General features: G+C 44.0%; 41 protein-coding genes and 1 pseudogene. 24 read left to right on the forward strand and 18 right to left on the reverse strand.

All coding sequences use genetic code 11. From position 1 onward, the window contains the following. Positions 1-43: 43 nt before the first annotated feature. The gene (locus BLO31_RS05635; protein WP_217495102.1) at positions 44-6,289 is read left to right on the forward strand and encodes a Calx-beta domain-containing protein; all 6,246 of its coding nucleotides are present in this window, start codon (positions 44-46) and stop codon (positions 6,287-6,289) included. A 96-nt stretch (positions 6,290-6,385) separates the two neighbouring features. Here the strand turns inward: BLO31_RS05635 and BLO31_RS05640 are convergent, their stop codons facing one another. Together BLO31_RS05640 and BLO31_RS05645 are read right to left on the reverse strand one after the other, a co-directional pair. Further along, positions 6,386-7,579: a class I SAM-dependent methyltransferase gene (locus BLO31_RS05640; RefSeq protein WP_070963360.1), complete on the reverse strand. Its 1,194-nt coding sequence runs from the start codon at positions 7,577-7,579 to the stop codon at positions 6,386-6,388. Between the two features lie 107 nt (positions 7,580-7,686). Then, positions 7,687-9,090 carry a methyl-accepting chemotaxis protein gene (locus tag BLO31_RS05645; RefSeq protein WP_070963362.1) on the reverse strand — a complete coding sequence of 468 codons (1,404 nt, stop codon included), beginning with the start codon at positions 9,088-9,090 and terminating at the stop codon, positions 7,687-7,689. A 92-nt stretch (positions 9,091-9,182) separates the two neighbouring features. On the opposite strand from BLO31_RS05645, the gene yccX reads away from it, so the two are divergent. Further along, a complete protein-coding gene (gene yccX / locus BLO31_RS05650; RefSeq protein WP_070963364.1) occupies positions 9,183-9,458 on the forward strand; it encodes an acylphosphatase in 276 nt (91 codons plus the stop codon). A 28-nt stretch (positions 9,459-9,486) separates the two neighbouring features. Here the strand turns inward: yccX and BLO31_RS05655 are convergent, their stop codons facing one another. The 6 genes from BLO31_RS05655 to BLO31_RS05680 form a co-directional block, all read right to left on the reverse strand. Beyond that, a complete protein-coding gene (locus BLO31_RS05655; protein ID WP_070963366.1) occupies positions 9,487-9,816 on the reverse strand; it encodes a TusE/DsrC/DsvC family sulfur relay protein in 330 nt (109 codons plus the stop codon). 124 nt (positions 9,817-9,940) lie between these two features. Continuing rightward, entirely contained in the window at positions 9,941-10,603 is a 663-nt protein-coding gene (locus BLO31_RS05660) for a Bax inhibitor-1/YccA family protein (RefSeq protein ID WP_070963368.1), read from the reverse strand. A 189-nt stretch (positions 10,604-10,792) separates the two neighbouring features. After that, positions 10,793-11,542: an amino acid ABC transporter ATP-binding protein gene (locus tag BLO31_RS05665; protein WP_070963370.1), complete on the reverse strand. Its 750-nt coding sequence runs from the start codon at positions 11,540-11,542 to the stop codon at positions 10,793-10,795. Positions 11,543-11,564: 22 nt separating this feature from the next. Beyond that, complete coding sequence (locus BLO31_RS05670; protein WP_070963372.1) at positions 11,565-12,662, reverse strand: amino acid ABC transporter permease; 1,098 nt, start codon at positions 12,660-12,662, stop codon at positions 11,565-11,567. Position 12,663: 1 nt separating this feature from the next. Next, positions 12,664-13,869 carry an amino acid ABC transporter permease gene (locus BLO31_RS05675; protein WP_070963375.1) on the reverse strand — a complete coding sequence of 402 codons (1,206 nt, stop codon included), beginning with the start codon at positions 13,867-13,869 and terminating at the stop codon, positions 12,664-12,666. Between the two features lie 76 nt (positions 13,870-13,945). Then, the gene (locus tag BLO31_RS05680; RefSeq protein ID WP_084659613.1) at positions 13,946-15,082 is read right to left on the reverse strand and encodes an amino acid ABC transporter substrate-binding protein; all 1,137 of its coding nucleotides are present in this window, start codon (positions 15,080-15,082) and stop codon (positions 13,946-13,948) included. Between the two features lie 460 nt (positions 15,083-15,542). Between BLO31_RS05680 and BLO31_RS05685 the strand changes: the two genes are divergently transcribed. Further along, a complete protein-coding gene (locus BLO31_RS05685; protein ID WP_070963377.1) occupies positions 15,543-16,478 on the forward strand; it encodes a precorrin-2 dehydrogenase/sirohydrochlorin ferrochelatase family protein in 936 nt (311 codons plus the stop codon). Between the two features lie 118 nt (positions 16,479-16,596). Here BLO31_RS05685 and BLO31_RS05690 read toward each other — a convergent pair whose 3' ends face one another. Both BLO31_RS05690 and BLO31_RS05695 read right to left on the reverse strand, forming a co-directional pair. Continuing rightward, a complete protein-coding gene (locus tag BLO31_RS05690) occupies positions 16,597-17,082 on the reverse strand; it encodes a YajQ family cyclic di-GMP-binding protein (protein WP_070963379.1) in 486 nt (161 codons plus the stop codon). A 17-nt stretch (positions 17,083-17,099) separates the two neighbouring features. Next, a complete protein-coding gene (locus BLO31_RS05695; RefSeq protein ID WP_070963381.1) occupies positions 17,100-18,152 on the reverse strand; it encodes a 3-deoxy-7-phosphoheptulonate synthase in 1,053 nt (350 codons plus the stop codon). Between the two features lie 278 nt (positions 18,153-18,430). Between BLO31_RS05695 and BLO31_RS05700 the strand changes: the two genes are divergently transcribed. Further along, the gene (locus BLO31_RS05700; RefSeq protein WP_070963452.1) at positions 18,431-18,910 is read left to right on the forward strand and encodes a PaaI family thioesterase; all 480 of its coding nucleotides are present in this window, start codon (positions 18,431-18,433) and stop codon (positions 18,908-18,910) included. On the opposite strand, the gene BLO31_RS05705 is transcribed toward BLO31_RS05700, so the two are convergent. Beyond that, complete coding sequence (locus BLO31_RS05705; protein WP_070963384.1) at positions 18,873-20,264, reverse strand: hypothetical protein; 1,392 nt, start codon at positions 20,262-20,264, stop codon at positions 18,873-18,875. The two genes, BLO31_RS05700 and BLO31_RS05705, sit on opposite strands and share 38 nt — an antisense overlap. A gap of 207 nt (positions 20,265-20,471) precedes the next feature. Here BLO31_RS05705 and BLO31_RS05710 point away from each other — a divergent pair, with 207 nt between their 5' ends. Beyond that, complete coding sequence (locus tag BLO31_RS05710; protein WP_070963386.1) at positions 20,472-21,305, forward strand: CvfB family protein; 834 nt, start codon at positions 20,472-20,474, stop codon at positions 21,303-21,305. 240 nt (positions 21,306-21,545) lie between these two features. Here the strand turns inward: BLO31_RS05710 and rsmF are convergent, their stop codons facing one another. The 4 genes from rsmF to BLO31_RS05730 all read right to left on the reverse strand — a co-directional run bounded on the left by rsmF (position 21,546) and on the right by BLO31_RS05730 (position 28,797). Beyond that, the gene (gene rsmF / locus BLO31_RS05715; RefSeq protein WP_070963455.1) at positions 21,546-22,970 is read right to left on the reverse strand and encodes a 16S rRNA (cytosine(1407)-C(5))-methyltransferase RsmF; all 1,425 of its coding nucleotides are present in this window, start codon (positions 22,968-22,970) and stop codon (positions 21,546-21,548) included. 122 nt (positions 22,971-23,092) lie between these two features. Then, a complete protein-coding gene (locus BLO31_RS05720) occupies positions 23,093-25,720 on the reverse strand; it encodes a PqiB family protein (RefSeq protein ID WP_070963387.1) in 2,628 nt (875 codons plus the stop codon). Next, complete coding sequence (locus BLO31_RS05725; RefSeq protein ID WP_070963389.1) at positions 25,713-26,966, reverse strand: paraquat-inducible protein A; 1,254 nt, start codon at positions 26,964-26,966, stop codon at positions 25,713-25,715. Before BLO31_RS05725 ends, BLO31_RS05720 begins: the two co-directional genes overlap by 8 nt. Before the next feature lie 34 nt (positions 26,967-27,000). Continuing rightward, a complete protein-coding gene (locus BLO31_RS05730) occupies positions 27,001-28,797 on the reverse strand; it encodes an ABC transporter ATP-binding protein (RefSeq protein ID WP_070963392.1) in 1,797 nt (598 codons plus the stop codon). An 88-nt stretch (positions 28,798-28,885) separates the two neighbouring features. Between BLO31_RS05730 and BLO31_RS05735 the strand changes: the two genes are divergently transcribed. From BLO31_RS05735 to rmf, 14 genes are all read left to right on the forward strand, one after another. Further along, positions 28,886-29,359 carry a GAF domain-containing protein gene (locus BLO31_RS05735; protein ID WP_070963394.1) on the forward strand — a complete coding sequence of 158 codons (474 nt, stop codon included), beginning with the start codon at positions 28,886-28,888 and terminating at the stop codon, positions 29,357-29,359. 99 nt (positions 29,360-29,458) lie between these two features. Further along, on the forward strand, positions 29,459-30,082 hold the full coding sequence (proQ, locus tag BLO31_RS05740; protein WP_070963396.1) for an RNA chaperone ProQ: 624 nt from the start codon (positions 29,459-29,461) through the stop codon (positions 30,080-30,082). 17 nt (positions 30,083-30,099) lie between these two features. Then, positions 30,100-32,094: a carboxy terminal-processing peptidase gene (gene prc / locus BLO31_RS05745; protein ID WP_070963399.1), complete on the forward strand. Its 1,995-nt coding sequence runs from the start codon at positions 30,100-30,102 to the stop codon at positions 32,092-32,094. 138 nt (positions 32,095-32,232) lie between these two features. After that, positions 32,233-32,895, forward strand: a complete 663-nt coding sequence (locus BLO31_RS05750) for a hypothetical protein (RefSeq protein ID WP_070963401.1) — start codon at positions 32,233-32,235, stop codon at positions 32,893-32,895. 162 nt (positions 32,896-33,057) lie between these two features. Further along, complete coding sequence (pepN, locus tag BLO31_RS05755; RefSeq protein WP_070963403.1) at positions 33,058-35,664, forward strand: aminopeptidase N; 2,607 nt, start codon at positions 33,058-33,060, stop codon at positions 35,662-35,664. 37 nt (positions 35,665-35,701) lie between these two features. Continuing rightward, positions 35,702-35,920 carry a DUF2835 domain-containing protein gene (locus BLO31_RS23000; RefSeq protein WP_084659617.1) on the forward strand — a complete coding sequence of 73 codons (219 nt, stop codon included), beginning with the start codon at positions 35,702-35,704 and terminating at the stop codon, positions 35,918-35,920. 188 nt (positions 35,921-36,108) lie between these two features. Then, positions 36,109-40,950, forward strand: coding sequence for an NAD-glutamate dehydrogenase (locus BLO31_RS05760; RefSeq protein WP_070963405.1), 4,842 nt, complete (start codon positions 36,109-36,111; stop codon positions 40,948-40,950). A gap of 46 nt (positions 40,951-40,996) precedes the next feature. Then, on the forward strand, positions 40,997-42,007 hold the full coding sequence (gene pyrD, locus BLO31_RS05765) for a quinone-dependent dihydroorotate dehydrogenase (protein WP_070963408.1): 1,011 nt from the start codon (positions 40,997-40,999) through the stop codon (positions 42,005-42,007). 179 nt (positions 42,008-42,186) lie between these two features. Then, positions 42,187-42,732, forward strand: a complete 546-nt coding sequence (locus tag BLO31_RS05770) for a cell division protein ZapC (RefSeq protein ID WP_070963410.1) — start codon at positions 42,187-42,189, stop codon at positions 42,730-42,732. A 466-nt stretch (positions 42,733-43,198) separates the two neighbouring features. Next, the gene (gene rlmKL, locus BLO31_RS05775) at positions 43,199-45,322 is read left to right on the forward strand and encodes a bifunctional 23S rRNA (guanine(2069)-N(7))-methyltransferase RlmK/23S rRNA (guanine(2445)-N(2))-methyltransferase RlmL (protein WP_070963412.1); all 2,124 of its coding nucleotides are present in this window, start codon (positions 43,199-43,201) and stop codon (positions 45,320-45,322) included. A 9-nt stretch (positions 45,323-45,331) separates the two neighbouring features. After that, positions 45,332-45,580, forward strand: coding sequence for a glutaredoxin family protein (locus tag BLO31_RS05780; protein WP_084659615.1), 249 nt, complete (start codon positions 45,332-45,334; stop codon positions 45,578-45,580). Next, a complete protein-coding gene (locus BLO31_RS05785) occupies positions 45,558-47,474 on the forward strand; it encodes an ABC transporter ATP-binding protein (RefSeq protein ID WP_070963415.1) in 1,917 nt (638 codons plus the stop codon). Before BLO31_RS05780 ends, BLO31_RS05785 begins: the two co-directional genes overlap by 23 nt. A 6-nt stretch (positions 47,475-47,480) precedes the next feature. Next, positions 47,481-49,106 carry a DUF3466 family protein gene (locus BLO31_RS05790; protein WP_070963416.1) on the forward strand — a complete coding sequence of 542 codons (1,626 nt, stop codon included), beginning with the start codon at positions 47,481-47,483 and terminating at the stop codon, positions 49,104-49,106. A gap of 160 nt (positions 49,107-49,266) precedes the next feature. Then, the gene (rmf, locus tag BLO31_RS05795) at positions 49,267-49,440 is read left to right on the forward strand and encodes a ribosome modulation factor (protein WP_070963418.1); all 174 of its coding nucleotides are present in this window, start codon (positions 49,267-49,269) and stop codon (positions 49,438-49,440) included. Positions 49,441-49,572: 132 nt separating this feature from the next. Here the strand turns inward: rmf and fabA are convergent, their stop codons facing one another. Continuing rightward, positions 49,573-50,091: a bifunctional 3-hydroxydecanoyl-ACP dehydratase/trans-2-decenoyl-ACP isomerase gene (fabA, locus tag BLO31_RS05800; RefSeq protein WP_070963419.1), complete on the reverse strand. Its 519-nt coding sequence runs from the start codon at positions 50,089-50,091 to the stop codon at positions 49,573-49,575. Positions 50,092-50,162: 71 nt separating this feature from the next. Continuing rightward, positions 50,163-51,800, reverse strand: coding sequence for an AAA family ATPase (locus BLO31_RS05805; RefSeq protein ID WP_070963421.1), 1,638 nt, complete (start codon positions 51,798-51,800; stop codon positions 50,163-50,165). A 155-nt stretch (positions 51,801-51,955) separates the two neighbouring features. On the opposite strand from BLO31_RS05805, the gene matP reads away from it, so the two are divergent. The 3 genes and pseudogenes from matP (at position 51,956) to BLO31_RS05820 (ending at position 54,061) form a co-directional block, all read left to right on the forward strand. Then, positions 51,956-52,405, forward strand: a complete 450-nt coding sequence (gene matP / locus BLO31_RS05810) for a macrodomain Ter protein MatP (protein ID WP_070963423.1) — start codon at positions 51,956-51,958, stop codon at positions 52,403-52,405. A 10-nt stretch (positions 52,406-52,415) separates the two neighbouring features. Further along, the gene (locus tag BLO31_RS05815; protein WP_070963425.1) at positions 52,416-52,727 is read left to right on the forward strand and encodes a DUF3634 family protein; all 312 of its coding nucleotides are present in this window, start codon (positions 52,416-52,418) and stop codon (positions 52,725-52,727) included. Between the two features lie 117 nt (positions 52,728-52,844). Beyond that, a pseudogene (locus BLO31_RS05820) lies at positions 52,845-54,061 on the forward strand (HDOD domain-containing protein). Here BLO31_RS05820 and BLO31_RS05825 read toward each other — a convergent pair. After that, complete coding sequence (locus BLO31_RS05825) at positions 54,054-54,986, reverse strand: LysR family transcriptional regulator (protein WP_070963427.1); 933 nt, start codon at positions 54,984-54,986, stop codon at positions 54,054-54,056. The pseudogene BLO31_RS05820 and the gene BLO31_RS05825 sit on opposite strands and share 8 nt — an antisense overlap. Positions 54,987-55,100: 114 nt before the next feature. Between BLO31_RS05825 and BLO31_RS05830 the strand changes: the two genes are divergently transcribed. Both BLO31_RS05830 and BLO31_RS05835 read left to right on the forward strand, forming a co-directional pair. After that, positions 55,101-56,066: an alpha/beta hydrolase gene (locus tag BLO31_RS05830; RefSeq protein WP_070963430.1), complete on the forward strand. Its 966-nt coding sequence runs from the start codon at positions 55,101-55,103 to the stop codon at positions 56,064-56,066. A 154-nt stretch (positions 56,067-56,220) separates the two neighbouring features. After that, positions 56,221-57,414, forward strand: a complete 1,194-nt coding sequence (locus BLO31_RS05835; protein ID WP_070963432.1) for an EAL domain-containing response regulator — start codon at positions 56,221-56,223, stop codon at positions 57,412-57,414. Positions 57,415-57,671 lie beyond the last annotated feature (257 nt).

Here is a 57,671-nt window from a genome sequence, read left to right on the forward strand (position 1 = left end):
CACCAACGACGCACCGGTAGTGAATGTCGACACGACGGGCAGCGTGACAGAAGATACTAAAGGCAACGACGGTCAAGTGCTGGATACGTTGAGTACCAGCGGAAACATCACGGCGACAGACGCTGATGCAGGTGAGACGCCAGAAGTAACCCATTCATTCCAGGGGATAGATTCAGAACACTTAGATGAGTTAACCCAAGAGCAATATAGTCAATTGATTGAAGCCATTGAAAATGGATTTGATATTGCAGACAACCAGCAAAGTTGGGAGTTTAATCTTTCAAACGATTTAGTTAATTTCTTGGGTGAAGGGGAAACAATTACTGCTACGTATACCGTTTTGGTAAAGTCGGGTAACGATTCTGTGCCCCAAGATGTCACTGTAACTATAACAGGTACGAATGATCTACCTATTGCGAACCCTGATCCACAAAATAGTTTTGATATCACACTTGGGTTTGGAAAAGGATGGGACCCGGTAGACGGAGTTAAAGTAACGGCAAGTTATGGCAACGACGACCCACTAACTGACAATGTAGACGAGAGCGCACGAGATCTTTACGTTAACGGCGACTTCTTGGGTGTTCAAGGCCATGTCAATGGTGGCATATCTAGTCAAATCCAATATAACCGTGAATCTGGTCAGTCAGAAAAGATCAAAATCGAGTTAGATGACCCAGCAACTAACTTTAGTTTTTCGGTATCTAATTTAATAAAAGGTGAAGGTGGAGCGGGTAATCATGAAACTGGGAAATGGGTTGCTTACCTTGATGGAACAGCGGTAGCTAGCGGGGTGTTTGACACTTCGACCGAATCTGACGGCAAGAAAACTTATACTGTAGATAACGATATTGCCTTTGACAGTATTGTATTTGAGTCAATAGATTTCACCAATCGACCAGCGCGTCAAGAAGACTCATCTGACTTTTTCCTAACAGGCTTTAGCACTTCTGGAACTGGCGCATATGCCGGTATCGAGGGTGGCGAGCTACGTATTAAGATTACTGATCTTCTTAAAAATGATTATGATCCCGACCATGCTGACCAGTTAATAATCACTGATATTTTCCAATATGATGAAAAAATAGGAACTGTTGATATCGACGGTGAGTACGTTGTCGTTAAGTTTGCGGATGGACATGTTGGAGAAGCGGAGTTCCAATACGTGGTTTCGGATCAAAAGGGTGGTACCGCAACTACAACGGTTGATTTGTTTGCTAATCCGAAACCAGAGGCCCCAACCGTTAAAAGAGTTGAAATATTCGACGAGTCTTCAACCGTAACTGAAGGCGAAAATTTACTTTTCAAAGTAACTCTTTCACATGCAGTGTTGTCAGAAGGTGGCGTATACAACGTAAATGTCGGCGTAAATAGAGATACCGCTGATGATCTCGATATTGATTTGTCTGAAGTGCATTTCACTCATGGGGTTCAATACAACTCAGAGACAGGAACCATCACTGTACCAGAAGGTATTCAGCACTTTACGGTGTTGATACCGACAGAAGTAGACGGTGTTTACGAAAGTCTTGAGAATTTAACTCTCGATATTGAGGGGGTATCTGACTCTGGTTCGATTAATAGTCATGATACCGTAGCCGTTGAGGTGACAGGTAATGATCTTGTCAACGAGGGAGAAAGCGCAGAGTTTAATCTCCGTGTCGATGGCGAGTTTACGTCACCGATTAAGGTAGCACTTGGCATTATTCACGGCGATACCGACGACAATGATATCGGATCTATTTCGGTAAGCTATGACATTCTCAAAGACGGCCAAATTGTAACGATTGACGCATCAGAAAATGGCGACTTAGTTGGAAACGTATTAGCTATTCCACCTGGTGCGACTAACATTGTTGTTTCAGTTGAAACTCTAGATGAAACCGGCACGCCTGTTTTTGAAGGCAACGAGTCATTTGGCCTAAAAGTTACTGATGTTGATGGCAGTGTCAGCAATAGTGATTCTGCGACAACGACCATTACCGATGGTGGTAATGGGCCTGGTGGTAACCCACAAGACGATCGTCCTTCAATTAATGTGCGCCCAGGTGACAATGTAACAGAATCTGATGATGCGGAGCTTGTTTACTTTGTTAGTTTAACTAACCCGACAACCGGCGACATTAGTGTTGCTCTCGAATTGGGTGGCTCTGCGACGATTGGGCAAGACTACGACGCTGAGCTGTTAGTTAATGTTGATGGTGAGTGGAAACCGCTAACAGGCGAACTGCAGTTACCAAGAGATGCGACAGAAATAGAAGTGAGAGTCAAAGTCCTTGATGATTTAATCACGGAATCAGACGAAACGGTTACTCTAACAGCGACAACTAGTAGCGATCAGGTATCAAATAAATCTGATTTCGGGTCAGTAACCATCGTTGATGACAAAGGAAGCGATGGAACTGATGCGGATAGAGTGACTATCGAATCAGTTTCCAGTCCAGATGCATTTGAATTGCCGGCAGTTGATGGTGTTGCACAAACTGCTGTATTTGACGTTCAACTAACTTCAGCATCAACGCAAAGCACCGAAGTGACGATGACACTCAAAGAGTTGAATGCCACTTCGCCAGAAGACTTTGCAGGTCGATATGTCACTGTTGTTTTTGAAGATAACACGACGGTTTCACTAACTGTTGAAAGTAATGGCGAGTTCAAGTTTGACCTTCCTGAGGGCAACAGCAGCTTCAAAGTCTCAGTAGAAATCAATGACGATAATGTTGCTGATGACAATGAGCAATTTAAGCTAACTGTTTCTACCGAGTACCAGCAAGGTTCAACCTCAGGTATTGCGACTATCATTGATAATGAGCGCCCTGAAGTTGATTTAACAGACAGTCATTATGAAGTTGAATATGTGAGCCAAAATGCCGGTTACCACAATGTACTTGCTTATTATGTCTACGATGAACGCAGTGAAAACCAGCAACTTAAGGTAATTATCGAAGATTCACACAATACCGAACCCGGTAGTGAAATTGCTAACTTGGCAACGCTTCACAATATAGAGTTTGTGCTAATACCAAATGGTACTTCGCTAACAAAAGGCAAAGATTTAGCCATAAACAGTAACGGTGAGTTAGTTGTCAATGGAAGTGTGAAGTCAGATGTTTCGCTCTTTAGTACTGGAGGCGATAATTCACAGCTGCGCGTCTCTGAGACTGCGAATGGTGATATAACGATCCATTTTGATGACCAAAAATCGGGACGCGATGACAACGACTATGACGACTTAGTTGTAAAAATTAGCAAAGTGGATGGCACATTGCCTGATGCGAATGAGTTTAAAGAAAATGACGACTCTGTTGCCGTTGTATCTGAACACGCTGACATTACGGATGACCACAATTCTATTTCAAGACTTGAGGTCACTTTGACCAATGCTAAGCCTGGAGACAAGTTTGTCTTGCCTATAATTAGTGGACTTGTGCTTACTGAGTCTGCTGATGGTTCAAGTGTGTTGATAACACCAGAACAAGGAACCAGCCATGCTTCGGCATCCTTGTTTGAACAGGCTCTAAAAGCGCTTGAGTTTTCTAACGAGAGCAATACGCCAGACGAAACACCAAGAGAGTTTGAAATCGTTGTAACTGACGAAAAAGGGCTTACTTCTGTTCCAGTTGTTTCTACTGTTAACGTAACTTCCGTAGCAGATATTGAAGTAAACGATGTCAGCACGAAGGAAGATACTGAGGTTAAGCTAGATATAGAGCTGAGTTCAGATGTTTCTCAGCTAACGATTTCAGACATTCCAAGCGGTGCGGTTTTATTGGTTGATGGCAATAAAGTTAATATCAACCCTCAGTCTGGTCAGCTTGAATCGACGGCGACATTTACAGTGACGCAGGATTCAAATATTTCTATTGAGCCAGCGCCGGAAAGTGATGTCGATTTCACCCTGACAGTTCAAGGCTTGGATCAGTCAGGCGAGAATGTTGAAAGTCCACAGACTATCAAGGTGTCGATTGATGCAGTAGCTGACGCACCTACATTGGACATTGTATCTAGCAAAGATACTCTTGAACTGAAAATCAGTGAATCAACCGCTAGTGGTAGAGTAGATTTAGATAGCTTAGCAGATGCGAGTTCAACTGAGTTTGGCAGCCGATTCGATTGGGCAGCAGACACTGATGACGGTAAGGCTGAAATTTATCGAGAAACGGTTTATCAGGGCAATGGTGTAAATTCAAAAGTCATAGAGGTTGAAGCCGGTGGCGGTGATACGCAAATACTCGCTACTATCAGTGACATTAAACCAAATGAGTTGTTCTCAATTGAATTTGATATCGCAGCTCGCAGCGGTAGAAGTTTTGACGATTCAGACCTTGATCTTTACGTGGTCAAAGTCGTGAGCGATGGCCACGGTGGATGGGTGAGAGACGGCGAGTTAGTGCAGTTGTTCGAGTTCCGACCAGAGGATTATAGTTGGGACCGCGACCAAGAAGTTTTCTTACCACAAGGCCTAGAGGGTACTTATCAGTTAGTGTTTGAAGCTAAAGATGCGAACACTTATGGCGCGATAATGACAAATATCGAGGTCTCTCAATACGACGATTCGTTTGGTTATGAAAATGCTCCTATTAAGCTCCCTGAGCTAAGTATTGGAGAAACAGCAGACACAGACAGTTCAGAGACTTTATCTTTGGTCATCTCTGATATTCCAGAAGGTGCCGAAGTTAAATACGCGGGTAATGTGCTTGAAGTTAAAACGGATGAAGATACCGGCGTACGCTATGTTATAGTGTTTGATAATACTAGCAATGCGAACATCGAACTGAACTCTCTGGAAGTCACGGTTCCGAACGCGGGTACATATCAGTTAAATGCGACACTAACTTCAACTGAGACGGCAAATGGCGATACGTCACCGGTAACTAAGCCAATAGCATTGACAGTGCTGGCAAACATAGATCAGGGGCCAGTCGATGATAGTCAGGCTTCACCTAAGATCACAATTGAAGTTGATGAAATTGACGTTGAATATGTGACCCCTGACTTTGATACCGATGATCTTTCTTCAGAGAGTGACGATGAGTTGGAAAAACTCCTTGATGTAGACAAGGTTCGTAAAGGTATACATGTCGTAGTTGGAAATGACAAAGATACCTTACTTATCCATAGTGAAAGACCTGGTAAAGAAGATTGGTCAGATCAGAGGCAAGGGACTCTCACCGGTGGTTACAAAGGCAGTGATGTGTTTATCGGCGGTGGCCAGAACGATACTTACCATGGACAAAAAACGGTAAACGACCATTCTCACAACGATTATCTCAACGAAGATGGAAGCAAACGTGCAATTGATACGGTTATTTATGAAGGTAATTATGAAGACTTCATAGTTCGTCGTTTAGACGGATGGACTGATAACCCATTCCAAGTACTTGATAAAGACAACGAGGAAACGAAAGGCTATACCGAAGGTGTTGAGTTAAACAATTATGTTAACCTAGACCCTGAAGCACCGGGTGATAAGCTCTACTTTATCGAAAGAATCATCTTTAATGACGCTATTGTTGAGCTGAACAACAAGACAGGTGCAGTTAAAGTTCTTCAAAATACAACTATTGAACTTGATATCGACGTCGATCTCTCGCAAATGAACGTTTCTGATGATGAGTTTACACATCCTGTTGTTATTGAAGGAATACCTCAAGAAGTCGACCTATATTTTGGTGGTGATTTGGTAGAAAACTTCGTTATCGGTAACAACGGAATGAAAGTCTACACCGTTGACGTAGATTTCGACGATAAGATAGGTAAGCTTGACGATGTTGAACTTAAAGTTCCTTCAACTTATGAAGGTTCCTTAGACTTCGATATCAAAGCGAGTGTGACCGCGCCAGATGCTGACAATAACGATGTTACCGCTACTGCCATTTATGGCCAGCAAGGGGATGACACGATAATTGGAAGCGATGGCGACGACTTCTTAATCGGTGGCCTAGGTGATGACATCCTCACCGGCGGTGACGGTAATGATGTCTTCATATGGGTTGAAGGTGACTTGGATGGTTCAAAAGATGTAATTACTGATCTGAAAGACGGCGACTCTATAGACATATCAGAGCTGTTTGATGAGGACGAAGAGTTTAAACTATTTGATGACAACGAAGAATTTCTTCCTGGTGACAATGGAGCGAAAGTCAGTGTCGATAGTGAGACTTCTACAGGTACGATTGACGTTCGAAATGGAGAGGGTTACGTAAGTATCGAAGTTCAAAATTGGGAAGGCTCTTCAGAAGCTCTAACCAACTTCTTGAACATTCCACAAAAGCTAACAGACGACTAAACCTAAAACCGACCTTGTGGTCGGTTTACTTTTAGCCTTCGAAAGCACAAAAAAAACCAGCAAACTTTTGCTGGTTTTCTTTTAACAATCAATGTATTAAAGAACTTTGCAGGCAAAGCCTTTTAGGTAAAAACCTTCGGGGTAAGCAGTGTCTGTGGGGTGATCGGCGGCTTGTTCAAAGCGTTCGACAAATTTGACTTGTCTCTCTGCGTCAACTGCGGCATCGGCAATGATTTTTTGGAACAAAGCTTGGTCCATTAAGCCAGAGCACGAGTATGTGAGCAGCGTGCCGCCCGGATTTAGAATTTGCATGGCCAACATATTAATGTCTTTGTATCCACGGCAGGCGCCGTTGAGCTGAGCTTTAGACTCTGCAAACTTGGGCGGGTCCATAATCACAACGTCAAATTTTGTCCCTTGATCTCGATATTCTCGCAATAGCTTGAATACATCAGCATTGAGAAAGACTGCGCGCTTTTTAGAAATATCAAACTGATTAAGTTCAGCGTTGTACTTTGCCGTATCTAACGCAGGTTGGCTGACGTCTGCATTGATAACGCGCTTTGCGTCTCCTTTTAACGCATACAGACCAAATCCACCCGTGTATGAAAAACAGTTAAGCACTTCTTTGTCTTTTACATATTTGATTGCTTGTTGGCGGCTGTCTCGTTGGTCGAGATAAAACCCAGTTTTGTGGCCATTAACAATATCAACACTGATCTTGACGCCGTTTTCTTCAATCACAACAGACTTAGGAGGAAGCTCGCCGTGTAGAACGCCGGTGGTTTCACTAAGCCCCTCTTTTTTACGTACCGAAACATCCGAACGCTCATAGATATTATGATCCGGAAAGACTTCTAGAAGTGCAGAGACCAAAGTTTGCTTATGGAACTCTGCACCAGCGCTTAACAGTTGGCAAACGAGGAAGTTATCGTATTTATCGATGGTGATCCCCGGTAAGCCATCGGATTCAGCGGCAATCAATCTAAAGCCGGTTAAGCCGTCGCGCTCAATGATGTCCTGACGAAGCAAAAGTGCGTCTTTGAGTCTTTCTACAAAGAAAGTTTGATCGATTGGCTGTTTGACAAAGCTCCATACGCGTGCGCGAATCTGAGAGTGGGGAGAGTACGCTCCTTTCGCCAACCATTTTCCGTTGTGGGCAAAGATGTCGACAGTTTCACCGAGTGCTGGTTCACCTTCTACCTTGCTTATTCCACGGGAGAATACCCAAGGGTGTTTACGTAACAGAGACTTTTCGCGTCCCTTAACAAGATAGATAGCAGCGGTCATAGTTTTACCAGAGTCATTTTGAAAGGTGGGTATTGTCTTAAATGCGAATTGGAAAAGCAAACAAAAGCGCCCATCAAAAAGGGCGCGGAACTTTGTGTGCTTGTTATTTAGGCTTTAAGTCCAGTCAATAACGACTCCAACTGGTCACTTTGGCTCCTGAGTTGGCCAATGTTATTAGTGGTAGAAGAGATAAGCTGACAAACCTGATCAGATTGCTCTTTAATACCTTCTACGTTACCAGCGATACTGTCGGCAACCACGCCTTGTTGCTCTGCTGCTGTCGCTATTTGAATACTGCTATCAGAGATGTTTTGGTTTTTTCCAGACAGAGACTCGATAAGGGTATTGACTTCATCCATGAGTTCATGGCCTTCGTCAGCTTTTGTAACAGTGGTTTCCATCAAAGCTGTTAAACCTTGGCTATTGTTTTGTAGAGCCTGAATCATCGATTGGATCTCAACCGTGGCTTCTTGAGTCCTTGCCGCCAGTGCACGTACCTCATCGGCAACCACGGCGAAACCACGGCCTTGTTCACCCGCGCGCGCCGCTTCAATTGCTGCGTTTAACGCCAGTAAGTTAGTTTGCTCAGAAATACCATTAATGGTTGCGACAACTTGGTCAATTTTAGTTGCATTATTATCTAGTTCAGCAACGGCATTAGAAGCGGAGTTAATTTCTTCAGACAGTTGTGAGATAGAAGTGAGAGTACGACTCACCTTACTTTGCCCGTCAACGGCGACAGTTTTAGCGTCTTCAGTCTGGTTACTGGAATCATGGGCGAGGTTTGCCACTTCGCGAATAGTAGAGGCCATCTGTTCAGTGGCACTTGCCAAGGAGTTTAAGTGCTCTTGTTGTACGCTAGAGATCTCGGAGCTTTGTTGAGTGGATACGTTTAGGTCAGAGCTGATTTGCTGCATCAAAGCGATAGATTCTTGCATGGAGAGCACAAGGTTTTGCTCTCTCTGGGCTACCTTGTCAATGGTAATCGCTATGGTGCTAAACTCGTCTCTCACTTCAAAGTAATTCATCCGATTGGTGAGGTCACCAGAGGCAAGAGTCGTCAGAGCTTTGTTCATCGCGAACATGGCTCCGCCAATAAAGGTCATAATGTAGTAGACCCCCATGGCTATCAAGGCAAGAGTGACCACAATAATAGTGATATTGTTTGTAGACAGTGAATTCCAAAGGTTTTGGTTATGAGTTGCCACTAAGCTAAACGAACCGTTAGCGACAGAGATAGAACCACTACCAGTGCCTATAGCGACAGTATCCGACCCTGCGATGATCTGTTGAACCTGTTGTTGGCTGAGCGAACCTGCCTCAATCAGGTTTTTCATCATCACCAGTTCATCTTGGTAAAGGTGATCTAACATGGTATCTGCTGCGTTATCGAGAACGAGAGTAAGGATAATAAGAGCGATAACCGGCAGTACAAAAAGAAGGTAAAATTTTTCTTGTATCTTTAGATGAATGAGATACTTATCAATCCAGCGGAAGGGAATTTCTTTCATAATGGTTATGTCCGTGTTGAACCGATCAACCGTCGATTATTTATTGTGTCATTAATAAATATATCACTCAGTTTGGAACAGAGGTAACTTCCATGGAAGAAAAGTGCGTCAAATTCATCGTCTCTGGAAAAGTGCAGGGAGTAGGGTTTCGTTATCACACCAGCTATCAAGGTAAAAACCTGAATTTAACGGGTTATGCGAAAAACCTAGATAATGGCGATGTAGAAGTGATGGCAAGAGGCAGGGAAGAGAACCTGAAGAAACTTGAATTGTGGTTACTAAAAGGCCCGCAAATGTCCAGAGTAGATAGCTTGCAAAGAGATGATGTTGAGCTGCAAGAGTTCAAAGACTTTAATATTCGCTATTAATATACAGCGGTTGCCCACTGTATATCGTCTATAAACACTTTGCAGGTTTCGGTAACCCTGCAAGTTTTGTCGCCTGTTTCGCTGGTCCTTGGCGGAACAGCTTAAACAAGTATTTGCTGTTGCCCTTTTCAGGGCCGTGTTCCTTTTCCATAGCTTTAACCAGCATGCGAACGGCTGGAGAAGTATTAAACTCTTCGTAAAACGCTCTTACAAAGTGAATCACCTCTAAATGAGCCTCGGTAAGTGCGATACCTTCTTGCTCGGCAAGAATTTCAATCATGCCTTCTTCCCATTGGGTGTAATCGAGAAGATACCCTTGTGCATCCGTTTCTATCTGTTTACCTTTGTACTCGAACATCACATGCGTCCACAAATTTATTTTGCCTAAGGGTAGCGCACCGCGGTAAACAGAAACAAGCTTTGGAGATAAAAAAAGCCCGCAGGACACACCGTGCGGGCTTTTTGTAATCAGTAACGTCGAATTAATCGTCGTTCATAATACCAAGAATGCTCAGTAGGCTGATGAAGATGTTGTAGATAGATACAAACAGAGTCACAGTCGCAGAGATGTAGTTCGTCTCACCACCGCGAATAATGCTTTGTGTCGTCATCAGAATTGCCATCGTTGAGAATACGATGAACAGGCTGCTAATGGCTAGCTGGAAAACTGTTGACTGGATAAAGATGTTGGCAATCACACCGACAATCAGAACAACAAACAGGGATAGCATTAGGCCGCCAAGCATAGACAGGTCGCGCTTAGTCGTCAGAGCGTAAGCAGAAGCCGCTAAGAAAGATAGAGCGGTCCCACCAAGTGCAGTAACAATGATATCTCCCATGCCTGCACCAAGGTACATGTTTAGGATTGGGCCGATTGTGTATCCAAGGAAACCAGTGAATACGAAAGTAAGGCCAAGGCCAAGACCATTGTTTCGGTTTTTCTCAATCATAAATAGCAGGCCGTAAAAACCAACTAGCATGATGATAAAACCAGGGTGTGGTAGGTTAAATGCCATCGCTACACCAGCAACAACAGCAGACCATAGTAGAGTCATTGAAAGTAGAGCGTAAGTATTGCGCAATACTTTGTTAGTCTGTAGAGCACTCTCTTGTTGTGAAGTGCGAGTAAACATTGGACTGTTCATAATCTTCCTCGTAAAGGGCTTATGTTTATATATACATTTATGAGGCTGAAAGGTTCAAAAATCAAGCCTTAAAGAATCATATATTTTACGAAATGTTAGTATATATAGGCAGTTGAGTAATGCAAAGTGTGTAACATTATATAACGAAAAAGGGCAGCGTTGCTGCCCTTTACGAAGGTAACAAGCAGATTAATGGTGCAATATTTGAGCAAGGAAGTTTTGTGTTCTGTCAGATTGAGGGTTTTCAAAGAAATCAACCGGATTGTTTTCTTCGATAATTTCACCTGCATCCATAAAGATCACGCGGTCAGCGACCTCTTTGGCAAACCCCATTTCATGGGTTACGCAAAGCATGGTCATACCTTCACCCGCTAACTCAACCATTACGTCCAGCACCTCCCTTACCATCTCTGGATCGAGTGCTGAAGTAGGTTCGTCGAAAAGCATGACTTGTGGGTTCATACACAAAGAACGAGCGATAGCCACACGTTGCTGCTGGCCGCCAGACAACTGCCCGGGGTACTTTTCTGCTTGGTCAGGAATTTTCACCCGCTCTAAGTACTTCATCGCAATCGCTTCGGCTTCCTCTTTGGGCATCTTTTTAACCCAAATAGGAGCGAGAGTGCAGTTCTCAAGCACGGTGAGGTGGGGGAATAAGTTAAAGTGTTGGAAACACATACCCACTTCACGTCGAACGGCTTCGATGTTTTTGAGATCTTCGGTTAGCTCATTGCCAGAAACGAAAATTTGACCTTTTTGGTGCTCTTCCAAACGGTTAATGCAGCGAATCATAGTGGATTTACCCGAGCCAGACGGGCCACATATAACGATTTTTTCACCGCGTTTAACATCGAGATTGATGTTTTTCAGCACGTGGAACTCACCGTACCACTTATTCATATCCTTAATTTGGATCATGTAATCTTGTTGTTGCGTCATAATACGTCCTTGAGCTTGTTAATTATCGTTTGTGACCGGTATGAAGTTTGTTTTCAAGCCATATCGAGTACCTCGACATACCAAAACAAAATACCCAGAACACTAACGCGACAAATACATAACTTTCGATGGCAAATCCCAACCACTCTGGGTCAGTATTCGCGGCTTGACCAATACCGAGCACATCAAACATACCAATAATAAGGACAAGACTGGTATCTTTAAAGAGCCCGATAAAGGTATTTACGATGGATGGAATGGTAATTTTAAGGGCTTGGGGTAACACGATTAAGCCCATTTTCTTCCAGTATGTGAGGCCAAGGGCATCAGCCGCCTCGTATTGGCCTTTGGGGATCGCTTGTAAGCCACCGCGTACTACTTCCGCCATGTAAGCGGCACTAAACATGACGACACCGATTAAAGCACGGATAAGCTTGTCCAGATCGGTTCCTTCACTCATAAACAGCGGCAACATGACTGACGCCATAAAGAGAACTGTGATCAGTGGAACCCCTCGCCAAATCTCGATGTAAACCGTACAAATGCTTCGGATGATCGGCATCTCAGAGCGTCGGCCAAGGGCCAATACCACCCCGATGGGCAGAGATACCACAATACCGACGAGGGCGATAATCAAGGTAACTAGCAAACCACCCCATTTGTGGGTTTCGACAACTTCGAGTCCAAACACACCGCCATACAATAGTGCAGCGATAAAGAAAGGGTAGATGTTGACAAAAACAAGCCAGATCCAAAAGCGCTTTGGCGTTTTCTCGTAGGCGAGCAAAACAGTAAAAATGGCAAGTGTGATGTAAAAGAGGCGAGGGCGCCAAAGTTCGGCTTCTGGATAGAAACCGTACATAAATTGCTCCCATCGCACGCTAATAAATACCCAACATGCACCTTCACGAGAGCACGCTTCTCGTGTTACACCCACCCAGTCAGCTTTTAAGAATGCCCAGTCGACAATCGCCCAAATCGCGGAAAAAGCGAGATAAGCTAACACGACGGTCATCACTGAATTTACCAGGCCGTTAAACAGGTTTTTACGCAACCATCCTACAATACCTACCGTGTTACTAGGTGGCGGTAGATCAGGTTGAAATTGATGTTCTTTCATCTTATCTCTCCACCAGTGCTACTTTCTTGTTGTAGATGTTCATCAATGCTGACGTAACCAGACTTAACGTTAAGTAAACGGCCATTGTCATCGCAATAATTTCGATCGCCTGCCCGGTCTGGTTAAGTGTGGTCCCGGCAAAGACCGAAACGAGGTCCGGATAACCAATTGCCATCGCCAGAGATGAGTTTTTAGTCAAGTTTAAGTACTGACTAGTCAATGGAGGAATAATGATCCTCAGTGCTTGAGGAATAACCACGAGCTTGAGGGTACGAGAGCGAGGTAGTCCAAGGGACATTGCTGCTTCGGTTTGTCCATGACTGACCGCGTTAATACCCGAACGGACAATTTCAGCGATAAACGATGCGGTATAAATACTCAAGGCGAGTAAAAGTGCTGCTAGTTCGGGAATAATGCTAATCCCACCGCGAAAGTTGAAGCCTTTTAGCTCTGGATACTCGGCACTAATTGGCGAGCCAGTCAGAAAATATACAAGAACTGGCACCACGACTATCAAACCCAACGCAATTCTGCCCATTGGAGTTTGCTGTCCAGTCAGTTTTTGCTTGTTGTTCGCCCAGATATTCACAGCGATGGTCGCCGCAACACCAATGAGGAACACCGCAACAACGATGGCAGAGCCTTGTTCAAAAACAGGTGCAGGGAAGAATAGTCCCCTAACGTTTAGAAAGATCGCTTCACCTAGACTGATACTTTGTCTTGCTGAGGGAAGAGCCTGCAAAACCGCAAAGTACCAGAAAAAGATTTGAAGAAGGAGTGGAATATTACGGAATGTTTCGATGTAAACCGCGGCAAAGCGGCTTACTAGCCAGTTGCTGGAGAGACGGGCAATGCCCATAACGAATCCAAGAAATGTGGCTAGAATAATCCCTAAAAACGACACCAAAGCAGTATTGAGTAAGCCAACGACAAAAGTGCGACCATATGAAAAAGTTTCGTCGTATTCAACAAGGGTTAAACCAATGCCAAATCCGGCTTCTTGGGACAAGAAATCGAAACCAGTAGCAATACCGCGCGCTTCTAAGTTGCTCAAAGCATTATTTACTATGGTGTAGAAGAAAAAGACCAAGGCTGAGACCGCAATGATTTGGAACACAACCGATCTAAAGGTGGGATTATAAATTAGACTAGTGCCAGAAGGTGCTTCGTCCTTTGACTTCCGCACTACACTATTTTCAGGTTTCATACAGCGGTAACCTCTAATCCAGTATGGAATAAAGGGCGGCTTAAACCGCCCATTTTATTAGTATAGTCGTTTCGTCTTAACGGATTGGAGGCGCGTACATGAATCCACCTTCATTCCATAGCGCGTTTACGCCACGAGAAATTTGAAGTGGAGATCCGGTACCAACAGTTCGCTCAAAACTCTCTCCGTAGTTACCCACTTGTTTAATGACTTGGTAACCCCAATCGTCGCGAATACCTAAACCTTTACCTTTTGGTCCATCGACGCCAAGAATACGCTTGATGTTAGGATCGGTAGATTTAAGCATGTCATCGGCATTTTTAGAGGTAATACCGTACTCTTCAGCGTTGACCATAGCTGACAAGGTCCATTTTACGATGTTGAACCACTTGTCGTCGCCTTGGCGAACTACCGGACCTAAAGGTTCCTTAGAGATAATTTCTGGCAGTACCGCTGCAGAACCTGGGTCTTTTAGGTTCAAACGCAACGCATAAAGGCCAGACTGGTCAGTGGTTAGCACGTCACATCGTCCAGAGTCAAAACCAGCAGAGGTTTGCGCAGCGGTATCGAATACCACTGGATTGTATGACATACCAGTATTGCGGAAGTAATCGGCTAAGTTCAGCTCAGTCGTTGTACCGGACTGAACACAAACTGACGCGCCATCGAGCTCTTTGGCACTTTTCACGCCGAGATCTTTCTTAACCATAAAGCCTTGACCGTCGTAATAGTTGACGCCAGCAAAGTTTAGACCCAAGGCAGTATCGCGGTGCAGTGTCCACGTGGTGTTGCGCGATAGGATGTCGATTTCACCAGATTGAAGCGCAGTGAAACGCTCTTTTGCAGTCAGTGGCACGTATTTTACTTTCGTTTTGTCACCTAATACTGCGGCAGCAACTGCTTGACAGAACTCAACGTCGATACCTTCCCATTCACCCTTAGAGTTGGGGTTAGAGAAGCCTGGAAGACCTGTACTTACTCCACAAGTAAGCTCTCCTTTAGACAGTACTTTGTCTAAGAGGCTTTCACCGGAACTAGCAACCGAAGCTGAACCACCACTTTGGTTGCTCAACTTAGCTTCAAGTTCTGCCACTTTGGCGTTTAGGTCGGCGATAGTTTTTTGCGATTGGTCGGAAGAAGATTGCTCACCACAGCCACTGAGAGCGAAAGCGGTGATAATTCCGAGGCTAAGCATAGATAGCTTTTTAGTCATTTGTATCCTTCCTGTATGATCCGTGTTAAACCAGGTGACACCTGATACAACGTACATAAATGATGTTGTGTTTTCTGAATTTTTAGTCGATATGCAGCTTTTTGCCGTCTGTTAAATCAACTGTTTATAAGCGTAGGTAAGGATTTGCTCTTTCTCAAATATATAATTTAAAAAGATTTTTGATTGAACTCACAAACCCGAACACAAATTAGAATGAACAAATGTTAACGCAATGTAAATAGTGCAGGCGAGCCCGCGAATAGTGCAACAGAACGAGAGAGGTGTATATTTCAATTAACTTAGTTTTAACATGTGTTTGTTTTCTGAACTGTGAAATTTAATCCTGAAAACTGATGGAATTTTGAACATAAATAGTTTGTGATCAAGGTTACATATGATGTTTACGCACCAAATCTGTTATGATGGCACAACTGTAGGTTAATCATGTTCAGGGAGAGAAATGCAGTATTTTCCACTTTTTTATGATCTCAACAACGAGCCAGTGCTGGTTGTTGGGGGTGGTGAAGTCGCCTGTCGCAAGGTGGATGCTTTGCTACGAGCAGGTGCTGCGGTGACGATAGTTTCACCAAAAGTAGACGCGTTTCTCGAAGGTTTAATCCACGAAGATAAATGTGCTTGGATTCAACGCTTCTACTCTCCAGAGCTGATGGAAAGCCACTACGTGCAGGTATGGGCGACAACAGACAACCCAGAGTTAAACCATCAAGTGCACAAAGATGCCAAAGCAAAGCGCATCATGGTCAACGTGGTAGACGATAAGCCGTATTGTGATTTCATCACACCGTCAATGATTGATCGAGGAAGGATACAGATAGCGATATCAAGTGGTGGCGCTTCACCAGTACTGGTTCGAAATATCCGTGAAAAGCTAGAAGCGGTTATGCCTCAAAACCTCTCCTTACTGGCTGAGTTCGGCGCGTCAAAGCGTTCAGATATTATCAAAAAGCTCCCTAGTGTGGATGAGAGAAGAAAGTTCTGGGAGCGCTTCTTTGACGACCCATCAATGGATCTGGTTAACGAGCGCAATGCCTTGGAAGCGCGTTATCAAGCTTTACTCAACGCCAGCGATGAAGCCACCGCGAGCTGCACATGGATAGAATACGGTGACAATGTAGAACTGCTGCCTCTCAAAGCCTTAAGACTTATGCAACAGGCAGAGCTTGTGTTGTATCACAAGTCTTGTCCATTCTCATTTGTCGATCTGGTGAGAAGAGACGCAGAGAGGTTAGAGTTCAGCGATGAAGTGGCCTTGGTTAGTTTGCTAGAAAAAGGACAAATGGAAGGCCAACGCATCTGCATTTTTGTTCCACCTAAAGCATCGGCTTACCGTTTGTTGATAGGCGATGACACTCATCTTAGATTGGCGACTGAGTAGCTCGCGTCGTAAAGAGAGACAAAAAGCCGCTTTGTGCAAAAAGCGGCTTTGTATTTTTTGTTAGTCGCGAAGTAAAAATAGCGCTACTAACTCAGATAAATGACACGAGATAGGGCAGTTAGTCTCTAAAGTTTTCAAACTGGAAAGGCTGCCCAAGTTCTGCATCTCTCACTAGTGTCATAACGGCTTGAAGATCGTCGCGCTTTTTACCTGTTACGCGAACCTTTTCACCTTGAATAGAGACTTGAACTTTCATCTTGGCTTCTTTAGCCAGTTTAACAATTTTCTTGCCTACTGGCGTTTCGATACCTTGTTTGAACACGACAGATTGGTGCCAGTTTTTGCCTGTTGCTTCAGGATCTTTGGCTTCCATTGCGTTCACATCAACGCCGCGCTTAGTTAGGTTTGAGCGAAGGATATCTCGCATCTGTTTAAGCTGAAAATCACCTTCAGACGAGAGCTTTACCGAATCGTCTTTTTGCAACTCAAAGCTGGCTTCAACACCACGGAAATCAAAACGAGTAGAAAGTTCGCGAGATGCGTTGTCGATGGCATTGCGCAGTTCAACAGTATCGATTTCTGACACGATATCAAATGATGGCATGAGTTTTCCTCTTAGTATTAGTTTCTATCTTTTACCGCATCTGCTAACAGAGCAAGCATGGTTTCCGTGTCTTCCCAACTCAGGCATGGGTCGGTAATGGATTGACCATAGGTTAGGGCATTTATATCGTCCGTAGGTTGATTACCCTCAATAATAAAGCTCTCTGCCATCACACCGGCGATGCGATCTTTACCAGTACGGATCTGCTGGCAAATGTCTTTAGCAACATCTAGTTGTTTGCGGTGCTGTTTTTGACAGTTGGCATGACTAAAATCAACGATCAATCTAGCTGGAAGACCAAACTCGGCCAATTGCTCGCAAGCTTGCTCAACAGATTGTGCATCGAAGTTAGGGCCCTTGTCACCACCGCGCAAGATGATATGACCGTATGGGTTACCACTTGTGCGATACACCGTCATACGACCATTTTTATCAGGCGAATAAAAGTAATGGGATGCTTGCGATGCTCGGATAGCATCGATTGAAATTTTGACGTTGCCGTTTGTACCGTTTTTAAAGCCTACAGGACAAGAGAGCGCGGATGCCATTTCTCGGTGAATTTGTGATTCGGTTGTGCGAGCACCAATAGCGCCCCATGAAATCAAATCGGCAATGTACTGACCAGTGATCATATCTAAAAATTCAGTAGCGGTGGCTAGACCAAGTTTGTTGATGTCTAGCAAAAGCTTACGAGCTTTGTTTAAACCCGCTTCCAGCGCGTATGAACCATCCAAATTAGGGTCGGTGATCAATCCCTTCCAGCCAACGACAGTACGCGGCTTCTCGAAATAAGTACGCATAACAATGAAAAGTTCATCTCGGTACTTGTCTTGGATCTTTGCGAGACGGGCAGCGTAATCTAATGCTGCATCAGTGTCGTGTACCGAACAAGGGCCAACGATAACAACGAGTCTTTTATCTTCACCGGTGAGAATTTTTTCAATTTGGCGACGAGAGGTTTCGATGCGCTCGGCGACATCATCCGTGATTGGGTGGGCGCTTCCTAGCTCAGCAGGAGTTGGCATAGGACCAAGCGGCTGAGTACGTAATTCGTCTGTTTTTAATGGCATAGCTTCTGGTGTTCTTTTATTGCGAAGCGATAAAGATAGCGGAAAGTGAAGGAGGAATAAACTATTTATCTGTTTGGATATACGCGATATGACCCTAGTAAACGATTACCAAGTGATAAAAGTGGATAGTTTGTCATCAAAATAGCAATTTTACTTGGGTTAACCATTATGGGGTTTTGTCGCTTTATCTCGATTAAACAACGAAATGTTAATGAAATGTTGACTTTTATACTGTTTGACGGCTAACTGGTCAGATGTGTTCTAACGGGTTGATGGTTATGTTGTCTACAGTTGCTAAGGCAAATCTCTACTTATCGCTATTTGGTTTTTTCAAGGTCCCTTTAATTTGGTTGTGTCGGCCTAAAATCGTTGAACTTGACGGTGAACACGTTGTGGTAAAACTGCCGATAAATCGCAGGAACAAAAATCACTTAAACAGCATGTACTTTGGCGCTTTGTGTGTTGGTGCGGACATCGCTGGTGGTTTTATGGCCATGAGTAAGGCGAAAGAGAAAGGCCAAAGAATATCTTTGGCGTTTAAAGCTGTAGAAGGACAATTTCTCAAGAGACCAGAAGCTGATGTGCATTTTATCTGCCAAGACGGCAGGTTAATCGAACAGATGTTAGACCGAGCACTAGAGTCAGGTGAGAGAATCAATCATGAGGTGAAGATTACTGCGACATGCCCATCGATAACCGGTGACGAAGTGGTTGCAGATTTTAAACTGACTCTTTCACTAAAGCGAAGGGATCGTTAGGCTCTTCTACTTCAATCTGCTCTACAGCGACGATTTGGTTTCGATTCAAGATAAGTTTCCAACGATAGTAGACTGGTTTGCCGTCGCGATTATCTTCTTTAGCAATAAGGTTGATAAGGTGACGTTTTTCGACTTTCTCACGACTAACTTGTCCGTTGTTTAAAACATAAACACGGTTAGAACCTTTATCCATCAAACGGGTTAAAGGCCGCATGCTCAGCATTAGCGATTCACGTGTTTCTTCGTAACCACTCATAAATCTAGAGGTCGACATTTCAGTTTCTGCGCGATAGTGAAGGACGGTTTCTTCACGCTGAGCAACGCGTTTTTTGCGAATCGACTTAATTCTGTCTGGTAGCTTGCTAAGGTTAACGTATTCAAGCCACTCAAGCTTTTGACCTACTGCCTTTTTGGTGGTTGGATCGATGTACCGCTTACGCCACTTGGGTTTGCCTTTGCGTATCATTCGCCAAAGCACATCTCGTAAGTCGTCTTTAAATATTTCCCGCAACGCGTATACAAACGACATGGCGACAATAAAAGAGACGGTGATTTCTCCCCAGTAGTCCCTCGCCATAATGACGCAGATAGTCACAAAAACCATCACAAACCCCGTAGCAATACCTTTTACCATGCGGTTCATGTTTTTACCTAGCGAGGCGGTTTTTTCTTGCAAAACGATAGGGTGTTCTATCAGACGTCTCAGTAGGCGCATTTTGTTGCTCATACGCGTTACGTCGTCACGTACATTTTTAGAGTTGTAGTTGTTGAGCTTGCGGTGAGCGGTTTCTTTTTCGACTATGGTAATTAAACGCTCTTTTAGAGTTTTGTATTCCCCGTCGCGCGGCATGTGGGCAACAAGGGAAAGAAACTTTTGTCCCGTATACCAAGAGAGATAATTATCTATATTGGCGTAGTAGCGCTTGAGGTTTTCTTCGTAGGGAATAGATCGGCGTAGCTTCTTTAAAATATCAAGGGCGAGTTCAATCACCTCGTCCACTTCGTCGGTGGTGACTTCATCTTTGTCGTGTTTGTTGAGTTCGCTAACGGCCTTGTCGAGGGCAATGACATATTGGTAGGCGAACAAACTTAAACTCACGCGATATTGAGTCGAAGAGAGACGCCCGCGTTTAGCGAGTCGACTGTGTACCAGAGGAAGCAGGATTTTATTACTGTAATAGGCGCGTTTTTGAATGAGCGAACTGTAATAGAGATCGCTTTCTTTAAGCACGTCCGCACTTAACCCAAGCTCACCGGGAACAAAGAAGAAGAGGTCGATATCCGACTTTTTGGTCGAAGCCATATCGTGGGATATTTTGAGAGTGATGCCGTCTGCTTTCTCAACGGTGATCAAAGAGTGCTCCTACTAAAAAACCAGTCTACAAACCAAAGAATAACAGAGATATAGACGGTTACCTAGCCATGTGATACTCGAATGCTACTTTGTTGTTCAACATGACGAGTTGGGGGCGTACTAACGCGTGGTTTGGAACACTTCAATCCTAGCTAATCAAAGAGACTAGGGTATAATCAGCGGGAAATCAGACTAGAGACAGAAAAAATGATTAATGTAGGTCGTATTAACCACTTGGAAATAGTAAAACGAGCAGATTTTGGTGTGTTTTTGGATGCTGGAGATTATGGCATGACACTGCTACCGAATCGATTTGTTCCAGACAATGTGGATATTGGTGACTCCCTAGATGTTTTCTTGTACTTCGATTCAGAAAACGAGCTGGTTGCTACGACTGAAACTCCCGTCGCTCAGGTGGGCGAGTGGGGTATGATGAAGATAGAAGGCATCAATAATACAGGTGCATTCGCCAACTGGGGTGTAAAGGGTAAAGACCTATTGATACCGTTTAGCGAGCAAAGAGGCCGTTTATCTGCAGGGCAGAACATCTTGGTTTATGTCTACACCGACCGAGCATCTGGACGCATTGTTGGTACGACAAAGTTCAACAAGCTATTAGACAAAACGCCGGCTAACTACACTAAAAACCAACAAGTTGATTTACTGATTGCTGAAAGAAGTGATTTGGGTTTCAAAGCGATCATTAACGGACAACATTGGGGGATGATTTTCCCTTCCGATGTATTTGGAAAGCTGTTTGTTGGAAAGTCGCTAAAAGGTTATATCAAGAATATACGAGAAGATGGCAAAATTGACCTTTCACTGCAAAAGGTTGGCGTTGCAAAAATGGACGATCTCTCGGTGAAAATTCTTGAAACGTTAGAAAAGAAAGGCGGTTTTTTGCCACTAAACGACAAATCGTCCCCAGAAGAGATTTTTGCAGTGTTTAGAACCAGTAAAGGCACGTTCAAAAAATCTATCGGTGGCCTTTACAAACAAGGCAAAATCACCATTGAGAAAGATGGTATCCGATCAGTATAAAACGTTTACTGAACTAATATCACAGAAAAAAAGGCCCAAATTCGTCCTGTTTTGGGCCTAGGGGGAATCGGCTCCTGATGAGCCTACGCTAACTGATTGATATCCATTTGATATTCACTTAATTAAGTGTAGTCCATACTGTCGATATTGCGAGTTTTTCGCAGTATTTCATACTAAGTTACCAATTAAGCTTGAAATACTAATCTGTATCTTTACGGTTGTTTGGACAAAAAAGTGCTACTAAAAGAGGTTTTTGTCTCTTACTAATTCTCTTGGCAACCCGTTTTTAATTCGATTCCCCACCCATTTTCCTAAACCAATCACATCGTTACCGAGCTTTACGATCACTTCGCCCTTGCCAGATACGGTTTCTGGACGTATATCCCGTCCCATAAACCACTCGCGAGCTTGCTCAATTGAAAGTACCACGGCGTTTGCTTCCATCCCTGTCGCTAATGTCGTGGCGACTTGGTGCTGCCATCGATACCCTTTTTTATGAGACTCGGCAATTTTGATTCCCATACGAGAAAACCTAAGCTCTCCGATAAACGGTTCTAACGCAGAAGGGAATAGCCAAACGTCTTTGTCTCGCAGCCACACTTGAGTCTCTTGAGGAAGAGAAACGTCTAATGCGTCCTTGAGTTGATCTGCGATTTGTTGGGCTTCCTTGTTACTCGCTTTAGTAAATGGAAACTTGCCCATGCGCTTTTTAACTTCGGGAGGTGTCACACTGCTTATTTTTCGAAATTTGGCGACAAAGAAACCTTCAGAGTCGAAAGTTTGCGGGAATATATGCAAAAAACCCTCCGGGGTGGTGGCTTTTGCAGCATTAGTAAACAAGGATGAAAGATTTACCGCTTCAACACCTTCGCCGAATGTATCGAAAAGGTGCTGACATACCTGTTGGTTCTCTTCCAAACTCAATGTACAGGTCGAATAAACCATCTCGCCCCCGGGCTTCAGGGCGTGGAACGCGCTTTCGATAAGTTGTTTTTGTGTCTCAGCTATCGATTTGATCGCATCAAGACTCCAGTTTTTCATCGCATCGGCATCTTTTCTTACCGTGCCTTCCCCAGAGCAGGGTGCATCAATGAGCACTGCGTCGAAAGATTCAGGTAGCCAACCTCCAAAAACTGCGCCATCAAAATTGGTTAGCGCAACGTTGCGGATCCCACAGCGTTCAACATTGGCGTGTAGTACCTTTACCCGAGAGGAAGAGAACTCATTGGCGACGACGAGTCCACGGTTGTCCATTAACGCCGAGATCTGAGTCGTTTTAGAACCAGGAGCTGCCGCCATATCGAGTACGGTGTCGAAGTCGTGCTCTCTGTCTTTGAACAGTGCAGAAACGGGCACCATAGAACTAGCCTCTTGGATATAGAACAATCCACACATATGTTCAGCGGTATTGCCAAGGGGAGCCTGACTCTCATCAGCATCAATCCAAAATCCATCTGCACACCAAGGGATAGCTTCAAGAGACCAGTTTTTCTCTTTTGCTACTTGGCTAAACTCAGATACGGATATTTTGAGGGTGTTAACTCGAATACTTTTTCTAAGCGGTCGCTGGCAGGCCGCAATAAAGTCCTCGATCTTTTCACCTGATGGAAGGATTGCGCGAATCTGTTCGATGAACTCTTGTGGTAAATAGACGTTCTTATGCACGTATTTTTCTCGTAAGGCGGGAAGTCGGTAGGGGATTATACTCGCTTCGTCGTAAGTTTCTAGCGAGGATACCACCTGAAAAGATAAGCAGCGCGAACAAGGCTCGCGCTGCGTAGAGTTTATTAGGGCTTTGGAATGGCGGTACGCCACTCTCTCCATCCATCTTGTGGTGCTGGGTGGAGATAGAAGGAGTGCAGAGACGGAGCTTGCGGAGTTAGATTAGCTTGCTCCGGCGTGGCGAAACTGATACCTCCGCGGATCAAACTGTCCACGGTTCCCGCTTTGACGTTGGCTCCCGTTAAGCCGATAGATACGTCGACACCAGAACTGTTCCAGAACACACTATTTTCACGAACTAGGTAGGCGTAGTCGCGATTGACAGAGACAGTAAATGTCACTCTGTCGGCAAAATCACCAAGTTGAACGTCGATCACTTCGCCTACATCTAAATCTCTAAACAAGAGTGGTGTGCCAACGGACACGGAGTTTCTCGCTTCACTTTGCAGGATAAATTTAACTCCCGGCAAGGTTTGAGGGCGTGAATGCAAAGCAAACGTTGTGGTTTGCTTACCTTCTCCCGGTGTCACATTGATACTCTGAGATACGAGGTTTTTTAAATTTCGAACGCCTTTCAGGCTCACTTCCGCTTGTGGTAACCAAAAATGGCTCTGAGCGCGAGTGATAATATCTGCGTATTCAGGCGCGACGTGAGCAAATGCTTTTACACTGTCGTTGTCGAAATCCGGCACGACTTGTGTGACTTCACCAACTTTTACACCGTTATACTGAATGGGGGTCCCTTTGGAAATAGAGGTTTCACCCGATTGGGTAAGCAGAATCTTGGTTCCCGATTTTCTTGCGGTTTTATAATCACTGTAAAGTAACCAATGCGAATCTGACTTGTTGTCTACACCTTGTAAGTTATCAAAAGCGATGCCCCCATTGATCAGGGTTTTAATCGGTGCCGCTTTCACTTCGATACCCGAAAGGTCAGCATTGACTTCAACCCCTGAACGATTCCAAAAAACAGTGCTATCCGTCAATAGGTGTGCGTACTGCTTTTCAATGTCGGCTTTAATCAATACGCCACCGTCGACGAGGGTAAAATCGTCCACCCGCCCAACTTCAAGGTTGCGATATAACACTGGGGAACCCGCTGACAAGCTCGGCAATGTCTCACTAAACAAAGTAATTGATGTGGAGCCCGTTAACTTGTATTCGGCTAACTCTGCCAAAGACTGGTTTTGGTATAGCTTGTAGTTTTTGGCTGTCTTTTTACTACCTTGACTTACAAAACTAATTGAACCTGTTAACAGCTCTTTTGCTGGTGGAACGTAAATGCTTAGACCTGACTCGGTAATATCTGCAGTGGCCGTTCCGGAGACAAAAAATCGATTATCGGAACGGATCAAACCCGTGTATTTGAGGTCGATAAGCGTATCAAATGTCACTTTACCGTTATCCAATTTTACGTCAGTGACGGTTCCAACCTTGATTCCTTTGTACAGTATCTTGGTTCCTGACGATAGGCCGTAGGAGTGATCTGCGGTTAGACGCACTGGTAATGAGCGAGATTTTTCTCGTTTAAACTGGTCTTTTTTCATCGCCATAAAGTAGCGTGTCTTTTCTCCTTCACCGGGCTCGATAGTGAGGAAATTTCCCTTGACCAAGTTAGTGAGGTTTTCAACACCAGTCAGTGATAGCTGGGCTTCTTCAAGAACAAACTGACTACCGACATTGAGCATGTCGCTAAAGGCGGGTTCAATGGCTGCTGACGCGATGATTTGCTCTCGACCTTCACTGAAGTCAAGGTCGGTGATCTGGCCGATAGGAATGCCGCGATAGACAATAGGGGCGCCGTTTGGATTGATATTACTCCCATCTGGAAGGGCGATTTTAACGGCAATGCCTCGGCCAGCGGTTTTTAAATCGGGATAGAGGCGAAATGTCATGTTGTCTGCAACGGGTTCTCCACTATCGGGAGAATCAACAGCAATGGAACCACCAACCAGTGCGGTAAGGCTGTCTAGGCGTACGTCGACACCTTCAAATCCAATACTGGCACCAATACCACTTACGTTCCAAAAGCGGCTTTGGCTGGTGATAATGTGTTTAAATTCTTCTTTAATGGATGCCTGAATCTCTACCGATTGGTCATCTTCAGCAAGTTTATAGGCGTAGACTTCACCAATGGGAATCTTCTTGTAAACGATCTGAGAACCAATGGAAATGCCACCTAAGTCAGCAGATTTTAGGCTGATATTCAGGCCTTCTTTAGCCAAGATATCGGAAGGTGGGCCGTCTAGTGCTCTAAATACAGATTCAGGGCCTTGTGGGTTGTCACTTGGCAAAATGGCAATATAGTTACCAGTCACGAGAGCGTCCAATCCGGAAATACCCGTTAGGCTTGCGGTTGGTTTGACCAACCAAAAACGCGTTCCCTCTGATAAGAGCTTAGTGGCTTCTGGGTAGATATCCGCATCGACATAGATATCCTCTAAGTTCTCAGAAAGGTTTACACCTTTAACCATACCCACTTCTAAGCCTTGATACTTGATTGGTGTACGACCAACGATCAGACCTTGTGCATTAGAGAAGTAGATTTGAATCCTGTCTCCAGCATCTTGAATAGCTTTGAACACGAGCCAACCGGCGAGAACCATGGTAAGCACTGGCAGCATCCACAAGGGAGAGACTCCGCGATTGCGCTTGATTTCCGGTGAGTAGGTAGGTTGTTGATGATCACTCATGGATAAACTTCTTCCTGTCAGAGGGTTCTTTATAGTTTTGCCAAATATACCTAGGGTCTAAGCTGTCAGCCGCCAGCATAGTAAGGATGACTACAGTACCAAAAGCAACGGCACCATAACCCGGTGTAAAATCAAGAATTTGACCGCGATCGACCAAAGTCATCATTATCGAAATAACAAAGAGGTCCATCATCGACCACTTGCCTATCCATTTAACGACAAAGTAAATCATCATTCGATGTCGATGATAGGCTCTGCGCTTGTACCGTATCGCCAGTAACAGATAGGCAAGGCCAAGTATTTTGGCAACGGGAACAACAATACTGGCAACAAAAATAATGATGGCAATACCGGTCATTCCGTTGTTCACCAGAGAAGCGACACCACTAAAAATAGTATCTTCTAGTCGCTGACCTTTAGTTAATAGGACAGAGATAGGGATCAGGTTGGCTGGGAATATCGCCACGCTGGCGGCGACGAGATAAGCCGCCGTTCTTTGCAAAGAACGCGGTTTCCGGTGGTGTAATGGGTTGTCACAACGTTGGCATTGGTCTTGTTCGGGCTGAGAAAGGTGGCAGTTAGTACAGTGCACACTCTTAGATTTTAGACGCAAACGAGATTCAGGTTGCCACGCTTCCCAGTAGGTCTGAACATTGACACGAGTGAGAAGCAACACCGTAAACAGCTGTAACAAAATCAGGCCAAACAGCCCTTTCCCGACATAGATATCGGAATAGTCTTGCAGCTTGAAACAAGAAACGGCGACACTCACTAAAAATACATCAATCATCACCCAGTGTTTTAGGTGTTGGATAAGATACAAGCTTGCTCTAAATACGTGAAACTTGCGCAGCTTCATCGCTAAATGCGCGCATACGACTGCGCTGCAAACAATAAAGGGAGCGATGGAGCTACAGAACAGAATAAGGCCAGAAAGAAATACAAAACCTTCTTGATACAAGGCGACCACACCTTCGGGTAAGGTAGCGGAAATCATCATGCCAAATAGGCGAATACTGATAAAATCAAAAAAGTGTGAAGGGACAAAAAGCAGTAGACAAGTAACGGCTACGGCCAAATTTCCAGACAGGGAGGGTTTACCACCGCGATAAAGGCGTGTTCCGCAACGAGGACAAAATGCACTTTTGCCCGATTTTACATGCACCTTTTCTATAGGTAATTCGCAACCCTCACAGAGTCTGACGTCTTTGACTGTCGTTTCATGTTGCACTTTAGAATGACACATCCCTTGTGTGATAACCTTTTAACTGGAGTCGCTTTTATCCGTGACTTTGAATACTACCATATAGAGTTTGATAAAGACCCTGTTGTTCTACTAATTCGTTATGCGTACCACTTTGCGACACTTGTCCATCTTCAAGGACATAGATAAGGTCTGCCTGTTTTACCGCAGATAAACGGTGAGCCACAATCAGTGTAGTCCTGCCTTTGAGAAACTGGCTTAGTGCCGTGTGAAGGGCTGCTTCGGTGGCCGTATCTAAAGCGGATGTGGCTTCATCTAAGATAACAAACTTTGGATTGGCCAATATCATTCGAGCGATAGCAAGGCGCTGTCTTTGACCACCTGACAAACGGATGCCATTTCGACCGACTTGCGTTTCCAAACCATCGCTCAGTTGCTTGATCACATCTTGTAGTTGAGCAACATCGAGCGCATGCCAAAGAGCGGTGTCGTCGAATTCACCGCCAAGGGTCAGGTTTTGCCTTAAGGTGTCGTTAAAAAGGATTGGCTGCTGAAGTACAACGGCAATTTGATCGCGAATGATTTCAAAGCCAATATCATCGGATGTCTCTCCATTAAACTTGATCACGCCGTTATCTTGTCGATAGACACCGATCAAAAGCTGAATAAGAGTCGATTTTCCTCCACCGCTGGCACCGACCAGTGCGACTTTCTTACCTGCGGGAATGTGGAGGTTAAGTGAATCGAGAACTTTTGCTTCTGTATTGTAGGAAAAATCGATATTTTCAATGTCGACATCGATCTCTTTGTCAGTGCTAAACGGATTAACTTTACTCGGTGGTCGGTGCTCTTCTTCAACGTCCAATAGGCTGTTTATCCGATTCAAGGCGGCTTTGGCGCTATACCAAGAAAACTGTATGCTGAGCAGCTCTTGAATAGGGGTTAACATAAACCACAAGTAACCGAAGACGGCGAAAATTTGGCCAATGGTCAAGTCGCTAAACAGTACCATCAGCATGGCAACGGCGCGAAAAAGCTCTACTCCGATTAAATACAAAAGGAAAGAAACACGGCCAGCAGCTTCTGATTGCCACGCGTATTTGTCGGCGTCGAGTCGGATCTGGTTTGCCTGAACCTTTAACTGGCTGAGAAACTCTCGCTCTCGATTTGCGGCTCTCAACTGGTAAATGCCATCAAGGGTTTCTACTAAGCGATTTTGAAACTTTTCAAATGATTGGTTCTCTCGCTTTTTTAAGTGCTTTACTTTGCTGCCAAGTTTGGTCGAAAAGTAGATAACAAATGGGTTGACCAGAAGAATAAATAACCCCAACCGCCATTCAAGCCAAAGCAGTACAATTGCAGTACCAATGACGGTTAATAGCCCGATGACAAATTTACTAAGTGTTGAACCAATAAACTGGTCGATAGTCTCAATGTCGGTGATTAAATGGGCATTTATCCCACCGCTACCGCGAGTTTCGTATTGACGAATACTGATACGACCGAGCTTATCGATCATTTTACTTCTGATCTGATAGGTTATTTTTTTAGAAACCAGTACAAACTGTCTGTTCTGCAAGATATTAAGCGCTTGACTGCCGATGCGCATAAACACAACGAGAAGAAGCGTAGCGAAAATATAACCGATGGAATTTTGCCAAATCTCAGGCAATATAGAGTCCATGATTGCCAAGCCAGTTGCTGGCTGGTCGAGAAGGACTTCATCGACCATAAGTGGAAGCAGTAGCGGGATTGGCACACTAATTAAGGTTGCAATCAGTGCAATAAAGTTGGCAAACAGAAGTTTAGACTTGTGTTTTTTAACTTGGTCTAATAGCCATGTACGGCTAACGGCATTGCTATTTTTCGTCATTGTGCTGAGAATGCTTCTCTTTTTAGTTGGATATAGCATTGTACGTAGCAACAGAAGAGAAGTCTTTAGTTTTCGAATGGAAGTAAATATGAAATTAGAACATTACCAACGCTTGACCAAGCAAGCTCTAGCACTAATAGAATCAGAGCCCGATCTTATCGCAAATCTTTCTAATATTAGTGCTCTGCTCAATATGGAGTTAGAAGAGTTAAACTGGGTTGGTTTTTACCTCCTTCAGGGAGATGAGCTGGTTTTAGGTCCGTTTCAAGGCAAGCCGGCTTGTGTAAGAATTCCTGTAGGTAGAGGCGTGTGTGGAACGGCTATCGCCGAAAATCAGGTACAGCGAATTCACGACGTTCACGAATTTGAAGGTCACATTGCTTGTGACGCGGCAAGTAACTCTGAACTGGTGATCCCATTTAAGGTTGATGGAAAGTTAGCCGGAGTATTAGATATAGATAGTCCAAATGTGGGAAGATTCAGTGAAGTTGATGAACAGGGATTGTGCAATTTAATGACAGAAGTTGAAAAGGTGCTCAAATCACACTCTGTTAACACATAAATTCGTACTAGACTGTGGTTTTTCCCTTGCAGGTCTCTATAATACCTGAAATATTTATCTTAGTGCGCGCGGAATAGGCCGCAACAACCAGGAATCCTCATGGAAAACACTGAAAAGTTAAAAAACAGCAAAGAAGTTATCGCATACGTTGCTGAATGTTTCCCTAAGTGCTTTACTTTAGAAGGTGAAGCGAAACCACTCAAAATTGGTATTTTTCAAGATCTTGCGGAACGTCTAGGTGACGATCCAAAAGTGAGCAAGACTCAGCTTCGCGCAGCGTTAAGACAGTACACCTCTTCATGGCGTTACCTACATGGTGTTAAACCAGGTGCGGTACGTGTAGATCTCGACGGCAACCCATGCGGTGAGCTGGACGAAGAACACGTTGAACATGCAAAAACAGCACTAGCTGAAAGTAAGGCAAAAGTTCAAGCACGTCGTAAAGAGCAAAACAAGAAAGCGCGCGAAGAAGGTAAAGAAAACGCGAAAGCGAAAAAGCCTCAGAATCGTCGCCCTCAGGGTAATAAGCCAGCTAAGGCGAAAAAACCTGTTGAGACACGTGCACTAAATGCAGACGAGTTTATCGTTGGCAAGCAAGTAAACGTGAATATGGGCAAAGGAAACATGGCTGCGACTATCGTAGAAATCAATAAGGAAGATGTGCGAGTTCAACTGATTAACGGCCTTCAAATGGTTGTAAAAGCGGAGCACCTACGCGCATAAAGGAGACACTCCTACGCATGAAATGCCGTTCAAAATTGACGCTGATTGCTGCTGGCCTATGGCTAGCAGCTTCTTCGGCTAACGCTCTAGAAGCGAAAATTACGCTGGAAGATTTACCTGTTCTAGCTCCAGAGGCTCAACACGAGACCGCTAGCAAGCGAGTCACATCTCGTTTTACTCGTTCCCACTACAAGCACTTCAATCTGAATGACGAATTCTCTCAAGCGATTTTTGATCGCTACATAGGAATGTTGGATTTCAATCGCAATGTTTTCACCCAAACGGACATCGACAGCTTTGGCAAATATGCTATTGGTTTAGACGATCAGTTGAAATCGGGTGACAATACATTTGCTTACGAACTTTATAATTTGTCGATGAAAAGACGTTATGAACGTTTTCAACATGCATTGGCCTTGCTTGATAAGGAAATGACGTTTGATGTCGACGAGTATATCGAGCTGGATAGGAGTGAAGCTTCTTGGCCGAAAGACGTAGCAGAGTTGGACGAGCTTTGGCGTAAGCGTGTTAAATACGACGCACTCAACCTAAAAATGACTGGTAAGAACTGGGATGAAATTAAAGAAGTTTTGGGTAAGCGTTACAACAACGCTCTAAAACGCCTTTCCCAGACTCACAACGAAGACGTTTTCCAGCTCTATATGAACGCCTTTGCTCGTGAAGTGGATCCACATACTAGTTATCTCTCTCCGCGCAGTGCTGATCAGTTTCAAACTGAGATGAACCTTTCACTAGAAGGGATTGGCGCAGTACTTCAAATGACAGATGACTACACGGTTATTCGCTCTCTTGTTGCTGGTGGTCCGGCGTCGAACAGCAAAAAATTGTCTGAAGGTGATCGAATTATCGGTGTAGGGCAAGAAGGAGAAGAGGTTGTCGATGTTATCGGTTGGCGCCTTGATGATGTAGTACAACTTATTAAGGGTCCGAAAGGGACAAAAGTTTACCTACAGATCCTTCCCGAAGGCAAAGATGCAAAAAGCGAAGTTATTACCATTGTCCGTGACAAAATTCGACTAGAAGATCGCGCTGTTAAATCAGAAGTCTTTGAAAAAGCAGGTAAAAAGATAGGCGTACTTGAAGTGCCTAGTTTTTACGTCGGTCTGGCAAAAGACACTAATAAGTTAATTGATGAACTTAAAGAGCAAGGGGTAGAAGGCATTGTTGTTGATTTGCGCAACAATGGTGGCGGTGCGTTGACGGAAGCGACGGCATTAACAGGCTTGTTTATCAAGAGTGGGCCAGTGGTTCAAGTTCGAGATAGCTATGGTCGAGTTAACGTAAATAGTGACACTGATGGCAAGATCAGTTACACGGGACCATTAACCGTTTTGATTAACCGCTATAGTGCATCTGCTTCTGAGATCTTCGCGGCGGCGATGCAAGATTACGGGCGAGCGATCATTCTAGGTGAAAACTCATTTGGTAAAGGTACGGTTCAGCAACACCGATCACTCAACCATATCTACGATTTGTTCGACAATCAGTTGGGTTATGTTCAGTACACCATTCAAAAATTCTATCGAATTGATGGGGGAAGTACTCAGAACAAAGGTGTGGTTCCTGATATTGCATTTCCAACTGCTGTAGACCCAAGTGAAACGGGTGAAAGTGTTGAAGACAATGCTTTACCGTGGGACAGCATTGACAAAGCAAGTTATAACAGGTTACAACGTAACGATTCTGTTATTGCCAAGTTAACAGCGCTACACGACGAGCGAATTGCCAAGGATTTGGAATTTGGTTTCATTGCCGAAGATATCGCCCTTTATCAAGAAGATAAAGACGATAACTTATTGTCTTTAAACAAGAAAACTCGCGAAAAAGAAAGTGATGAAGCAGACGCTAAGCGATTAGATCGCATTAATCAGCGTCAAAAGGCCGATGGGTTAGAAGCGTTTAAATCCCTTGACGATATTCCAAGTGATTACGAAGCGCCAGACGCTTATTTGTCAGAATCAGTAGCGATCATGGTTGACATGATTAAGTAGCTGAAAAGAATAAGTAAAAGAGCGAATCCATGATGGATTCGCTTTTTTTATGCAGTAAATAAACGTGATTTAGATCAAATAATTTCGCTTTATAGCACTCTCTTGCCTACCCTTAAATAAAGAGTGAGGAGAAGCGTTATGAAGTGGATAACTCTAATTTTAGCTTGTATAAGCTTTACAGTAGCAGCTAATAAAGCTCCGAAAGAGAGCGACTTAACTCAGTTTGACTTGCCGTTCTTAATCGGAGATTGGTATCTGATTAACCCTAATCCAGAAGAGTCTCAAGAGAACTTTCTTGCCATCAAATTAACGTTAGATTCCGGTTTTAATTTTCAAATCGACATTCAGAAAAAAGACTACTCGGTTGACCACTGGGAAGGTTTGTATAACGCGAATGAAGATACAATAGTGCTGGGCGTTAATTCAGACGAGCCACAGGTCTATCAGTACTCGGCTAACCATCACATGTTAAACCTCAATGGCGTCATTTTTACTAAAGCTCTGTCTAATTCGCTTGCTGGTAAGTGGACCAGCGAACAGATGAAAGGCGATGAACAGGTGGTTCAAGATGGGCATAAAATGGACTTGATATTACAACCCGATTTTGTTTTTTTGTTCAGAGTAAGTAATGAAACAGGGGATGAAGCGGTGCACCGTGGCGTATACTATACGGAAGATGACCACTTGGTTTTACTTTATGAAAACGGCGAACACGATGCAAAATATACGCTAAATCGAGATACTCTTACGATAGAAATGGACGACGGTGAAATGTTCGCAGTGCTCAATCGGATCCATTGATATGAGATGTTGTACTGAAATTTGTTTAATATTTAGTCGTATTTGCTTATAACGAGTAAGCAGATAGAAAAAAAACGAGGTAAATGGTCGATTTGCCTCGTTTTTTATATTACACAGCTGTAAGCTTAAAACGTAGTAAACTCTAGTCAAAAGGAACCAGACATGGCTCATACACCTCAAGCCAAATATCGAAAAGATTATCGTTCTCCATCTCACACCATCTCAGAAATCGACTTAACGTTTGATTTGCACGAAACCCAAACTCAAGTAACAGCCGTATCTAACGTGAAACAGTTAGGGACAAGCGACCAACTTGTGCTAGATGGTGAAGGTTTAGAACTAAAGTCGATTTTGGTCGATGGCACAGCGTGGGAAAATTACCAGACAGTGGAAGGTGGTTTAGAAATACGCGCGTTACCTAAGTCATTCGAGCTAACCATTGTTACCGTGATTAATCCGCAAGAAAACACGGCGCTTGAGGGTTTGTACATGTCTGATGGAGCATTCTGCACACAGTGTGAAGCAGAAGGATTCCGAAGAATTACTTACTATTTAGATCGCCCAGATGTGTTGGCGAAATACACCACCACGGTTATCGCAGAAAAAGCGACGTTCCCGTATTTGCTAGGTAACGGCAATAAAATTTCTCAAGGAGAGATGGACGGCGGTCGCCACTGGGTGAAGTGGGAAGACCCACATCCAAAACCAGCGTATCTGTTTGCCCTAGTTGCTGGTGACTTTGATGTATTAACCGATAAGTATCAAACACGTTCAGGTCGAGAAGTTGACCTTGAGATATTTGTAGATAAAGGCAATCTAGATCGAGCCAATCACGCAATGGTTTCACTTATCAACTCGATGAAGTGGGATGAAGAACGCTTTGGTTTAGAATACGATCTAGATATTTACATGATTGTCGCCGTAGATTTCTTCAATATGGGCGCAATGGAAAACAAGGGTCTAAACGTATTTAACTCTAAATTTGTTTTGGCAAATGACAAAACGGCGACTGACACCGACTACTTGGGTATTGAAGCTGTTATCGGTCACGAGTATTTCCACAACTGGACTGGTAACCGAGTGACTTGCCGAGACTGGTTCCAACTGAGCCTCAAAGAAGGTCTAACGGTATTCCGCGATCAAGAATTTTCGTCAGATCTAGGTTCACGTGCCGTAAACCGAATCAACAATGTTCGCATCATTCGCGGCCCTCAGTTTGCTGAAGATGCCAGCCCAATGTCCCATCCAATTCGTCCAGAAAAAGTGATAGAAATGAATAACTTCTACACTTTAACAGTGTACGAGAAGGGCAGTGAAGTCATTCGAATGATGCACACATTACTCGGTGAAGAAAAGTTCCAAAAAGGTATTAAGCTCTATTTTGAACGCCACGATGGAACGGCAGCAACATGTGAAGATTTTGTCGCTGCGATGGAAGATGCATCGGGTGTCGATTTGAAACAGTTCCGTCTTTGGTACAGTCAATCTGGAACACCAGAACTTGATGTAACGAGCCACTTTGATGAAGCAAATCAAAGTTTCTCTCTAACGATTAAGCAACAGACACCAGCCACGTTAGACCAAGAAGAAAAACAAGCACTACATATTCCATTTGATGTGGAGCTATATCGCAAAGATGGCTCTGTTATAGAGTTACGTTGTAACGGTAAAAATGTAAGCAATGTTCTCGACGTTACAGAGAGCGAGCAAACCTTTGTGTTTGAAGCGGTGGATGAAAAACCAATCCCGTCACTATTAAGAGAGTTTTCCGCTCCGGTTAAAATGCAGTATGCATATCAGGATGACGAACTGGTTTTCTTAATGACAAATGCTTCAAACGACTTTGCGCGTTGGGATGCAGGTCAGATGTTATTTGCGAAATACATTCGCTCTAACGTTGAACAGGTTCAACAGGGTGGCGCAGTGGCATTGCCTGAAAATGTTGTCGATTCCCTTCGCGGAATTTTGTTGAGCAAAACGTTGGAACCAGCATTCATTGCCGAGATGATAACACTTCCTTCTCACAACGAAGTGTCAGGTTGGTATGACGTAGTAGATGTCGACGCTATTGCATTAGTACTGAAAGAACTAAAATCTATTCTATCTACCGAGTTAGAAGATGAACTTTTAGCCATTTACCACAATCTTAAGCAAGAGAAATACTCTATTGACCACGCGTCAATAGGTAAGCGTTCTTTGCGAAATAAGTGTCTTGGTTATCTTGCACTTACCGAACAAGGAAATGCTTTGGTAGAAGCACAATATCAAGTCGCTAACAATATGACTGACACGATTGATGCTATGGCTGCTGCCAACCAAGCACAACTCGCTTGTCGAGAGCAGTTGTTGCAAGACTACAGTGATAAATGGGCGCATGACGGATTGGTGATGGACAAATGGTTCACGCTGCAAGGTTCTAACCCTGCTGAGAATGCTCTTGATGTGATCAAGCAAACTATGTCTCACTCAGCGTTTAGCATGAAAAACCCCAACCGAACTCGCAGCTTAATTGGATCATTCCTCAACATGAACCCTGTTCGATTCCATAACAAAGACGGTTCAGGGTATCGCTTCGCCGGTGACGTCTTGAAAGAACTCAATACCAGCAACCCTCAAGTTGCATCGCGTTTACTCGACCCATTGTTAAAATACAGAAAATACGATGAAGCTCGTCAAGCTCTTATCCGCAAAGAGTTGGAATCGCTTAAAGAGTTAGATAACTTAGCAAAAGACTTATTTGAAAAAGTATCGAAAGCTTTGGAATCTTAATCTGGTGCCGCCGGATTTATCCGGCGGCGTTTTTTATATGAACCATTACTACTTCACATTAAACATTAGCTATCAGCAGTTTTTGTCCCACTATTCCGGAGCGGCGAGCAGTGTACTTGTCACTACCGATCAAGGCTTGCGCATTCAATTGCCAGCGTCGCGATTCAGACCCTATCTCAGTCAAATAGGTATAAAAGGGCGGTTTCGCCTGACAACAGACCAAAATAACAAGTTTGTAAAGTTAGAAACTCTGTGACCATCTGATTTTATAGCAGGTTTAAATTGTGCGTCAGTCACATTATCGAACTTTTCACCGCTATCCCGAACAAAACCGTTAACCATTTCTCAATAAAGCTTTTACAATAAAGCTGCATTACCCGTGTTAAGCACTATGCTTACAATATCCCCAACAAAAACATACAATTCTAATTGTGGAGTGTAATTATGACCGCGCGTGAAACACTAATGCCGGTTCTTCTTGAAAAAGTTTACAAACTGATTCAAGACAAACTCGAGCTTGCTCATCAACCTCTCGTCACTCAACTTGCGCAGCATTTGTTCAGCAATATCTCTCAAGATGATTTAACCGAACGAAACGAATCCGATTTATACGGTGCCGTCGTTAGTTTGTGGCATCACATCAATGAAAAGAAACCAGAAGACGTATCAGTCAGGGTTTTTAACCCAACAGTGAGTCGTCAAGGATGGCAATCTACTCACACTATTGTTGAGATTGTCGTTCCCGACAGTCCATTTTTAGTGGACTCAATCAAAATGGCGTTAAGCCGTTTAGATCTAGCTTCACACCTGATGCTTCATGGTCCTACACAAATCGAGCGCTCCAAGGATGGGGATATCACTAGTATTAATCAAGGTGATGGTGCGCTTTATTCTCTTTTCCACATTGAGGTTGACCGCTTAAGCGACAAAGAGACTATGGCCTCGCTTAAGACCGAGCTTTTATCTATTTTGACCGATGCGGGTCTCGTGGTTCAAGACTGGCTACTTATGGTAGAGAAACTTGAAGAAGTCACTAACCAGCTTGAATCGCAACAAGGAAAGTTTGAGATCGAACGAGATCGTTATGACGAAACAGTTCAATTTTTAAGATGGCTAGGTCATCATAACTTTACCTTTATGGGTTACAAAGAATATGACCTAGTCAGTGTGGACGGCGATACGGAACTTCGTCCAACAGAAGAGAAGGGTTTAGGCCTGTTTTCTAATCCAGATCGAATTCGCAGTGTCAAACTGTCGGCGTTTCCAGATTCGGCAAGGCTCGAAGCGAAAAAGCCTTTCTTACTGATCGTAACCAAAGGCAATAGCCAGTCGAGAATTCACCGCCCAGCGTATACCGACTATATTGGCATAAAGAAATTCGACGATAAGGGTAAAGTGATCGGTGAACACCGCTTCACGGGTTTATATACTTCTGCAGTGTATAACCAAAGCGTTTCTGGTATTCCGTTGATCCGAGAGAAAGTAGAACGCATCTTAGAAGCAAGCGGATACCGAGAAGGATCGTACTCTTTTAAAGCGCTGCACAATATTTTAGAAAATTACCCTCGCGATGAGCTATTACAGGCAAAAGAAGAAGAACTGCTCGAAGTCGGTATGGGTGTAGTTCAGATGCAAGATCGCGACATGTTGCGACTCTTTGTGCGCAAAGACCCATTTGGTCGTTTCTTTAGCTGTATGGTTTACGTAACCAAAGATCGTTACAACACAGAGCTGCGCAGACAAACTCAACAGATCCTTAAACAGTATTTCGGCTGCGAGCAAGATGTTGAGTTTACAACCTATTTTTCTGAGAGCCCGCTGGCTAGAACTCATTACATTGTTCGGGTAGATAACAACAATATGGATGTAGATGTAAAAACGATCGAACAAAATCTGGTTGAAGCCTCATCGACATGGGACGATCGTTTAAAAGACGCGATTGTGGCAAACTTCGGTGAAAGCAATGGTCTACCTTTGGGTAAAGAATACAACCGTGCCTTCCCACGTTCTTACAAAGAAGACGTGATGCCGGGTAGTGCAGTCGCTGATATTGAACGCTTAGAGCAACTGAGTGACGACAATAAACTGGGCATGCTGTTTTACAGGCCACAAGAATTGGCTCCGGACTCTAAGTCAGTGAGATTAAAACTCTATCACCGCGACGAGCCTATTCACTTGTCTGACGTAATGCCGATGCTGGAAAACCTTGGCTTACGCGTGATCGGAGAGTCTCCTTATGAGGTGCGTAAAGCCAATGGACAGATCTATTGGATCCTTGAATTTTCCATGCTTCACAAGAGTGACACCAGTGTTGATCTTCGCGAAGCACGTGATCGTTTCCAACAGGCATTTGCAGCGATTTGGGAAGGCGAATTGGAGAGCGATGGCTTTAACCGCTTAGTTCTGGGTGCTTCATTAACAGGCCGCGAAATTTCAATTTTGCGCGCTTACGCGCGCTATATGCGACAAGTCGGATTCCCGTTCAGTCAACAATACATTGAAGATACCTTGAGCCATTACCCACACTTGGCGAAAGGGCTGGTGGATCTTTTTGCCAAGCGCTTTGAACCTAAATTCAAAGGTAGTAGCAAAGGGCAGCAAGATCTTATCAAGAAGATGACCGAGCAGCTTGATCACGTTGAGAGCTTGGATGATGATCGTATTATCCGCCGATACATGGAAATGATCACTGCGACACTGCGAACTAACTACTATCAGTTGGATGACAACAAGCAGTTTAAACCTTGGCTGTCGCTCAAAATGAAGCCAAGTGATATCCCTGAGATACCACAGCCAGTGCCTGCATTTGAGATCTTTGTCTATGCGCCAGATATTGAAGGTGTTCACCTTCGCGGTGGAAAAGTGGCACGCGGTGGATTGCGTTGGTCGGATCGCCAAGAAGATTTCCGTACCGAGATACTTGGTCTTGTAAAAGCGCAGCAAGTAAAAAATACCGTTATCGTTCCGGTGGGGGCAAAAGGCGGTTTCGTTTGTAAACGTCAACACAACTTCAGTACGCGTGATGAAATTTTTGCCGAAGGTCAGCGCTGTTACAAACGCTTTATTCGCGCATTGCTTGATGTTTCGGACAACATTATCGAAGGCGAGGTTATCCCGCCGAAAAGTGTAGTAAGGCACGACGAAGATGATCCTTATTTGGTCGTTGCTGCCGACAAAGGTACGGCAACGTTTTCAGATTTGGCTAACTCAGTATCCGATGAATACAACTTCTGGTTAGGTGATGCCTTTGCTTCTGGTGGTTCAAATGGTTATGACCACAAAGCGATGGGTATTACCGCTAAAGGTGGATGGGAGTCGGTTAAACGACACTTCCGCGAGATGGGAATCAACTGCCAAACTACAGACTTCACGGCAATTGGTGTTGGTGATATGGCGGGAGATGTATTTGGTAACGGCATGCTTTTGTCTAAGCACATTAGGCTGCAAGCCGCGTTTAACCATATGCATATCTTCATTGACCCAAACCCAGAATCTGCTCCGAGCTGGGAAGAGAGAAATCGGTTGTTTAACCTGCCGCGCTCCAGTTGGGAAGACTACAACAAAGATCTGATTTCCAAAGGTGGTGGCATCTTCTCACGCCGTGCTAAATCCATTTCTTTAAGCCCTGAAATTCAGAAAATGTTGGGTACTAAGAAAGGATCCCTTGCGCCAAATGACCTGATAAAAATGATCCTAAAAATGGAAGTGGATCTACTTTGGAATGGTGGTATCGGTACGTATGTTAAAGCTTCAACTGAAACACATACCGACGTAGGTGACCGCGCCAACGACGTGTTGCGTATTGATGGACGAGATCTGAAAGCAAAAGTGATTGGCGAAGGTGGTAACTTGGGTATGACTCAGTTGGGTCGTATTGAGTTTGCTCTTAATGGCGGTCGCGTAAACACCGACTTTGTTGATAACGTTGGTGGTGTTGATTGCTCAGATAACGAAGTAAACATTAAGATCTTCCTCAATGGCTTAGTGGCGAATGGCGATCTTACGGTTAAGCAGCGAAATGCCATACTTGAGTCGATGGAAGATGAAGTTGGTGAAATTGTCCTAGACGATGCCTACTGCCAATCGGAGTCTATATCCGTGACTGAGCAACAAGGTGTTTCACTGGTTAAAGAGCAGATTCGATTTATCCACACTATGGAGAAAGCGGGGCATCTGGATAGAGCGTTAGAATATATTCCGGATGATGAAACTCTAATTGAGCGCGAGAAACAGGGACAGGCGTTAACACGTCCAGAACTTTCTGTATTAGTCGCTTATGGAAAGATGGTGCTGAAGGAAGAGTTGGTTCACGACGATATTGCCAAGGATGACTTCCACAGCCAAATGCTAACGGACTATTTCCCAACAGAGTTACGCCGTAACTATTCAAAACAGATGGATTCACATCCGCTACGTGCTGAAATCATTGCAACAGTATTAGCAAATCAAATGGTTAACGAAATGGGGTGCAACTTTGTTACCCGATTACAAGAAGAAACCGGTTCTCATACTGTTGATATTGCTAATGCTTATGTAGCGGCGCGGGAAATCTTTGGGTTAGGGGATGTATTGAAGCAAGTTCGCGAGTTGGACAACGATGCGGAAACTTTGGCTCAATATGACATGATGTTTTACGTTCGTCGAACCTTGAGAAGATTGACTCGTTGGCTGTTGAGAAATCGCACAGGTCGTCAGTGTGTAAGAGCTTTGGTTAAACTTTATCAGTCTGACGTTCATACTATTCGCGAACATCTGGATTCTATGTTGGTTCCGGCTGAAGTGGAAGAGCACAATGAAATGGCGAAAAGCTGGATTGATAAGGGTATAAGTCCAGACTTAGCTAACTATGTAGCTCGTTTATCAAGCCTTTACTCAGTACTGGATATTTCCACAGTGGCTCGTGAAAAAGGCAAAACGATTGAACAGACGGCCAAACTTTACTACAACCTTGGTGATAGACTTTCTCTGCACTGGTTCTTGAAACAAATCAATACACAAGCGGTCGACAACAACTGGCAAGCCCTTGCTAGAGCGGCGTTCCGTGAAGATCTTGATTGGCAGCAACGCCAGCTGACTGGTCAAGTGCTCAGCTGCAGTTGTGCGCCAGAAGATCTAGATGTGATCAAAGCTTTGGGTGATTGGATCGATACCAACGAAGAATCTTTGCATCGATGGGAAAATATCTTAAACGAATTTAAAGTAGGTTCTGTACACGAATTTGCAAAATTCTCGGTCGCATTGCGTGAACTCATGTTATTAAATTTGAATTGTTCGGCAAATGAGTAAATAATAACGCCCCGTTTACACGGGGCTTTTTTTCAACGGAGGCACAATGCTTTACCGCTTAGCCAGAGCAGGCTTTTTCCAATTAGACGCCGAAAAGGCACACGATCTTGCCATTCAAAACTTCAAACGTTTTACCGGCACACCACTTGATCTCTTGTATCGTCAACAACTACCTCATCGTCCAGTTGAATGCATGGGGATCACTTTTCGCAATCCAGTTGGTCTGGCTGCGGGATTAGACAAAAACGGTGAGTGCATTGAAGCCTTTGATGCAATGGGCTTTGGTTTTGTAGAAGTAGGGACAGTAACGCCACGCCCTCAGCCTGGTAATGATAAACCGAGATTATTTCGACTTGTTGAAGCGGAAGGTATCATCAATCGCATGGGCTTTAACAACTTAGGTGTCGACAACTTAGTTGAGAACGTTAAAAACTCCAACTATCGCTGTGTACTTGGGATCAACATTGGTAAGAATAAAGATACGCCTATAGAAAAAGGGGCTGAAGACTATCTTATCTGTATGGAGAAAGTATACCAATATGCAGGTTATATCGCGGTAAACATTTCTTCGCCAAATACTCCTGGTTTGCGTTCGCTTCAATATGGCGAAGCTTTGGATGAACTATTGTCAGAATTAAAAGCTAAGCAAGCCGAGTTGGCTAAGCAGCATGACAAATATGTACCACTGGCGTTAAAGATCGCTCCGGATCTCAGTGATGATGAAGTGAGTCAAATTTGCCAATCTTTGATCAAAAATAAAATTGATGGCGTTATAGCTACCAATACAACGTTAGATAGATCAATCGTTGAGGGAATGAGACACGCTAGCGAAGCGGGTGGTCTAAGCGGTCGTCCAGTTCAATCGCGCAGCACCGAGGTGGTTCGCAAACTTCACGAAGAGCTTGGCGATGAAATCCCAGTAATTGGAGTGGGTGGTATTGATTCTTACGTGTCGGCAAAAGAAAAACTGATGGCTGGTGCAAAACTTGTCCAAGTATATTCTGGCTTTATTTATCACGGTCCAGGTTTAGTCAAAGAGATAGTGAAAAACCTGTAATATGTGACGCCGTCACTAGGCACTAAATCAAATTTTCTAGAGGAGATGATATTTCATTTCCTCTTTTTTTTGCCCAAATGATGACTTATAAACCTGCAATACCGAATAAAAAGGAATGCGCAGGTAACTAATACCTTGCCGCATTATGGAATTCATCCGCTTAGACAGAGATAGTCATTATGCTAAAACCCAGCGACAAATGGACTTGGTATTACGATGACAGGGAAGGCACGTTAATGCTGGACCTAGGCGACGATATGATTTTTCAAACCAATCTTAGTCGCAAGCTTATAGTGGATTGTGCCATCGGTATTAATGAGTTTTCTGTCGAAGATGCAGCGGCATTTATGACATATAGAGAGCAAATTAGCGCTTTGCCTCTAAGCGAACCACGTCAAGCCGAGCTTGCTCTTTATTGCGTCGCGGCGAAACGCTTTCACAAGCCAGTTCAGCCAAAGAGCTGGTTCTTTGATTCCCTTTGTGATGGCGAAAACCATTTACAAGAAGGGGATTTCGTTCAGCTTAGTAATCAGTACGGCCAAGGACTATTTATTGTGCTTGAAGTCGGGTCTAGCGCCAGTTTATGTGCCAGCGTACAGATTGAAGAGTTCGCATTAAACGGCTCTAAATCGCTGGTGTTTGGTCAGAGCATAAAAGTTATGCATGACCGCATGCAAATGGTCAACCTAAACGTTCCTGCCATCCCCATGGCATTGGTTGGCTAATTTAAATTTCGTCCTTTAGTTTCATTTTCAATCGGCCATTGAGCCGATTTTTTTTGTCTTTTGCAAAATAGCAGGCGAGTTCGGCCTCGGTATCGAATGTGAGACTTGTTCAATTTACTCGCTGTTAGAAAAAAATATTTCTTCCTCAAATCCCACTATATCCAACTCGTTTAAGGGAGAAAATTCCCCAATTAAGGCTGTTTTGTAATAAATTTACAGTGTTAATTGTGAGTTGGTATAGACCAATTTGGGCGTGAATAAGTATTCACTATCACCGAGAGCCTTGTTTATTGGTTAAAAATGGCACTTAGTAAGTGCTTGCTTGAATTATCTGGATTGTTAGCGAGTAAAGGGTAAAAAACGACCAGTTGAGGGGCTGTTAAGGAAGAAAAAGCAGAACAACTTACCAATTGAATCACTGCTCAGGTATAATGCGGGGTCTTTTTTACGTTACAGATTGAGCGTTATGCATCAGTATCTTGCAGTGACCTCCAAAGGTCTTGAAAACTTATTAGTCGACGAACTCATTGAACTGGGTGTGAGCGATCCAAAACCAGTACAGGCGGGGGTGAAGTTTAAAGCGGATAAGGCTTTAATTTATCGCTGTTGTTTGTGGAGTCGTTTGGCTTCGAGGTTTGTTCGCATCTTGACAGATTTTACCTGTCACGACGATATGGACCTTTATCTAGCCGCATCTTCGATTAATTGGAGTGCTCAATTCCATAGTCGTAAGAAAATTGTTGTCGATTTTAATGGTACTAACCGTGAGATCCGCAACAGCCAATACGGTGCAATGAAGGTGAAGGATGCTATCGTGGATAGTTTCACCAAGAAGAACTATAACAGGCCAACGATCAGTAAAGATCATGCAGATCTCCGCATTCACGTCCGTCTGCATAAAGATAAAGCCCTGTTGGGTATCGATATGGTCGGGGGTGGCTTACATCAACGCGGCTATCGCACGGAATCAGGTAAGGCACCACTGCGTGAAACGTTAGCTGCAGCAATAGTCAATCGCAGCGGGTGGGATGGGACCCAACCTCTGTTAGACCCTATGTGTGGCTCTGGTACGCTACTTATTGAAGCGGCGATGAAAGCGGCCAATATTGCTCCTGGTGTTAAAAGAAAGCAGTGGGGCTTTGAATCATTAGAAGATTTTGAGCCGGAGCTCTGGGCAGAAATAAAGTCTGAAGCATCGGTTAAAGCTAAACGTGGTGTCAATAAAGTTGACACTAAGTTTTTCGGCTTTGACAACGATAAGTTTGTCCTTAAAACCGCACGCGAAAACGCTAGAAGAGCAGGTCTAGAAGGCATTATCACTTTTGACCTAGCAGACGCAGCAACAATTGCTAGACCAAATGCTTTTGAAGGTGGCCATATTATTAGCAACCCGCCTTATGGTGAGCGTTTGGGTACTCATCCGGGGCTGATTGCTCTCTACACGGCGTTTGGTGCCCAGCTTAAAGCCCACTTTGGTGGCTGCCATGCCTCAATCTTCTCTAGCTCTGATGATTTGTTAGCCTGCTTGAGAATGAGAGCAGATAAGCAGTTTAAGATGCATAATGGTGCATTACAATGTCACTTAAAGAACTACTCAATCTCGCAGCGCGATATTCAAAGTGATAGTGACGCTGTAACAAGTTCGCAAGTTGTTGCACCAGATTTCGCCAACCGCCTAAAGAAGAACATTGGCAAGATTGGTAAATGGGCGCGCAAAGAGAAGCTCGATTGCTACCGTATCTACGATGCGGACCTGCCAGAATACAACGTAGCAATTGATGTCTATTTAGACCACTTAGTGATTCAAGAGTATGCAGCGCCGAAGAACATCCCCGAAGAGAAAGCAAAACGTCGACTGACTGATATTATTCGCGCCTCTATACAAGTAACGGGTACAGATGCCAATAAAGTAGTACTCAAAGTGAGGGAAAAACAGAAGGGGCGCGCTCAGTACCAAAAGCTGTCGCAAGAATCCCAGACGATGCAAGTAGAAGAGTATGGCGTTAAGCTTATCGTAAATCTTCACGACTATTTAGATACTGGTTTGTTCCTCGATCACAAACTAACTCGCAAGCGTTTGGGTGAGATGGCTGCGGGTAAATCTTTCCTCAACCTGTTTGCCTACACGGGCTCTGCAAGCGTTCATGCTGCGTGTGGCGGTGCTAGCTCGACGATGACGGTCGATATGTCTAAAACCTACCTTGACTGGGCAAAAGAAAACATGAAGCTAAATGGTCAAGTGGGTCGTCAACACCGATTTGAACAAGCAGACTGCCTTCAGTGGTTAGAGAATTCTCAAGAAGAGTTTGACCTTATCTTTATCGACCCGCCGACATTCTCAAATTCGAAGAGAATGGAGCAGAGTTTCGACGTACAGCGCGATCACATTCAGTTGATGACAAACTTAAAACGCCTGTTAAAGCCGAATGGAACTATCGTATTTTCAAACAACAAACGTCACTTTAAGATGGACGACCAGCAGTTGGAGCAATTGGGGCTAGTGGCAAAGAATATTTCGTCGCAGACGTTACCGTTAGACTTCAGCCGTAACAAGCACATCCACAATTGTTGGATAGTGACCCATAAGTAGGATAAACCCGTGAAAACAGTGACACTGTATAGCACTGAAGGCTGTCACCTATGTGAAATGGCGTCTGCGCTCTACGAGCAGCTAGAGGTAGAGGCTGAATTGGAAGTGGTAGACATCGCTTACGACGATAAGTTGTTTGAGAGTTACGGTGTCACGATTCCGGTGCTGAATTTTGAAGGTTCAGAGATAAACTGGCCTTTTGATATTGAACAATTGAGTAGTTGGTTAGAGAAGAATGGCATTACTTACCATAAATAAAGGATTATTGGCCTTTGGCGATCATCCGCTATTAGATAACGCCGATTTTGCCTTGCAAGAAAACGAGCGCGTCTGTTTAGTTGGCCGAAATGGTGCCGGTAAATCGACCTTGATGAAAATCTTGGCTGGTGAAGTTCAGATGGACGATGGCAAGTTGACCGTCACTCAAGATGTGGTTGTCTCTCGCTTGGAGCAAGATCCTCCTAGAAACGAACAAGGGACAGTCTTTGATTATGTCGCTGGTGGCTTAGCAGAAATTGGTAAACAGTTATCTGAGTACCAAGAGCAATTGGATCGCGTTGCATCTGAGCCCACCGAGCAAAACATAAACCGTTTGGCAAAAATTCAAGAAAAGCTTGAACACACTGGCGCATGGCGATTTGAAGACCGTATCAAAAACGTTCTCGGCGCTTTAAAGCTGGATGGCCATACTAAGTTAACTGACCTGTCTGGTGGCTGGCAACGAAAGGCGGCATTGGCACGTGCGCTGGCACGCGATCCAGATGTTTTATTGCTGGATGAGCCGACCAACCATTTAGATGTTACAACCATTGAATGGTTAGAGACTTTTCTCAAAGACTTTCGCGGTTCGATTATCTTTATTTCTCACGATCGCGCTTTTATTAAGTCTATGGCTACTCGTATTGTCGATCTAGACAGAGGTAAGTTGTCTTCTTTCCCCGGTGATTACGAAAACTACTTAACAGACAAAGAAGAAGCCTTGCGAGTCGAAGAGATGCAGAACGCAGAGTTTGACAAGAAGCTCGCTCAAGAAGAAGTTTGGATTCGACAAGGGATCAAGGCACGTCGTACACGTAATGAAGGTCGCGTTAGAGCACTTAAAAAGCTACGTGAAGAGCGCCAAGACAGAAGAGAAGTGCAGGGCAAGGCCAACATTCAGATCGATGATGCTTCTCGCTCAGGAAAAATTGTATTTGAAGCCACAAATCTTTCCTTTGCCTACGAAGATAAAAAGCAAGTCGACGATTTCAGCTTTACCATCCAACGGGGAGATCGCATTGCGCTTATCGGTCCTAACGGTTGTGGTAAGAGTACCCTGTTAAAATTGCTATTAGGCGATTTAGAGGCTCAGCAGGGCAAATTGCACTGCGGGACTAAATTGGAAGTTGCCTATTTCGACCAATACCGAGAGATATTAGATCCAGAAAAATCAGTTATCGACAATTTAGCTGATGGAAAACAGGAAGTTATGGTTGGCGGAAGGCAGCGACATGCGTTAAGTTATCTGCAGGATTTCTTATTCGCGCCAAAGCGAGCGAGAACACCAGTAAAAGCCCTGTCTGGCGGGGAAAAGAACAGGCTGTTGTTGGCTAGGATCTTCCTTAAGCCGAACAACCTTTTGATCCTCGACGAGCCAACCAATGATTTAGATATAGAAACATTGGAACTTTTAGAAGATTTGCTTGCCAATTATCAGGGTACTTTGCTTTTAGTGAGTCACGACCGTGAGTTTGTCGACAATACGGTCATGACCAGCTGGATTTTTGAAGGCAATGGCCGTATTGAAGAGTTTGTCGGTGGCTATCACGATGCGCAGCAGCAGCGGGCTCAGGCCAGAGCTTCTCGCGAGTTTGAAAAACCAACAAAAACCGAAGCGCCGGTTGAGTCAAGTCTCAAAAACGACGCGCCTAAGAGCAAATCGAAAAAGTTATCCTATAAACTACAACGCGAACTAGAAGCGCTACCAAGTTTATTAGAAGAACTAGAAAGCAAGATAGAAGCGTTACAAGACAAAGTGAACGACCCTGATTTCTTTGTAAAAGATGTGCAGGAAACGCAACCAGTTTTAGATGAATTAGCAGCGGCTGAGCAGCAACTCGAAATCGCTTTTGAGCGTTGGGAAGAGCTTGAAGCGATGCAACAGGAAAGTTAAGAATCAATGAGTAGTAAGAACATTAAGTTAACCACTTTAGCCACGTCGCTTTTGATGGCGTTTGGTGCTCAATCAGCCATATATGATGTATATGAGTACGCTCCTGAAGGGGCATCGGTTAAAACCTACGGTCAAGCTATTGCGCCTTCAGCGAGCGGTGAAAACTGTTGGACAACGACGTCATGTAGTCAAGCAACTTATAAGATGGCCGCCGAGGTACGAGATTTTCCCGAAGGTTTTAGCAACCGAAATGAATCCCCATTTGGAATTGCTATTGGTTATCGCTATCTAAATGGTGGTTGGGAAGGTTTTAGAGACTACTGTCGCAGCAACTTCAATTATGCGGATGCTTTCTGTGACACATACGCGACAGAGAATTACACCAATGGATACGCTAAAGAAGTAGCGGGTGATCAAACGGGTAATATCGCATATGTTGAAGGTGGAAATGGATCAGTTAGTACAAAATCAGCGGTGATAACCGGCCTATACTCTGGCAATAAGGCGTACGGGCATAAGCATGGTGTAACCACTGGAGTAAGAAATACGGCTTATGATAGTGACAGTGGCAATCTAACAGCGCCTGCTTCGACCACTGACTTATATCAAACGCAAGTGTTTAGTCGCTATGATGCCGACGAAGCTGGTGCAGGTACTGGACCTACACTGTTTGTCGGTAGTCTCTCTCGAAATAACGCCGGGCAATCTTATGAACGCACGTCTAAAGCAGCAGTGTGGGTAGACAATGCTGCGCCAGTTGAAGTCAGCTGGAGTAGTGCAGCAGCACGTGACAACGTAATGCCACAAGGTAGTATGAGAGACGTGGTCAAACTGGGTAGTAAATACTATGGTGTTGGCTACAACTCCGATTCTGATGAGCGTTTACGTGCGTCAATCTTTAGCATCGATGAAGCTCCGTCTGACTGGGCAGCGTGGACGACGAATTTTGTTGCCGTGCAATACGATGTTAATCAGTATTCAAATAGTGAGTTAACAGCGGTCAATAAACATGGTACGGCGATTGGTAACGGTAAGCTAAACATCGCTGTTAACGGCTCTTATGCCAATACGCTCTTTTATGTGAGCGACGTAACTAGTGCAAGTCCTACTTGCACGAATTTCAGTGGAGACATTTTCTTTACTGGTGTAAATGCAACGGCTGGTGCGATCAACAACAATGATGAAGTCGTTGGTCAAATTGACTATGAACGTCACGCAGAGAGCCGTGGCAAGCCTCGTGCTCATCGAGGGTTTATTGCACCAATTATCTCAGCAAATAACAAAGCGCCACTAAATAGTCGCGGCTGGTATTTGGATGATCTCACCAACGGTGGGGCGGTTTCAGAATCAAACAACCAATATCGAATTTTCGATGCGACCGACATCAATGATGCGGGTGTAATCTCTGCAACAGCTTATAAATGTGCTGGCGGTTATTCAACGTTGGCGGTGAATGCAACCTGTAACGGCACTGAGCAGATTGTCGCAGTTAAACTAGTACCAAAGCAAAATGTCACTAGCGCCAATATTCAAACGCGACCAGTGGTAACTCAAACGGTTGAAAGACAAGGTGGATCTTTCTCTATGGCTTGGATCTTCCTACTTGGTGTACTCGGTTTTCGCCGTAAATAGTAAGCAAATGTAAGCATAGGCACAGGTTCACAAATTTGGATCTGTGCCTTTTTTGTTGCTTGTGAAAGGTGAAAAATTGAACGATTCTTAGTCTTGGAGTCACAAAAACTCCATCAAAAAGTAACAGTAGTACGTTAGACCATTGTATGAGGATGACACTATGAAGAGACAAAAGCGTGACCGCCTAGAACGAGCACAGTCTCAAGGGTACAAAGCCGGATTAAACGGCCGTTCCATGGAAAATTGTCCATACCAGCAGTCGGATGCTCGATCATATTGGATGGGTGGTTGGCGTGATGCCAGAGAAGACAAGCAAACTGGTCTCTACAAATAATATTTACCTCCACATACAGATATAAGGATATTCAGCCCCGAAAGGGGCTTTTACTTACCTAGTTAACGCACTATAACTAAACATATGGCAATAAAAAAACGACTCTAGTGAGCCGTTTTTTCAATGTCGTTCTTAGAACGAAGACGTGTCTTGGAAAAGACCCACTTTAAGGTCTTTAGCAACGTAGATTTCTTTTCCGTCAACTAAAACACGACCATCGGCAAGACCCATAACCAATCTGCGGTTGACTACGCGCTTCATGTGGATTTCGTAGGTAACTTTTTTAGCTGTTGGTAGAATTTGTCCAGTGAACTTAACTTCACCAACACCGAGAGCACGACCTTTTCCTTTACCGCCAACCCAGCCTAGGTAGAAACCTACTAGCTGCCACATAGCGTCAAGACCAAGACAACCAGGCATTACTGGGTCACCAGGGAAGTGGCAATCAAAGAACCACAGGTCAGGAGTAATATCGAGCTCAGCTAGAATTAATCCTTTGCCGTAATCACCTTCAGTTTCTGACATCTTGCTAATGCGATCCATCATCAGCATGTTTGGTGCTGGAAGCTGCGGATAGCCTGGGCCAAAAAGTTCACCTTGGCTAGAAGCAAGCAGGTCATCACGGTTATAAGATTCACGTTTATTTTGCATTATCAATATACTCCAAGTTTTGATAGCAGCATGTTAGAGAACACGTGTACGCCTAACAAGTCCGATCAGTACTAGACAAACCAGTTTTTGATGCGCTCCACAATTCCATCAGGTTGTTCGTGTCTTTCAAAGTTTTCAATGCGTTGGGCAATTTTGGCGATCACACTGTCTTCATCTTCACCACGGAAAGGTTTTCCAAGGAGAATTGGGATCGCGTCGTCGACGGTTTCGACCGACCAAATGTGAAATTCTCCACTCTTCAGGCTATCGACAACCTCGTTGCTCAGCGCGAGATTATGTAAGTTAGATTTGGGTAGTATTACGCCTTGTTGGCCAGTAAAGCCATTGTGTTTACATACCTTGTAGAAACCTTCAATCTTTTCATTGAGGCCACCAACAGCTTGAACACGTCCAAACTGGTCTACCGCGCCAGTGACTGCAATCTGCTGATTGATAGGATATTCAGATAGGGCACTAACAAAAGAAACCAGTTCTGCCAAGGATGCACTATCACCATCGACTTCGCTATAAGACTGTTCAAATACGACAGAAGCTGAGTAAGGAAGAGGCTCATCTAGTTTTAATGCACTACTTACAAAAGCTTGCATAATCATCATGCCTTTGGCGTGAAGGTTGCCACCAAGCTCTGCTTTGCGTTCGACGTCTGAAATGTCGCCGTCGCCAAAATGAATAACACAAGAGATCCTAGCGGGCTCTCCATATGGTAGAGGGTGGCCGGGAATGTCGATTACCGTTAAACCGTTTACTTGACCAATGCGCTCACCGCGGGTTTCGATAATGACTTGTCCTTCGAGGATATCGGAAAGTGCCCGTTCAGGTAAGTAACTCGCTCTTGAATAACGTTTTGATAGGGCTTGCTCTAGTGACGCTTCGGTGAGCTTGCTATCGATGGCAAATGGCGCCGCCTCAGCGAGTAGACTTCGCAGCCAAATCAGATCCAGCGGCATATAGTTCTGATCTTCGGTATAACGCGCACCCGCTACCATCAACCGCTTTACGCCAGAGGCATCGAGAAGTGGCTGGTGGTTTTGGGCAGAAATCCAGTGCAGATAACCGATAAAATTCGTGGCGTTGTTTTTGTTTATACATAATTCGCCTTCAAGCTCAGTAAACAGAGACATGCCGCGATGCAGTTCGGCGTCAAAATAATCCAACTCTGCCAATTGATCTCTATCACCCAACACAACGAGTTTAACGTCCGATTTCTGTTCTACGTTCTCATTCGGCAGGTTTTTAGGCGTTAAGTTAATCGGCTGATAGGTATTTCCATTAAAAATGGCTTTGAGTTTCGGCCAGAAAAACGGTTTTGCTAACAAAAGGTTTGCCGACAGTATTAGATAGCCACCGTTTGCTTTTTTCAATAAACCTTCAGAAACGGTTGCTTTACCGGATTTGTCTACGCTCATTCGGCCAAGCAGATCATCACTATCTAATGTTTCCGATACTAATACTTCGCTGTTGGTCTGTTGCTTTAAGTATTCCGCAATCAGATTGCGGTAAAGGGGGTTGTCGGGGCCATTAATAACAAGCAACTTGGCAGAAGCTATGGCAACAAAAGATTCGACAGTTTCGGTTAATCGAGTTTGCAGATCGAGCAAGCTTTTGGGTTCAATCGTGTCGATTTTAGAGAGGATCTCATTGTACTCGTTGTATTGTGGCGTCACTGCCTGCCATTGTTCTTGAATCATGATGACGTTCTAAAGCGTAAAAGGGAGCAAATTATATAGAAAAAGCGAGTAGGTATATAGTGTTAATGATCTTGGTCTAGTTTTCTTGCTTAGCAATTGTATAATGTATGGTCATGAGTTACGCTGTCACCCAAATTCCCTAGGATCAGTTTGCTATGAAATATCAACAGTTAGAAAACCTTGAATGTGGATGGAAATGGAAGTATCTGATAAGTAAGATGAAAAATGGTGAAACCATCACTCGCCATATCGATTCTAGCGAAGAAGATAGCGCTGTTAAATTGCTGTTGGATATTGAGCATGAACCTACCAAAGTGCTTGAGTGGATCGAGGAGCATATGTCTCCCGAGCTGGACAATAAATTAAAGCAAGCGATCCGAGCGAAACGAAAAAGGCACTTTAACGCTGAACAAGTACATACCAAGAAAAAGTCTATCGATCTTGACTATCGGGTGTGGGAAAAACTCTCCCATCGTGCAAATGAACTAGGGTGTACCTTATCTGATGCGATTGAATACCTGCTTTCTGAAGCGTCACGCAGTGAAAAGGCGAGTAAAGCCGTCAGTAGTCTAAAAGAAGATTTGAGTAAGTTGTTGTCCGACTAAGGAGTTTGCCGTGTTATACGTCATTCTGATCGCCGCCATTGTGATTTTTTGGCTGGTCGCTGTTGATAGGCCTGTTTTAAAAGTTAAGTTTCAAGGTGGCTGCATTGTTGAAGTCAAAGGGCATTTCCCACCTAAGTTTAAGCACAATGTGACAGAAATTGGGGAAGTGACTCCATTTGATGGTGTTATTAAGGTGTATCAGCAACGTCAGGGCACCAAATTGGTCTTCTCGAAGCAAGTTCCAAAGAAAGTGCGGCAGCGAATTAGAAACGTTTTTCCCCATCAGGGTTTTCGAAAAACTAAAGGCCAAAAAAAGGCTTAAAAACAAGTAGATGATAAAGGCCAGAGCATATTTGCTCTGGCCTTTTTGGTTGATAGGCTATTGAACTACCCATCCTGTGCTAGGCTTTTTTATATGATTATCAATTAGGCCTTGCACGTGTTAGTCACTAATAAAGTCTACAATCAAGAAGCGAACGAGCTGGCAGTAAAATCACCGCCATGACCAAAGAGCGTTACGCAAAATGGTTAGTGAGTATCAAATATATCTTGGATCAATCTGACGTTGATAATGAGTTAAGTCGTCAAAGTGAATTCTGTGAAAGCGTGATTTTAAAAGAAGCTGAGAGGGTAACGGACAACCAAAGGTTGTTATTAGAATGCGAAACGGCGCGCGTAAAAGAAAAGCGTCAATTGATCATAGACCGACAAAAGCTGCACAAAACCGTTGTAGAAGAAATATCTGAACATACTAAGCAAACCATGCTGAAAAGACTTTCCGAGATGACGGTGCTTAAACTGTTCGGTAGATTTCCCGATTGGTCCTACTTTTTGGATGTTGCCTATTCACCTTCGCTGACCTTTACCAAGTTGGGTACGTTGTTAATGAATGACAACCAACTCAAAAATAACGTGATGGAACTGATTAACAACCCCAAATTTTGCTCTCGACTGGGGAAAACGCCCAAAGGAATACAAGATCCCAAAGTGGCCTTGGGCAGTTTAGGAATGGACAACAGTCGTTTGCTGTTTCCAATCCTAATGGTGAAACCACTTCTTCGTTGGAATGAAAAATCAACTAAGTTAATTGCTCCAAAAATGTGGCAGTACATGATATTAACTGCAAATGTCACCCGTGCGAGACTTGTGGAATGCGGGCATAAAAGCCCGGATCAAGGTATGGCAATTGGTGTTTTACGCACCATGGCGCATTTTGCAATTGCCAATCATTTTCCACAAATGTTTGAAGATGCCATGATCGAAAAAATGCAACACTATCGGGAATCGAATCGACGAGAAGAGTACTATGCGTGCTCGGAAATCAAACCAACACTTGGTGTATTACCAGATGTGATATTTGAACTAGAGAAATCGCTGACGCGCAAAGTAGTTGAGAGCATAGAGTGGTCGCCATTTAATATACCGATGCGTAATGCATTGTTAGAAGATATCGATGAAGTGCCGATATTGGACAGAAGTGATCTCGGTAAAGCGCTTGCCCAAGGGGTGGCATATGCGATTTACGATGCGATGGATCGGAGTGGTGTATTTGTCGACAAGCACAAACCCTTCTGGTTCGCTAACGTGCAGATGCCCCCTGATGCGCTGAAAAAGATAAGAGAATCTCATCCCGGCAAGGTAGACTTATCTAAGTAGTAAGTGATTCGTTCGAACTCTCGAATACAGCACATGCCTCATTTTGTATTAACTTGTTGGTATAAGTGAGTAGTGGATCGATTGTCGCTCGCTGATGAAACATTAAGGATACAGTTTGTGGAGCAACAAAATCGATAGGCATGGTGATCACATCGTAACCGTTAAAAAAGTTGTCCCTCGTATTTGCTACAAATAACAATCTATTACTCTCTTCTACGGCCATGGTTGCAAATTCCATTGAGGCAGACGAAAAGCATACAGTTCGAATTTTACTGCGTTTACTGGCCGAATAGTCTAACCAACGTTCAATGGAATCATGAGTCGCTAAACGGACATGTGGGTAGTCAAAAACATTATTGAGTGATGGTGTTTGACTAGCAAGCGGATGGTTTGGTGCCATTACCAACTGGTAGTTTAGTTTGGCTATAGAGACAGCATTGAGTTGGTTTAACTCCTCGGGTTCAAAGCCAATTGCAAAGTCTAATTCTGCGTTGCGAAGTTGGTCTGTTACTTTTTCATTCCAATCGATAATATCAAGTGCAACCATAGGCATTTTTGTCTTCACTTTGTCTATGATCGCTTTGATAAGCCTTTTGGAGCCATTTCTATGGCAAGCCATTCTTACTTTACCTTGAGCTTTATACGGTAAGAACTGCGATTTGAACAGTAATAGCTCAAGGGACTGTAAGTGGGCGTTAAGGGGGGCGTGAATCGCTTTGGCGTAAGGGGAGGCCTCAAAACCCCTACCAGAACGGATCAGGATAGGATCGTTTAACGCTTCTCTAAGTTTAGAAAGCTGGTAGCTAACGGTGCTCTGTTGTATGTCTAGATGGTCAGCTGTCTTAGATACGTTTTCAGTGCTTATAAGGACAGTGAGTGTTTTCAACATTTTGATATCCAAAGACTGCAGTAGTTGTAAAGACATCGCATCACCTTTAATTACTATCGAATTATTCGATAGTTGACCTGTAATGAATCGCATTGTTCGATTTTAACTCGATGTAGATAATGGCCTCAAGTAATCAATGAGGACAACATTATGAACCGCACAATACTTTCTCTAGTCACAGCACTTTCACTGGTTTCAGTTTCATCCTACGCAGATTTTACTGGAGAGGGGTACAGCATTAAAACAGATGTACCGTATGGAAAAGGAGTGATCACTAAAAATGGCATGGTTGCTAGTCGAGATTTGGTTATGGATGTTGTTCAGCCAGATGTACCGATAGCCGAAAATAATCCCGCAATAGTATTGGCGTTTGGTGGCAATTTTATTCGTGGCGATAAAAACCAAGCCTATAGCGTGGATGGGGCACAGACTACTTCGATGCGCGATTACTGTAAACGATTTGCCCAAGAAGGCTACACTTGTGTAGCCATCGACTATCGACTCTCCCGAGAAGAGCCAATTGTGAGTAACATAGGCTATTCCAATGAAGTATTAGTCGATTCTGAGCTTCGTTTTGACGCATTGCATGACAGGCACAATATGTTGCGAGTTGGAAAAGGGCTAGATCCGTTACCAAAAGAGACTGACATCGTTAAAAATAGTGTGATCGCGGCTTCCGAAGATATGTTCACTGCTGTTCGATTTTTAAGAGACAATGCTGACCAATATGCAATAGATCCCGATCGCATAGCACTTGGTGGATTCTCAGCAGGAGCGATAACAAGCTTTAACGTTGCTTATGGCATGCAGGCGCCAGTAAAAGCTGTATTTGGCAATTCAGGCTATGGCCTTGGTTTTGATTTTTCATCTATGAGCCAAGGTAGCCAAGCGTTGCCACCCGCACTGATCCATTTTGGGCATACTGACTTAACACCACTTCTTGACGCAGCGGAGCCAGTGTTGGAAAACTACAAAGCGGTTGGCGTTGAGGTAGAAACAGCATGGGTACCGGGTTTTGGGCATTTCTATCCCGCCGAAGCAACTTCATTGGGAGAAGGAGTATCAAAGCAATCGGTGCAAGAACGCATTTTAGATTTCTTAAACAGACATTTGTAAACATTGACTAAAGGCACTCTGTTCAGCCACAGGTGGGTAGAGTGCTTATTGCTATGTAATGAAAAAAGCACAAGGGTAGGATATAAACAACAAGTTGCAAACTAGGGGAGTCGGACTATATTCAAGAGAGGCGTTAGTGGCGCAGGATAAGAATATGGACAATCAACAAATCGTCGTGATTGACGACTCGCCTGCAATTTTATTGGTTATGCGTAGTATGCTCCAAGAGCTTGGATGCTCTAACGTAGTAACTTCAAGCAATCCAATGAAGGCTTTAGAAAAAATCACCAAATCTCCCGAGAGATACAGTGCGATATTTACTGACTTAAACATGCCAGAACTCGATGGCATGTCGTTGATAAAAGAGCTGGGGAAAGCCAACTTTCGCGGTGGTGTTTGCATTATTTCAGAAATGGAAACGCGAGTCATAGAGCTAGCTGCACGAATTGCGCGCCAGCATAAAGTGAACTTGGTTGGTAACATCGCAAAGCCCGTACCCTTGAACGAAATCAAACGCACGTTGGACAAAGTAAAGGCATTAACTATCCGCCAAGGCCATTGTCCACCAGATTCTTTAACGGTTAGAGAACTTGAATATTGTATCGAGCAAGGTCTTGTTGAACCATACTACCAGCCGAAAGTGAGCATTTTGAACAAAAGGGTAGAGGGCTTAGAAGTGTTGGCTCGTATTACTAAGCCCGGTGTCCCAAACGCAATCTTACCGTATCAATTTATCCCTATCGCTATTAGGCACAATCTTCTTGACGCACTGACCAAGCAGTTAATGAAAAGAGTGATTGAAGATTTTCCCCGTTTGCAAAGTGAGTTTGGCGACAATGTTAAAGTGAGCTTGAACCTCTCTCCGTCACAGCTTAACGAACAAGGCTACCCCAGTCACTTGATGGACACCATGGATGAAAAACACATTCATCGAGACAACATCACTCTCGAAATTACCGAAGAGTTTGCATTAGAAGACACTGAGCAATTAGAAACCATCAATCGATTGAGAATGCGAGGCTTTGGACTCTCTTTAGACGATTTTGGTACGGGTTTTACCAATTTAAACCAGCTTAGAACGCTGCCATTTACCGAGGTGAAAATCGATCGAACATTGATTAATGACATCCACCAAGATCAGTTCAATCAGGTTGTTGTAGAAACACTGGTTCAGATAGCTGATAAAATAGACGTAGGCTTGATTGCAGAGGGACTTGAATCCTTTGAGGACTTAGAATATTTAGGAAGAAAGTATCAAGATCTTAAAGTTCAGGGCTACTTGATCTGCAAGCCTAAACCGTTAGACAGTTTGCTGTACTGGTACCACAGTTGGGCGCACAACGCCTAACCACATCGATACACCTTTGATTCAACTTTGCCAAGCAACAAAATTGCTTTAATATTTGTGAACTTACCAATTGTTGACAAGTTGTTATTAAAGACGTTTGCTCATAACATTACAAATTCAACCGCTGCTTAGATAAGAAAGATAGGTCCTCAAGGAGCAAAGAGGACTATTTGGCTCACCAGTTTAGGAGTAATTTTAATGCCAATGACAATTAGAGAAATGGCCTGCCATACATGGGCTTTAAGTGGTAACGGGAA

Origin of the sequence: Vibrio sonorensis (assembly GCF_001854765.1) — a bacterium.
Classification (GTDB): Bacteria; Pseudomonadota; Gammaproteobacteria; order Enterobacterales; family Vibrionaceae; genus Vibrio; species Vibrio sonorensis.

Bases quoted from the DNA above. Each gene is read 5' to 3' on its own strand.
- BLO31_RS05750 (WP_070963401.1), top strand. From the start codon at position 32,233: ATGAAGTGGATAACTCTAATTTTAGCTTGTATAAGCTTTACAGTAGCA.
- BLO31_RS05790 (WP_070963416.1), top strand. From the start codon at position 47,481: ATGAGTAGTAAGAACATTAAGTTAACCACTTTAGCCACGTCGCTTTTG.
- rmf (WP_070963418.1), top strand. From the start codon at position 49,267: ATGAAGAGACAAAAGCGTGACCGCCTAGAACGAGCACAGTCTCAAGGG.
- BLO31_RS05665 (WP_070963370.1), bottom strand. From the start codon at position 11,542: ATGACGCAACAACAAGATTACATGATCCAAATTAAGGATATGAATAAG.
- BLO31_RS05655 (WP_070963366.1), bottom strand. From the start codon at position 9,816: ATGTTCGAGTACAAAGGTAAACAGATAGAAACGGATGCACAAGGGTAT.
- BLO31_RS05835 (WP_070963432.1), top strand. From the start codon at position 56,221: ATGGACAATCAACAAATCGTCGTGATTGACGACTCGCCTGCAATTTTA.
- pepN (WP_070963403.1), top strand. From the start codon at position 33,058: ATGGCTCATACACCTCAAGCCAAATATCGAAAAGATTATCGTTCTCCA.
- BLO31_RS05770 (WP_070963410.1), top strand. From the start codon at position 42,187: ATGCTAAAACCCAGCGACAAATGGACTTGGTATTACGATGACAGGGAA.
- BLO31_RS05685 (WP_070963377.1), top strand. From the start codon at position 15,543: ATGCAGTATTTTCCACTTTTTTATGATCTCAACAACGAGCCAGTGCTG.
- BLO31_RS05700 (WP_070963452.1), top strand. From the start codon at position 18,431: ATGTTGTCTACAGTTGCTAAGGCAAATCTCTACTTATCGCTATTTGGT.
- BLO31_RS05675 (WP_070963375.1), bottom strand. From the start codon at position 13,869: ATGAAACCTGAAAATAGTGTAGTGCGGAAGTCAAAGGACGAAGCACCT.
- BLO31_RS05805 (WP_070963421.1), bottom strand. From the start codon at position 51,800: ATGATTCAAGAACAATGGCAGGCAGTGACGCCACAATACAACGAGTAC.
- BLO31_RS23000 (WP_084659617.1), top strand. From the start codon at position 35,702: ATGAACCATTACTACTTCACATTAAACATTAGCTATCAGCAGTTTTTG.
- BLO31_RS05730 (WP_070963392.1), bottom strand. From the start codon at position 28,797: ATGACGAAAAATAGCAATGCCGTTAGCCGTACATGGCTATTAGACCAA.
- BLO31_RS05695 (WP_070963381.1), bottom strand. From the start codon at position 18,152: ATGCCATTAAAAACAGACGAATTACGTACTCAGCCGCTTGGTCCTATG.
- BLO31_RS05640 (WP_070963360.1), bottom strand. From the start codon at position 7,579: ATGACCGCTGCTATCTATCTTGTTAAGGGACGCGAAAAGTCTCTGTTA.
- BLO31_RS05735 (WP_070963394.1), top strand. From the start codon at position 28,886: ATGAAATTAGAACATTACCAACGCTTGACCAAGCAAGCTCTAGCACTA.
- prc (WP_070963399.1), top strand. From the start codon at position 30,100: ATGAAATGCCGTTCAAAATTGACGCTGATTGCTGCTGGCCTATGGCTA.
- BLO31_RS05720 (WP_070963387.1), bottom strand. From the start codon at position 25,720: ATGAGTGATCATCAACAACCTACCTACTCACCGGAAATCAAGCGCAAT.
- pyrD (WP_070963408.1), top strand. From the start codon at position 40,997: ATGCTTTACCGCTTAGCCAGAGCAGGCTTTTTCCAATTAGACGCCGAA.
- BLO31_RS05645 (WP_070963362.1), bottom strand. From the start codon at position 9,090: ATGAAAGAAATTCCCTTCCGCTGGATTGATAAGTATCTCATTCATCTA.
- rlmKL (WP_070963412.1), top strand. From the start codon at position 43,199: ATGCATCAGTATCTTGCAGTGACCTCCAAAGGTCTTGAAAACTTATTA.
- BLO31_RS05710 (WP_070963386.1), top strand. From the start codon at position 20,472: ATGATTAATGTAGGTCGTATTAACCACTTGGAAATAGTAAAACGAGCA.
- matP (WP_070963423.1), top strand. From the start codon at position 51,956: ATGAAATATCAACAGTTAGAAAACCTTGAATGTGGATGGAAATGGAAG.
- BLO31_RS05760 (WP_070963405.1), top strand. From the start codon at position 36,109: ATGACCGCGCGTGAAACACTAATGCCGGTTCTTCTTGAAAAAGTTTAC.
- proQ (WP_070963396.1), top strand. From the start codon at position 29,459: ATGGAAAACACTGAAAAGTTAAAAAACAGCAAAGAAGTTATCGCATAC.
- yccX (WP_070963364.1), top strand. From the start codon at position 9,183: ATGGAAGAAAAGTGCGTCAAATTCATCGTCTCTGGAAAAGTGCAGGGA.
- fabA (WP_070963419.1), bottom strand. From the start codon at position 50,091: ATGCAAAATAAACGTGAATCTTATAACCGTGATGACCTGCTTGCTTCT.
- BLO31_RS05725 (WP_070963389.1), bottom strand. From the start codon at position 26,966: ATGTGTCATTCTAAAGTGCAACATGAAACGACAGTCAAAGACGTCAGA.
- BLO31_RS05670 (WP_070963372.1), bottom strand. From the start codon at position 12,662: ATGAAAGAACATCAATTTCAACCTGATCTACCGCCACCTAGTAACACG.
- BLO31_RS05690 (WP_070963379.1), bottom strand. From the start codon at position 17,082: ATGCCATCATTTGATATCGTGTCAGAAATCGATACTGTTGAACTGCGC.
- BLO31_RS05680 (WP_084659613.1), bottom strand. From the start codon at position 15,082: ATGACTAAAAAGCTATCTATGCTTAGCCTCGGAATTATCACCGCTTTC.
- BLO31_RS05785 (WP_070963415.1), top strand. From the start codon at position 45,558: ATGGCATTACTTACCATAAATAAAGGATTATTGGCCTTTGGCGATCAT.
- BLO31_RS05825 (WP_070963427.1), bottom strand. From the start codon at position 54,986: ATGTCTTTACAACTACTGCAGTCTTTGGATATCAAAATGTTGAAAACA.
- BLO31_RS05830 (WP_070963430.1), top strand. From the start codon at position 55,101: ATGAACCGCACAATACTTTCTCTAGTCACAGCACTTTCACTGGTTTCA.
- BLO31_RS05660 (WP_070963368.1), bottom strand. From the start codon at position 10,603: ATGAACAGTCCAATGTTTACTCGCACTTCACAACAAGAGAGTGCTCTA.